Source organism: Methylobacterium oryzihabitans, from assembly GCF_004004555.2.
Classification (GTDB): domain Bacteria; phylum Pseudomonadota; class Alphaproteobacteria; order Rhizobiales; family Beijerinckiaceae; genus Methylobacterium; species Methylobacterium oryzihabitans.
This window is the reverse complement of the sequence record NZ_SACP01000018.1, coordinates 1-57671: the sequence shown is the minus strand read 5'-3', so window position 1 is coordinate 57671 and position 57671 is coordinate 1. Positions and strand designations below refer to the sequence as shown.

General features: G+C 73.3%; 44 protein-coding genes. 23 read left to right on the top strand and 21 right to left on the bottom strand.

Annotation, left to right across the window (positions count from 1 at the left end; all coding sequences use genetic code 11):
• Window positions 1–207 precede the first annotated feature (207 nt).
• The 7 genes from EOE48_RS18090 to EOE48_RS18060 all read left to right on the top strand — a co-directional run bounded on the left by EOE48_RS18090 (window position 208) and on the right by EOE48_RS18060 (window position 9820).
• On the top strand, window positions 208–1263 hold the full coding sequence (locus EOE48_RS18090; RefSeq protein WP_187371459.1) for an extracellular solute-binding protein: 1056 nt from the start codon (window positions 208–210) through the stop codon (window positions 1261–1263).
• Window positions 1264–1529: 266 nt separating this feature from the next.
• Window positions 1530–3578 carry a hydantoinase/oxoprolinase family protein gene (locus EOE48_RS18085; RefSeq protein WP_127731685.1) on the top strand — a complete coding sequence of 683 codons (2049 nt, stop codon included), beginning with the start codon at window positions 1530–1532 and terminating at the stop codon, window positions 3576–3578.
• Window positions 3575–5593 carry a hydantoinase B/oxoprolinase family protein gene (locus tag EOE48_RS18080; protein ID WP_127731683.1) on the top strand — a complete coding sequence of 673 codons (2019 nt, stop codon included), beginning with the start codon at window positions 3575–3577 and terminating at the stop codon, window positions 5591–5593. Before EOE48_RS18085 ends, EOE48_RS18080 begins: the two co-directional genes overlap by 4 nt.
• 11 nt (window positions 5594–5604) lie before the next feature.
• Window positions 5605–6774 (top strand): NADH:flavin oxidoreductase/NADH oxidase, encoded by a 1170-nt coding sequence (locus EOE48_RS18075; RefSeq protein ID WP_127731681.1) that lies wholly within the window; start codon window positions 5605–5607, stop codon window positions 6772–6774.
• 18 nt (window positions 6775–6792) lie between these two features.
• Entirely contained in the window at window positions 6793–7548 is a 756-nt protein-coding gene (locus tag EOE48_RS18070) for an SDR family NAD(P)-dependent oxidoreductase (RefSeq protein WP_127731679.1), read from the top strand.
• 319 nt (window positions 7549–7867) lie between these two features.
• Complete coding sequence (locus tag EOE48_RS18065) at window positions 7868–9166, top strand: NAD(P)/FAD-dependent oxidoreductase (protein WP_127731677.1); 1299 nt, start codon at window positions 7868–7870, stop codon at window positions 9164–9166.
• A 3-nt stretch (window positions 9167–9169) separates the two neighbouring features.
• Window positions 9170–9820: a cupin domain-containing protein gene (locus EOE48_RS18060; RefSeq protein WP_127731675.1), complete on the top strand. Its 651-nt coding sequence runs from the start codon at window positions 9170–9172 to the stop codon at window positions 9818–9820.
• Between the two features lie 114 nt (window positions 9821–9934).
• On the opposite strand, the gene EOE48_RS18055 is transcribed toward EOE48_RS18060, so the two are convergent.
• Window positions 9935–10765 (bottom strand): alpha/beta fold hydrolase, encoded by an 831-nt coding sequence (locus tag EOE48_RS18055; RefSeq protein ID WP_187371458.1) that lies wholly within the window; start codon window positions 10763–10765, stop codon window positions 9935–9937.
• Between the two features lie 355 nt (window positions 10766–11120).
• On the opposite strand from EOE48_RS18055, the gene EOE48_RS18050 reads away from it, so the two are divergent.
• From EOE48_RS18050 to EOE48_RS18040, 3 genes are read left to right on the top strand one after another with little or no spacing between them, the layout of a single operon-like run.
• A complete protein-coding gene (locus tag EOE48_RS18050; RefSeq protein WP_246154579.1) occupies window positions 11121–11765 on the top strand; it encodes a TetR/AcrR family transcriptional regulator in 645 nt (214 codons plus the stop codon).
• Window positions 11762–13021: an efflux RND transporter periplasmic adaptor subunit gene (locus EOE48_RS18045; RefSeq protein ID WP_127731671.1), complete on the top strand. Its 1260-nt coding sequence runs from the start codon at window positions 11762–11764 to the stop codon at window positions 13019–13021. The genes EOE48_RS18050 and EOE48_RS18045 overlap by 4 nt, the downstream gene beginning before the upstream one ends.
• Window positions 13022–13030: 9 nt before the next feature.
• Window positions 13031–16150: an efflux RND transporter permease subunit gene (locus EOE48_RS18040; protein WP_127731669.1), complete on the top strand. Its 3120-nt coding sequence runs from the start codon at window positions 13031–13033 to the stop codon at window positions 16148–16150.
• A 240-nt stretch (window positions 16151–16390) separates the two neighbouring features.
• Here EOE48_RS18040 and EOE48_RS18035 read toward each other — a convergent pair whose 3' ends face one another.
• The 3 genes from EOE48_RS18035 to erpA all read right to left on the bottom strand — a co-directional run bounded on the left by EOE48_RS18035 (window position 16391) and on the right by erpA (window position 22549).
• Window positions 16391–19912, bottom strand: a complete 3522-nt coding sequence (locus tag EOE48_RS18035; RefSeq protein WP_127731667.1) for a PAS domain-containing hybrid sensor histidine kinase/response regulator — start codon at window positions 19910–19912, stop codon at window positions 16391–16393.
• A gap of 444 nt (window positions 19913–20356) precedes the next feature.
• Entirely contained in the window at window positions 20357–22177 is a 1821-nt protein-coding gene (locus EOE48_RS18030; protein ID WP_127731665.1) for a hypothetical protein, read from the bottom strand.
• A 45-nt stretch (window positions 22178–22222) separates the two neighbouring features.
• Window positions 22223–22549: an iron-sulfur cluster insertion protein ErpA gene (gene erpA, locus EOE48_RS18025; RefSeq protein WP_127731663.1), complete on the bottom strand. Its 327-nt coding sequence runs from the start codon at window positions 22547–22549 to the stop codon at window positions 22223–22225.
• A gap of 104 nt (window positions 22550–22653) precedes the next feature.
• Here erpA and EOE48_RS18020 point away from each other — a divergent pair, with 104 nt between their 5' ends.
• Window positions 22654–23889 (top strand): deoxyguanosinetriphosphate triphosphohydrolase, encoded by a 1236-nt coding sequence (locus tag EOE48_RS18020; RefSeq protein WP_127731661.1) that lies wholly within the window; start codon window positions 22654–22656, stop codon window positions 23887–23889.
• 167 nt (window positions 23890–24056) lie between these two features.
• Here the strand turns inward: EOE48_RS18020 and EOE48_RS18015 are convergent, their stop codons facing one another.
• The 13 genes from EOE48_RS18015 to EOE48_RS17955 all read right to left on the bottom strand — a co-directional run bounded on the left by EOE48_RS18015 (window position 24057) and on the right by EOE48_RS17955 (window position 38285).
• Window positions 24057–25175 (bottom strand): class I SAM-dependent methyltransferase, encoded by a 1119-nt coding sequence (locus EOE48_RS18015; RefSeq protein ID WP_127731659.1) that lies wholly within the window; start codon window positions 25173–25175, stop codon window positions 24057–24059.
• A gap of 9 nt (window positions 25176–25184) precedes the next feature.
• A complete protein-coding gene (locus EOE48_RS18010; protein ID WP_127731657.1) occupies window positions 25185–25472 on the bottom strand; it encodes a hypothetical protein in 288 nt (95 codons plus the stop codon).
• On the bottom strand, window positions 25469–25975 hold the full coding sequence (locus tag EOE48_RS18005; protein ID WP_187371457.1) for a DsrE family protein: 507 nt from the start codon (window positions 25973–25975) through the stop codon (window positions 25469–25471). The genes EOE48_RS18010 and EOE48_RS18005 overlap by 4 nt, the downstream gene beginning before the upstream one ends.
• A gap of 24 nt (window positions 25976–25999) precedes the next feature.
• Complete coding sequence (locus EOE48_RS18000; protein ID WP_246154578.1) at window positions 26000–27064, bottom strand: TAXI family TRAP transporter solute-binding subunit; 1065 nt, start codon at window positions 27062–27064, stop codon at window positions 26000–26002.
• Window positions 27065–27167: 103 nt separating this feature from the next.
• Window positions 27168–27899: a N5-glutamine methyltransferase family protein gene (locus tag EOE48_RS17995; protein WP_246154577.1), complete on the bottom strand. Its 732-nt coding sequence runs from the start codon at window positions 27897–27899 to the stop codon at window positions 27168–27170.
• 66 nt (window positions 27900–27965) lie between these two features.
• Window positions 27966–29162, bottom strand: a complete 1197-nt coding sequence (locus EOE48_RS29250; protein WP_187371456.1) for a hypothetical protein — start codon at window positions 29160–29162, stop codon at window positions 27966–27968.
• Window positions 29163–29340: 178 nt separating this feature from the next.
• On the bottom strand, window positions 29341–30339 hold the full coding sequence (locus tag EOE48_RS17985) for a thioesterase domain-containing protein (protein ID WP_127731651.1): 999 nt from the start codon (window positions 30337–30339) through the stop codon (window positions 29341–29343).
• Window positions 30340–30694: 355 nt separating this feature from the next.
• The gene (gene nadE, locus EOE48_RS17980) at window positions 30695–31690 is read right to left on the bottom strand and encodes an NAD(+) synthase (RefSeq protein ID WP_127731649.1); all 996 of its coding nucleotides are present in this window, start codon (window positions 31688–31690) and stop codon (window positions 30695–30697) included.
• Complete coding sequence (locus EOE48_RS17975; protein WP_127731647.1) at window positions 31687–33228, bottom strand: class I adenylate-forming enzyme family protein; 1542 nt, start codon at window positions 33226–33228, stop codon at window positions 31687–31689. Before EOE48_RS17975 ends, nadE begins: the two co-directional genes overlap by 4 nt.
• Before the next feature lie 12 nt (window positions 33229–33240).
• Window positions 33241–33513 carry an acyl carrier protein gene (locus EOE48_RS17970; RefSeq protein ID WP_127731645.1) on the bottom strand — a complete coding sequence of 91 codons (273 nt, stop codon included), beginning with the start codon at window positions 33511–33513 and terminating at the stop codon, window positions 33241–33243.
• A gap of 57 nt (window positions 33514–33570) precedes the next feature.
• Window positions 33571–35544: an asparagine synthase (glutamine-hydrolyzing) gene (gene asnB / locus EOE48_RS17965; protein ID WP_246154576.1), complete on the bottom strand. Its 1974-nt coding sequence runs from the start codon at window positions 35542–35544 to the stop codon at window positions 33571–33573.
• A gap of 516 nt (window positions 35545–36060) precedes the next feature.
• Window positions 36061–37095, bottom strand: a complete 1035-nt coding sequence (locus EOE48_RS17960; RefSeq protein WP_127731641.1) for an AraC family transcriptional regulator — start codon at window positions 37093–37095, stop codon at window positions 36061–36063.
• A gap of 41 nt (window positions 37096–37136) precedes the next feature.
• Window positions 37137–38285: a coiled-coil domain-containing protein gene (locus EOE48_RS17955; RefSeq protein WP_127731639.1), complete on the bottom strand. Its 1149-nt coding sequence runs from the start codon at window positions 38283–38285 to the stop codon at window positions 37137–37139.
• 689 nt (window positions 38286–38974) lie between these two features.
• Here EOE48_RS17955 and EOE48_RS17950 point away from each other — a divergent pair.
• The 10 genes from EOE48_RS17950 (at window position 38975) to EOE48_RS17905 (ending at window position 51188) form a co-directional block, all read left to right on the top strand.
• Window positions 38975–40540: a family 16 glycosylhydrolase gene (locus tag EOE48_RS17950; RefSeq protein WP_127731637.1), complete on the top strand. Its 1566-nt coding sequence runs from the start codon at window positions 38975–38977 to the stop codon at window positions 40538–40540.
• 408 nt (window positions 40541–40948) lie between these two features.
• Window positions 40949–41659, top strand: a complete 711-nt coding sequence (locus EOE48_RS17945; protein WP_127731635.1) for a sugar transferase — start codon at window positions 40949–40951, stop codon at window positions 41657–41659.
• Window positions 41660–41670: 11 nt separating this feature from the next.
• Window positions 41671–42504, top strand: a complete 834-nt coding sequence (locus EOE48_RS17940; RefSeq protein WP_127731633.1) for a glycosyltransferase — start codon at window positions 41671–41673, stop codon at window positions 42502–42504.
• 47 nt (window positions 42505–42551) lie between these two features.
• Window positions 42552–43913 carry a GumC family protein gene (locus EOE48_RS17935; RefSeq protein ID WP_127731631.1) on the top strand — a complete coding sequence of 454 codons (1362 nt, stop codon included), beginning with the start codon at window positions 42552–42554 and terminating at the stop codon, window positions 43911–43913.
• Window positions 43914–43976: 63 nt separating this feature from the next.
• Window positions 43977–45053 (top strand): glycosyltransferase family 2 protein, encoded by a 1077-nt coding sequence (locus EOE48_RS17930; RefSeq protein ID WP_127731629.1) that lies wholly within the window; start codon window positions 43977–43979, stop codon window positions 45051–45053.
• Entirely contained in the window at window positions 45053–46468 is a 1416-nt protein-coding gene (locus EOE48_RS17925) for a lipopolysaccharide biosynthesis protein (protein WP_127731627.1), read from the top strand. The genes EOE48_RS17930 and EOE48_RS17925 overlap by 1 nt, the downstream gene beginning before the upstream one ends.
• Entirely contained in the window at window positions 46465–47688 is a 1224-nt protein-coding gene (locus EOE48_RS17920; RefSeq protein ID WP_127731625.1) for a polysaccharide biosynthesis/export family protein, read from the top strand. Before EOE48_RS17925 ends, EOE48_RS17920 begins: the two co-directional genes overlap by 4 nt.
• 8 nt (window positions 47689–47696) lie before the next feature.
• Window positions 47697–49115 (top strand): O-antigen ligase family protein, encoded by a 1419-nt coding sequence (locus tag EOE48_RS17915; RefSeq protein WP_127731623.1) that lies wholly within the window; start codon window positions 47697–47699, stop codon window positions 49113–49115.
• A complete protein-coding gene (locus EOE48_RS17910; protein ID WP_127731621.1) occupies window positions 49112–49981 on the top strand; it encodes a glycoside hydrolase family 16 protein in 870 nt (289 codons plus the stop codon). Before EOE48_RS17915 ends, EOE48_RS17910 begins: the two co-directional genes overlap by 4 nt.
• Complete coding sequence (locus tag EOE48_RS17905) at window positions 49974–51188, top strand: acyltransferase family protein (RefSeq protein WP_187371455.1); 1215 nt, start codon at window positions 49974–49976, stop codon at window positions 51186–51188. Before EOE48_RS17910 ends, EOE48_RS17905 begins: the two co-directional genes overlap by 8 nt.
• Before the next feature lie 71 nt (window positions 51189–51259).
• On the opposite strand, the gene EOE48_RS17900 is transcribed toward EOE48_RS17905, so the two are convergent.
• The 4 genes from EOE48_RS17900 to EOE48_RS17885 form a co-directional block, all read right to left on the bottom strand.
• The gene (locus EOE48_RS17900; RefSeq protein ID WP_127731617.1) at window positions 51260–52141 is read right to left on the bottom strand and encodes a carbohydrate ABC transporter permease; all 882 of its coding nucleotides are present in this window, start codon (window positions 52139–52141) and stop codon (window positions 51260–51262) included.
• Between the two features lie 82 nt (window positions 52142–52223).
• Entirely contained in the window at window positions 52224–53168 is a 945-nt protein-coding gene (locus EOE48_RS17895; RefSeq protein WP_246154574.1) for a carbohydrate ABC transporter permease, read from the bottom strand.
• Window positions 53169–53535: 367 nt separating this feature from the next.
• On the bottom strand, window positions 53536–54846 hold the full coding sequence (locus EOE48_RS17890; RefSeq protein ID WP_127731613.1) for an ABC transporter substrate-binding protein: 1311 nt from the start codon (window positions 54844–54846) through the stop codon (window positions 53536–53538).
• Between the two features lie 103 nt (window positions 54847–54949).
• The gene (locus tag EOE48_RS17885) at window positions 54950–56044 is read right to left on the bottom strand and encodes an ABC transporter ATP-binding protein (protein WP_127731611.1); all 1095 of its coding nucleotides are present in this window, start codon (window positions 56042–56044) and stop codon (window positions 54950–54952) included.
• A 245-nt stretch (window positions 56045–56289) separates the two neighbouring features.
• Between EOE48_RS17885 and EOE48_RS17880 the strand changes: the two genes are divergently transcribed.
• Window positions 56290–57249 carry a 2-hydroxyacid dehydrogenase gene (locus EOE48_RS17880; RefSeq protein ID WP_187371454.1) on the top strand — a complete coding sequence of 320 codons (960 nt, stop codon included), beginning with the start codon at window positions 56290–56292 and terminating at the stop codon, window positions 57247–57249.
• Window positions 57250–57270: 21 nt separating this feature from the next.
• Window positions 57271–57671, top strand: a 401-nt coding sequence (locus EOE48_RS17875; protein ID WP_187371453.1) for an AprI/Inh family metalloprotease inhibitor, incomplete at its 3' end; no start/stop codon positions are given.

Sequence of the window (57671 nt, the reverse complement as noted above, 5' to 3'; positions counted from 1 at the left end):
CAGCAAGTCACGGATGGTTGAGCCGTCGCATCAATCGCGGGCAGGTGGTGCCTTTTCGGGCAACGTCGCCGTTTTCCCCGTTGTGCCGGGTTGTGCGTCCGTTCATGATAGTGAATATCGGCCGGGTCGCAGGCCGAGCGAGGGAGCCGGTTCATGGGTGCGGGACACGGAACGAACGCGGTCCGGGCCGGGTGCGGAACCCCCGAGTTGTCCGCCTCCGGGCGCCGGAGCGCAAGCCGGGCGCGCCGCGCCGGGGCGGCCCTGGGTGCGGCGCTGGGCCTGCTGACCGGGAGCGCGCAGGCCGCCGACCTCGTCGTCGGCGCCTTCGGCGGCATCTGGGAGCAGAGCCTGCGGCGCTGCGTCGTCGAGCCGTTCCAGAAGAAGACCGGCAAGACCGTCGACGTGGTGCTCGGCGCGCCGATCCAGTGGCTGAACCAGATCGCCGCGAGCCCGGGCAAGCCGCCCCTCGACATCGTCTACAACCCGTCCGAGACCGCCTACGACGCGATCAACCGCGGCCTCGTCGACCGCTTCACCCCGGAGACCGTGCCCAACCTCGCCAAGCTCGGGCCGCGCTTCCAGGGTCTCGGCGAAGGCTACGGCTCGCCGCACAATTACGGCGGCATGGGGATCATCTACAATTCCGAGACGGTGGCCGAGCCGCCGAAGGACTGGAAGTCCTTCGTCGAGGGCACGGTGGCGGGCAAGTGGAAGGCCGCCATGCCGAACATCAACTATCCGAGCGGCGGCCTCACCGTCTCGGTCTGGAGCTTCGCCAGGCTCTACGGCGGCGGCGTCGACGACGTCGCACCTGGCCTCGCCGCGGTCAAGCGGATGCAGAAGAGCGGCAATCTCAGCCTGTGGACCGACCCGAACGGCGTGCTGAACGGGCTGCGCAGCGGCGACATCGACATCGCGATGTACTGGGACGGCCGCGCCTGGGCGTTCATCGACGACAAGAACCCGCAATACAAGTACGCCACGCCCGATCCCGGCGTCATCGTCGGACTGACCTGGATCCAGAAGGTCAAGAACAGCTCCGACCTCGGCTACGCCTTCGCCGACCTGTCGCTCAGCGCCGAGGCGCAATCCTGCTTCGGCAGCGCGATCCGCTACGGCGTCGTCAACAAGGACGCGGTGTTCGACCCCAAGATCGCCCACGAGATCACGCCGGTCGACCGCCTGATCTTCCCCCCGTTCCAGGAGATCCCGCCGCGCCAGGCGAAGTGGGTCGAGACCTGGAACAAGGAGATCGGGCGGTGAGGAGCGGAGTGGGGCTTGTGAACCCACGCCTGTCTACCTGACTCGCCCTGTCCCGGACGACTGAAGCGAGAGCGGAAGGAGATCCGGGATCCAGCACACGACGTCGCGAAGCGTCCGTTCGGCGGCGACGTCGCCCATGCAGAGCCGCTGCGCGGCACATCTGACGTCTGGTTCCCGGATCTCCTTCCGCTGACGCTCCAGTCGTCCGGGACAGGGGAGCGGACGCACGAACGAAGCCGGGCCACGCCCGGCCGGGAGGCACAGGTATGGGTTATCGGGTAGGCGTCGACATCGGCGGGTCGTTCACGGATTTCGCCCTGTTCGACGAGGCGACGCAGAGCCTGCGCAGCCTCAAGGTGTTCTCGCGCCCCGACGAGCCGGGGGCGGAGGTCATCGCCGGGATCAAGCTCGCCGGCGAGCGCTACGGCATCGGCCCGGCCGACATCGCCTACTTCACCCACGGCACCACGGTGGGCATCAACACGGTGATCCAGCGCAAGGGCCTGCGGCTCGCCCTGTTCACCACCGAGCATTTCCGCGACGTGCTCGAGATCGCCCGGCTCAAGATCCCGGAGATGTACTATCTCCTGTCGAAGCGCCCGGCGCCGCTGATCCCCCGCGACCTCGTCTTCGGCGTCGCAGGCCGGCTCGACGCCGAGGGCCACGAGCTCCAGCCCCTCGACCCGGCGAGCCTGCGCGAGGCGGTGGCCGGCGCCCGGGCGGCCGGCGCCGAGGGCATCGTGGTGTCGTTCCTCCACGCCTACCGCAACCCGGCGCACGAGGCGCAGGCCAAGGCGATGATCGAGGGGCTGGCGCCGGGCCTCCCGGTCTTCCTGTCGAGCGAGACCTGGCCGATCATCCGCGAGTACGAGCGCACCATCACGGCGGCGATCGGCGCCTACGTGCAGCCGCGGGTGTCGCACTACCTCGGGTCGCTCCAGGCGGCCCTGCACTCGATCGGGGTCGCCCCCGAGCCGCGGCTCACCAAGTCCAACGGCGGCATCATGACCGCCGAGCAGGGCAAGAGCGAGTGCGTGCAGATGATCCTGTCGGGCACCGCCTCGGGGGTGATCGGCGCGTCCTACGTCGCCGAGACCTGCGGCATCGCCCGCTGCATGAGCCTCGACATCGGCGGCACCTCGGCCGACGTGGCGATCATCGTCGACGGCCAGCCGCAATACGGCGTCGGCGAGCAGATCGGCGACTTCCAGATCTACATCCCCTCCGTCTCGGTCTCCTCGATCGGCGAGGGCGGCGGCTCGATCGCCTGGATCGACGGCCAGGGCGTGCTCAAGGTCGGGCCCGAGAGCGCCGGCTCGCGCCCCGGCCCGGCCTGCTACGGGAACGGCGGCACCCGGGCGACGATCACCGACGCCTTCGCGGCGCTCGGCCTCGTCGGCCTCGCCGAGATCGGCTACGCCGCCGTCACCATCGACCGCGACAAGGCCCGCGCCGTGGTCGAGGACCTCGCCCGCCCGCTCGGGCGCAGCATCGAGGAGACCGCCGAGGCGATCATCCGCATCGCGGTGTCGGGCATGTACACCGACGTCAGCGCCCTGGTGTCGCGCTTCGGCATCGACCCGCGGGACTTCTCCTGCCTCGCCTTCGGCGGCGCCGGTCCGATGATGGCCTGCTTCCTCGCCCGCGAACTCGGCATGCGCGAGGTGGTGGTGCCGCTCACCCCTGGCGTGCTCTCCGCGCTCGGCGGCCTCATCGCCGACCTCAAGAACGACTTCATCAAGACCCTCTACGCCGACCTCACCCCCGATCTGGCGCCGGCGATCCGCGACGCCTTCGCGGCGCTGAAGGCCGGCGCCCTCGACTGGCTGCACCGCGACCAGGGCTACGACGGGCCGGCGACGATCACCTGCTCGGCGGAGCTGCGCTACCGCGGCCAGTCGTTCGAGATCGACACGCCGGTCGACGCAGGCAGCGCCGAGACCGGCGACGTGGCGGCGATCGCCGCCGCCTTCCACGCCGAGCACGAGCGGGTCTACGGCCATGCCGACCGCCACGCGCCGCTCCAGGTCATCTCCCTGCGGCTGGTCATCAGCGGCCGCACCGCCAAGCCGGTCCTGCCGCGCCACGACCTCGTCCCCGGCCCGGCGCCGGTGGTGCGCACCGCGCGGGCCTATCTCGACGGCGCCGAGCGCGAGGTCGCGGTCTACCGCCGCGAGGACCTGCGGCCGGGCCAGACCTTCGCCGGCCCGGCGATCGTGACCCAGGACGACTGCACCACCGTCGTGCCCCCCGGCCTCGCCGCCCGGGTCGACGCCTACGCCAACCTGCGCATCACCCCGGAGGCCGCCCGGTGACGCTCGACAGCACGACCCTCCAGGTCCTCGCCAATTACTGCGCCGCCGCCGCCGAGAGCATGGGCTGGACGCTCATGCGCACGGCGCACTCGACCTTCGTCAAGGAGACCGAGGACTTCTCCTGCCAGGTGCTCACCCCGGAGGGCCTGACGGTCGCCTCGCCGAAGACGTTCGGCGCGACGTGGTACACCGGGCTCGACTACGGCGACGTCATCCGGCTGTTCGACTACCGCGAAGGCGACATCTGCCTCACCAGCGACCCCTATGCGGGCTACGTCGCCACCCACACCCCCGACATCCACATCTGGAAGCCGGTGTTTCGCGACGGCGAGATCGTCTGCTTCGTCGGCTGCCACATCCACAACACCGATGTCGGCGGCGCCGTGCCGGCGACGCTGTCGCGCAGCCTGACCGAGATCCACCAGGAGGGCTTGCGCATCCCGCCGATGCGGCTGATGCGCGACGGCGTGATGAACGAGGACCTGCTGCGGCTGATCGCCAACAACGTGCGTCTGCCCGAGCAGAACTGGGGCGACCTCAACGCCCAGATCGCCTGCGTCAACGTCGGCGAGCGCAAGATCCACGAGATCATCGACCGCTTCGGCCGCGACGAGTTCCGCACCGGCCTGAACGGCCTGCTCGACTACGCCGAGAACCAGGCGCGGGCGGTGATCGAAAGAATTCCGGACGGCGAGTACTTCTTCGCCGACTACGCCGACGAGGATCAGGCCGGCGGCTACCCGGTGCGGGTCGCCGTGACCTTGAAGGTCCACGGCGACACCCTGACGGTCGACTTCACCGGCAGCGACCCGCAACTCGCCTCCTCGCTCAACGTGCCGACCGGCGGCAAGGAGCGCCACGCGCTCGCGATGGTCGGGGTGGTCTACGCGCTCTACGCCCAGGACCGCACCGCGATGCTGAACGCCGGCTTCGTGCGCCCGGCCCGGGCGGTGCTGCCCGAGGGCTCGGTGATGAACGCCGTGATGCCGGCGGCGGTCGGCATGCGCAGCCTGATGTGCAACCTCGCCCAGACCGTCGTGATCGGCGCCTTCTGCCGCGCCCTGCCGGACCTGATGCCGGCCTCGCCCGGCAGCGGCATGAGCCTCATGAACGTCAAGACCACGACCCGCACCGGACGCTCGGTGATGGCCTCGATCGGCCCGGTCGGCGGCGGCGGCGGCGGCAGCCCGATGGCCGACGGCGCCGAGGGCTGCGGCGCCAACATGTCCTACCTCAAGAACACCCCGGTCGAGATCAACGAGGCCGAGGTGCCGGTGCGGATCCTGCGCTACGGGCTGGTGCCGGATTCCGGCGGGCCGGGCCGCACCCGCGGCGGCACCGCGCTAGAGATGGAGTTCCAGCTCTTCGCCCCGCAATCGATGGTGACGGCGCGCAACCGCGACCGCTCGGTGTTCTCCGCCTGGGGGCTGCGGGGCGGCCTGTCCGGCGCGCCGTCGCGCTTCGCCAAGAATCCCGGCACGGCGGGGTGCGTCGAACTCGGCTCGACCGACATCGTGCCGTGCGATCCCGGCGACGTGATCCTGATCCAGGGACCGGGGGCGGGGGGCTACGGCGACCCGCTGGAGCGGCCGGAGGCGGCGGTGGTCGCCGACGTGCGCCGGGGCTTCGTCTCGCGGGAGCGGGCGCGGGAGGATTACGGCGTCGTGCTCGGCCCCGATCTCGCGCTGGACGCCGCCGCCACCGCCCGCCTGCGCGCCGACAGGGCGCAGGGCCGCGTGGCGACGGAATTCGGCCACGGGCCCGGCCGCGTCGCCTTCGAGCGGGTGTGGACGCAGGCGCGCTACGCCGCCCTGACCCGGATCCTCGCCGCGGTCCCGGTCACCTGGCGGTTCTTCGTCAAGCATCAGGTCTTCGGCGCCCTCAAGGGCCGCGACGCCCCGGCCGGCGGCGGGGCGGCGGACGTCGAGGCGGCCTACGAGGCCCTGTGCGGACGCTTCGGCGACCTGCCGCCGCTGGCGCAGATCCGGGCGGCGCTACCCGCCGCGGCCGAATAGGGGAGGGAGCGATGCCTGACGGAACCCTGCTGTTCAGCCCGCTGCGCCTGCGCGAGGTGACGTTCCCCAACCGGATCGTCATCGCGCCGATGCAGATGTACAAGGCGCGGCCGGACGGGCTCGCCTCCGACTGGCACTTCCAGCACCTCGCCAAATACGCGGTCGGCGGCGCCGGCACGGTGATGACCGAGGCGCTGATCGTCGATCCGGTCGGGCGCAACACCTACGGCGACCTCGGCATCTGGTCGGACGACCACGTGCCGCCGCTCGCCCGCATCGCCGGCTTCGTGCAGGAGCAGGGCAGCCTCGCGGCGGCGCAGCTTCATCACGCCGGGCCGAAATCGTCGCGCCAGCGCCCGTGGGAGGGGCTCGGCCCCCTCGGCGACGCCGAGGCGGCGCGGGGCGAGACGCCCTGGCAGCCGGTCGCGGCCTCCGACGGGCGCAGCGTCGCCGGCTGGCACCAGCCGCGGGCGATGACCACCGACGAGATCGCCCGGCTGGTCGAGGATTACGGACGCGGCGCCGCCCGGGTGGCGCGGGCCGGCTACGACGTGCTCGATATCCACGCCGCCCACGGCTACCTCATCCACTCGTTCCTCTCGCCGGTCTCGAACACTCGCGAGGACCGCTACGGCGGCGACCGGGCCGGGCGGATGCGCTTCGCCCTCGAGATCGCCGAGAGCGTGCGGGCGCACTGGCCTTCGGGCAAGCCGCTCTTGTTCCGCATCTCCTGCGTCGACTGGCGCCCCGACCTCGACACCCGCAGCGACGGCTGGACGATCGAGGACAGCATCGTGCTCGCCCGCGAGCTGGCGGCGCGGGGCGTCGACGTCATCGACTGCTCGTCCGGCGGCATCCGGGCCGAGAACTCGATGATGGACTACGCCAAGACCCGCACCCGGCTCCAGCGCGGCCATCAGGTGCCCTATGCCGAGGCGATCCGGCGCGAGACCGGCATCCCCACCATGGCGGTCGGGGTGATCCTCGACGGGCCGCAGGCGGAGGCGATCCTGCAGGCGGGTCAGGCCGACCTCATCGCCATCGGCCGCGAGGCGCTGACCGACCCGCACTGGGCGCTCCACGCCGCCCAGGCGCTCGGGGCCGATCCGGACTGGCGCCAGTGGCCGCCCTCCTACGGCTGGTGGCTGGAACTGCGCGAGCGCATCGGCATCGCGGGCTGACGGAGAGGACGAGACCTCATGGACATCCGCCTCGACGGGCGCGTGGTGCTGGTGACCGGCGCCGCCCAGGGGATCGGCCGGGCCATCGCGGCGGCGTTTCGCGATGCCGGCGCCCGGGTCCGCCTCACCGATCTCGACCGCGACGGCGTCGAGGCGGCCGGACGCGACCTCGGCGTGCCGGCCCACGCCGCCGACCTCTCCGACCGCACGGCGGCGCACGCCCTGGTGCGCGAGGTGCTGGCCGAGGAGGGCCGCCTCGACGTGCTGGCCCTCGCCGCCGGCGGGGTGCGCGGGCAGGCCGGGCGGCCGATCGAGGCGATCACCGAGGAGGCGTGGCACGCCCTGTTCCAGGCCAACGTCGATTCCGCCTTCTGGGTCGCCCAGGCGGCCGCGCCGCACCTGCGGCAGGCCGGCTGGGGCCGCATCGTCGCGGTGGCGTCGGGGGCGGGCCTGCGCCCGAGCCTCACCGGCATCCAGGCCTATGCCGCGGCCAAGCACGCGCTGGTCGGCGTGGTGCGGCAATTGTCGTGGGAGCTCGGGCCGCACGGCACCACCGTCAACGCGGTGGCGCCGGGGCTCATCCTCACCAACCCGGCCACCCACGCGCAGTGGGAGGCCTACGGCGAGGACGGCCGGCAGCGGGTGCTCGACGCGCTCCACACCCGCCGGCTCGGCCAGGCCGAGGACATCGCCTCCGCCGCCCTGTTCCTCGCCAGCGAGCAGGCCGGGTGGATCACCGGGCAGATCCTGGCGGTGGATGGCGGGCGGCTGTGAGAAGGGACGGCGGGTGGTGCGTGGTCTCCTCGCCCCGCTTGCGGCCGAGTTGTTCGGAGAAAAATCCTTTCAGAATCAAGCGCGGGATCCCCTCTCCTGGGTGGGAGAGGGGTAGGGGTGAGGGTGGCTCGGCCGCCGCAAAGACCCTGAACCGTCGAGCTGGGCAGCTTATCGGTCAGTGTCTTATCCGGCACCGTCTCCACCCTCACCCCCGGCCCCTCTCCCACTCGGGAGAGGGGGGACCCGCGCCGATCCGAATCTCGTCCCTCCACGCCCAAGCCCCGCGACGCACCGACACGAAAACCAACGGGAGACCCCGATGAGCGAGCGCGACGCCTACTGGTGGCAGGCCGCCCCCCTCACCGCCGAGCCGCCCCGGCCGGTGGCGCCGGCCTGCGACGTGGCGATCGTCGGGGCCGGCTATACCGGCTTGAGCGCGGCGATCACCCTCGCGCGGGCCGGGCGGTCGGTCCAGGTGTTCGACCGGCTGCGGCCGGGGGAGGGCGCCTCGACCCGCAACGGCGGCATCACCAGCGGCAACCTGCGCCTGAGCCGGGCCGAGATGGTGCGCCGCTTCGGCGAGGCCCGGGCCGACGCGGTGCTGGCCGAGGCCAAGGCCGCCCGCGAGGACCTCTACGCCTTCATCGCGCACGAGGGCATCGACTGCGACTTCCGCCTCACCGGCCGCTTCGCCGGTGCGGCGACGCCGGAGGATTACGACGGCCTCGCCCGCGAGGCCGAGCACCTGCACCGCAGCCTCGGCATCGAGGCCCACCCCGTGTCCCGCGCCGAGCAGCGCGCCTACATCGGCACCGACTATTACCACGGCGGCAACGTCCGGATGGACATCGGCGGCCTGCACCCGGCCAAGTTCCATGCCGGGATGCTGCGGCTCGCCCGCGCCGCCGGGGCGACGATCCACGGCGAGACGGCGGTGCTCGGCATCCGGCCCGAGGGCACCGGCCACGAGGTCGCGACGGCGCGCGGCACCGTGCGGGCCGGCCACGTCATCGTCGGCACCAACGGCTACACCGACGCCGCCGACCGCTGGCTGCGGCGCCGGCTGGTGCCGGTGCGCAGCCGCATCATCGCGACGGCGCCGCTCTCGCCCAACCTGATGGGCGAGCTGATGCCGCCCCGGATGATGTACACCGAGACCCGGCGGCTGCATTACTACTACCGGCCCTCGCCGGACGGGACCCGGATCCTGTTCGGCGGCCGCGACGGCACGGTGGCGGGCGATCCCGACTGGCCGACCGCCAACCTGCGCCGGGCGCTCGCCGACATCTTCCCGACCCTCGACGGCACCGAGATCAGCCACAGCTGGTTCGGCCACGTCGCGATGAACCGCGACATGATCCCGCGGATCTTCGGCCGGCGCGGGGTGCGCTACGCCGCCGGCTATTGCGGCTCGGGCGTGGTCTGGGCGCGCTGGGCCGGCCAGAAGGCGGCGCTCCAGGTGCTCGGAGACGGGGCGGGCCAGTCGGCGCTCGACTTCCGCGCTCCCGGCTTCGTGCCGCTGATGAACGGCAAGGCGTGGTTCATGCCCGGCGTCTTCGCCTGGCTCAGCCTCCAGGACCGCCTCGCTGCCCGCCGTACCCGCCGCCGGACGGCCTGAGCCATGGACGCGCAGACGCCGCCCCGGAGGCGGGCCGAGTCAGAGGGCGCCGAGGCCGCCGATCCCTCGGGGGATCGCGACGGCCTCGACACCGCCGCCATGGGCGCCCGGGTCCGGGCGCTGCGCCAGCGCGGCGGGCTCTCGACCGCCGACCTCGCGCTGCGGGCCGGGGTGGCGGCGGGCCTCATCAGCCAGATCGAGCGCGGACTCGGCAATCCGAGCCTGCGCACCCTCGACCGCCTGCGCCTCGCCCTCGGCGTCTCGCTCGGCGCGCTGATCGAGGGCGAGCCGGCGGCGGGCGCCGACCCGGCCTTCGTGCGCCGGCGCGGGGCGCGGCCTCACCTCACGGTCGGGCCGTTCGCCGTCGACAAGGCGATCCTGTCGCCGCCGGCCACCGAGGGCCTGCGCTTCCTGCTCATCACCATGCCGCCGGGCTCGCGCATCGACGAGATGATCCGCGAGAAGGGCCAGAAGGCCGGGCTGGTGCTGCGCGGCGCGGTCCGCCTCGCGGTGGCGGGGTGCGAGGCGGTGCTGACCGAAGGCGACAGCTTCCAGTTCGACGCCGACCTGCCGCACGTCCTCGTCAACGACGGTCCGCGCCCGGCCGAGTTCGTCTGGATCATGGCCGGCCCCGCCTACGCGACGCCGGAGTGATACGGTTTTCGGACGATCAGTTCCGAAAACCGTATCACCAGCCCGCGCGGCGACTGAGCGAAGCCGGTTTCTGCATCGCGAAGCGATCAATCAGAAACCGTATGACCCGGGCGCTCAGCCGCGGATGAAGGCAAGCAGGTCGGGATTGATGATCTCGGGATGCGTCGTGCACATCCCGTGCGGCAGGCCGTCGTAGGTCTTGAGCGTGCCGTGCTTCAGGAGCGGATGCGCCTTGAGGGCGGAATCGGCGATCGGCACGATCTGGTCGTCGGTGCCGTGCATCACCAGCACCGGCACGTCGATCGCCCGCAGGTCCTCGGTGAAGTCGGTCTCGGAGAACGCCCTGATGCAGTCGTATTGCGGCTTGGCGCCGCCCATCATGCCCTGGCGCCACCAGTTGTCGATCGCGCCCTGCGAGATCTTGGCACCGTCGCGGTTGAAGCCGTAGAACGGCCCCGCCGGCACGTCGCGGTAGAACTGCGCCCGGTTCGCCACGAGCGCGGCGCGGAAGCCGTCGAACACCTCCATCGGCAGGCCCTCGGGGTTGCGCTCGGAGCGGACCATCACCGGCGGCACCGCGCCGATCAGCACCGCCTTGGCGACCCGGCCCGGCTCGGCCCGGGCGACGTAGTGCGCGACCTCGCCGCCGCCGGTGGAGTGGCCGACATGCACCGCCCCGCGTAGGTCGAGGGCGGCGGCCAGCGCCGCGACGTCGGCCGCGTAGGTGTCCATCTCGTTGCCGGTGTCGGTCTGCGACGAGCGCCCGTGGCCGCGCCGGTCGTGGGCGACGACCCGGAAGCCGTGCCCGAGGAAGAACAGCATCTGGTTGTCCCAGTCGTCGGCGCTGAGCGGCCAGCCGTGATGGAACACGACGACCGATGCGTCCTTCGGTCCCCAATCCTTGTAGTAGATCTCGGTGCCGTCGCTCACGGTGATCGTACCCATCGGGTTCATCCTTTCGCGTCGCAGGTCCGGGGCGGCCATGCGGGCAGTCGTCGGACCGGTCAGTCCGGCGGACCGGTCCCGCCCGTTATGCAAGATCCGACCCGGATGCGCAGAATCCGACCCGGATACGCAGGATCCGAGTCGGGGCCGCGTCCGGGCCGGTCGTTCATCGTGCGGAAACAGGATCGGGGGAAGATCTCCTCCGTCGCCGGCCCGGCGGCCTCCGGGACCGGCTCGTGACCGGTCTGCGCAACCGTAGCGTGAACGGGCCTCCGGACCCTCGGGCGATACCATGTGTCGGAATGTCGCGGATCGTCGTCCTTGTCTCTCCGTGGCTTCGCGGGACACTGAACTCGTGAGTTCAATCCGCAGGACCCGCCCGGCGCTCCGTCGCGCGCCCGATCCCGACCGGCGCCGCCGCATCCTGGCCGCCGGGATGCGGCTGTTCGCCGAGCTGCCCTACCCGGAAGTCCACATGGACGCGGTCGCCGCGGCGGCGGGCGTCGCCAAGCCGACGCTGTACCGCTACGTGCCGACCAAGGAGGCGCTGTTCATCGACGGGCTCGCCTGGACCCTGGCCGACCTGCGCGACGCGATCGGCGCGGCGCGCGAGGGCGAGCCCGACCACCCGGCGCGGCTGCGGGCGGCGGTGGTGCTGGTGCTCGGCCGGGTCGGCGGGCTGTCGCCGGCGCTTCACGCCATCGAGAGCCAGGGCAGCGAGTTCGGCGAGCGCAGCCGGCGCGTCCTGCGCGAGGGCTTCGACGGGTTGCGCGGGGCGCTCGCCGCCCTGCTGCGCGACGGCGCCGCCGCCGGCAGCTTCACCGTGCCGGACGTCGACCTCGCCGTGATGATGATCCTCGGCGGCATCCGCATGGCCGCCCACGGCACCGGCCGGCGCGCCCCCGCGCCCGAGGCGGTCGCCGCGTTCTTCCTCGACGGCCTTCGGGCCGGGACCGCGGCGGTGCCGCGGGCCGCTCCTCCGCTCCGAGTGCTCGCATGATCCGCGCCCTGCTCCTCGTCACCGCCTGTCTCGCCGGCGGCGCCGGCTGGATGCTCCTGCGCCACGGGGGCGACCCGGGGGCGGCCTGGGGCGAGACCCGCACCGCACTGCCGCCGAGCCTCGCGGCCTACCTGCCGCCGGCCGCCGCGCCCCCGGCCGCCCCGAAGCCGGCCGTGCCGGCCCGGGTCAACGTCGGCACGGTGGCGGCGGGCAGCGCCGACCTGCCGGTGACCCGCACCGCCGTCGGCTGGATCGAGCCGATCGCCACCGTGCTGGTGCGCTCGCGGATCGACGGCGTCATCACGGAGCAGCTCGCCCGCGACGGCCAGTCGGTGAAGGCCGGCGACGTGCTCTACCGCCTCGACGACCGCGAGATCCGCGCCCAGCTCACCCGCGACGAGGCCGCGCTCGCCCGCGATCAGGCGACCCAGGTCCGCACCCAGAACGACGTGCGCCGCGTCGGCGAACTGCTCTCCCGCAACTCGGCCTCGCAGGCGCAGTTCGACGTCGCCACCGCCGAGTCCAAGGTCGCGGCGGCCAACGTCGCCGCCGCCCAGGCCGCGATCGAGGCCGACAAGGTCCGGCTCGACTACACCACGATCCGCTCGCCGATCGCCGGCCGCCTCGGCACCGTGCGGGTGACGGCGGGCAACCTCGTCAAGGGCAACGACTCGGCCGGCACCGGCCTCGTCACCATCACGCAGATGAAGCCCCTGCGGGCGACCTTCTCGCTGCCCGAGCGCGAGCTCGACCTCCTGCGCGCGGCGCTGGCCGGCCGGGCGCCCGCGACGGTGCGGGTGCGCGCCAGCGGCAGCGACGCGCTGCTCGCCACCGGCGCCCTGTCCTTCGTCGATTCGAGCGTCGACCAGACCTCCGGCACCGTCGCCGCCTGGGCGCTGTTTCCCAACGACGACGACCGGCTGTGGCCGGGCCAGTACGTCCGGGTCGAGGTCGACCTCGGCACCCGGCCCGGCACCGTGACGGTGCCGCAGGTCGCGGTGCAGCCGGGCCAGGAGGGCAGCTACGTCTGGGTCGTGCGCCCGGGCGACGGCGTGGTCGAGCGGCGCGGGGTCGAGGTGCTGTCGGCCCAGGACGGCACCGCCGCGATCGCGGCCGGCCTGAAGGCCGGCGAGCGCGTGGTGGTCGAGGGCCAGTTCCGCGCCCGCGCCGGCGTGCCGGTGACCGAGGTGCCGCAGGATGCCGGCCCCGAGGCCCGCGCCGCGACGCCCCAGTCCCGCAAGACCCTGATCGAGTAGGGGACCCCCGTGAACCTCTCGGCCCCGTTCATCCGCCGCCCGGTCGCCACGATCCTGCTGTCGATCGCGCTGACGCTCTCGGGCCTGTTCGCCTACCGCTTCCTGCCGGTGGCGGCGCTGCCGACCGTCGACTTCCCGACGATCTCGGTCACCGCCCAGCTCCCCGGCGCCTCGCCGGACTCGATGGCCGCCTCGGTGGCGACCCCGCTCATCAAGGAATTCTCGACCATCCCCTCGGTCGCCACGATCTCGGCGACGAACTACCAGGGCTTCACCTCGATCACCCTCGAATTCGAGCTGACCCGCAACATCGACCAGGCCGCCGCCGACGTGCAGGCGGCGATCACCCGGACCCTGCGCCGGCTGCCGATCGAACTCACCATCCCGCCGAGCTTCCGCAAGCTCAACCCCGCCGACGCGCCGGTGATCCTGCTGTCCCTGTCGAGCGAGACCACGCCGCTGCCGACCCTCGACGCCTTCGCCCAGACGGTGGTGTCGCCCTCGCTGTCGACCATCACCGGCGTCGGGCAGGTGATGGTGTGGGGCAGCCAGAAATTCGCCGTCCGCATCCAGCTCGACCCCAACGTGCTCGCCGCCCGCGGCATCGGCGTCGACGAGGTCCAGGCGGCGATCGTCAACGCCAACACCTCGACCCCGGTCGGCGTGGTCGAGGGCCAGGGCCAGAACCTCACCATCCAGACCAACACCCAGCTCATGAACGCGACGGCGTTCCGCGACATCATCGTGGCGGTGCGCAGCGGCCGGCCTGTGCGTCTCGGCGAGGTCGCCCGGGTGATCGACTCGGTCGAGAACGCCCGCATCGCCTCGTGGATGGACGGCAGGCGCAACCTCGTGCTCGCGGTGCAGCGCCAGCCCGACGCCAACACCGTCGAGGTGGTCGATCGCGTCAAGGCGATGCTGCCGAAGTTCCAGGAGCAGCTCGGATCCGGCGGCACCATCACGGTGATGAACGACCGCTCGCTGTCGATCCGCGAGGCGGTGCACGACGTGCAGTTCACCCTGGTCCTCACCATCGGCCTCGTGGTCGCGGTGATCTACCTGTTCCTCGGCCGCCTCGCCGCGACCCTGATCCCGTCGGTGGCGGTGCCGATCTCGATCATCGCCACCTTCGGGGCGATGTACCTGTTCGGCTACTCGATCGACAACATCTCGCTGCTCGGGCTCACGCTCGCGGTCGGCCTCGTCGTCGACGACGCGATCGTGATGCTGGAAAACATCGTCCGGCACGTCGAGGAGGGGATGAAGCCGTTCGAGGCGGCGCTGAAGGGCGCCGGCGAGATCGGCTTCACCATCCTGTCGATCACGGTCTCGCTGATCGCGGTGTTCATCCCGGTGCTGCTGATGGGCGGCGTCGTCGGGCGGATCTTCAACGAGTTCGCGGTCGTGGTGACGATCGCGATCGTCGCCTCGGCGGTGATCTCGCTGACGCTGACCCCGATGCTCGCCGCGCGCCTGCCGGCCGAGGCCGCCGGCCACGGCACCCGCAAGAACCTGTTCGAGCGCGGATTCGCCCGGATGCAGGCGGGCTACGAGCGCGGCGTCGACCTCAGCCTGCGCCATCCCTTCGCGGTGCTGGTGGTGTTCTTCGCCTCGGTCGGGATCACCGCCTGGATGTTCGTGGCGATCCCGAAGGGCTTCTTCCCCTCCGAGGATATCGGCCAGCTCTCGATCGCGACGGAGGCCGGCCAGGACGTGTCGTTCGACGCGATGAGCGCGCTCCAGCACGACGCCGAGGTCATCATCGCCCGCAACCCGGCGGTGGCCCACGTCGTCAGCCGCGCCGGCTCGAACGGCTTCACCGGCACCCTCAACCAGGGCTCGTTCTTCGTCGAGCTGAAGGACCGCGCCCGGCGGCCGCCGCTGGCGAAGACCATCGCCGACCTGCGCCGCGACCTCGCGGCCCTGCCGGGCATCCAGGTCTTCATCACCCCGGTGCAGAACCTGCGGCTCGGCGGGCGCCAGTCGAAGAGCCAGTACCAGTACGTGCTCCAGGGCCTCGACCGGATCGAGCTGGAGCGTTGGACCACCCGCCTCACCGAGGCGATGGCGGCGGACCGCGCCACCTTCGCGGGCGTCACCAACGACCTCCAGAACGCGGCCTTGCAGGCGTCGATCTCGGTCGACACCGACAAGGCGCGGGCGCTCGGCATCTCCTCCGACCAGATCCGACAGACGCTCTATACCGGCTTCGGCACCCGCCAGATCTCGACCATCTACGGCACCGCCGACAGCTACCAGGTCATCACGGAGTTCGACCCGCGGCTGAACTGGACCGCCGACCGCCTCGACGACGTGCGCCTGCGCGCCTCCGGCGGCCGGCTGGTGCCGCTCTCGGCGATCGCCACGGTGACCCGCACGCCCGGCCCGCTCTCGATCAACCAGCTCGGCCTCCTGCCGGCGGTGACGATCTCGTTCGATGTGCCGCCGGGCGTGGCGCTCGGGCAGGCGGTGGAGCGCATCGCCCGGATCAAGCAGGACCTGACGCTGCCCGGCACCATCACCACGACCTTCGCGGGCACCGCCCAGGTCTTTCAGGACGCGCTCGCCAACCAGGGCCTGCTGCTCGCCGCGGCGGTCGTCACGATCTACCTCGTGCTCGGCATCCTGTACGAGAGCTTCATCCACCCGCTCACCATCCTGACCGGCCTGCCGGCGGCGGCGATCGGCGCGCTCGGCGCGCTCCAGCTCTTCGGCATGGACCTGTCGGTGATCGCGATCATCGGCGTGCTGATGCTGATCGGCATCGTGAAGAAGAACGCCATCATGATGATCGACGTCGCGCTGGTGCTCCAGCGCGAGCAGGGCTGGACCCCGGCCGCGGCGATCCGCGAGGCCTGCCTCCTGCGCTTCCGCCCGATCATGATGACGACGGCGGCAGCCGTGATGGGCACCCTGCCGATCGCCATCGGCCACGGCGCCAGCGCCGAGCTGCGCCAGCCCCTCGGCGTCGCGGTGGTGGGGGGCCTGCTGGTGTCGCAGCTCCTCACCCTGTTCATCACCCCGGTGCTCTACCTCTACATGGACCGCCTCGGCACCGGCACGACCCGGCTGATCCTCGGCCTGCGCCGCGGCCGCCTGCCGGCGGCAAGGGGCACGCCGGCGGAGTAGGGGGCCAGGATCCGCGATGCCTGACCCTCCCCCCACTGCGGGGGAGGGTGCCCGGCGTATGCCGGGCGGGAGAGGGGAACGCGACGCTGTTCTAGGTTGGCGCACTGCACGGCCGCCGAGCCAGATCCGGAAACGGCGTCCCCTCTCGGCGGGACTACGTCCCGCTGCGCTCGCTCCGCTCGCCACCCTCCCCCGCAGTGGGGGGAGGGTTCACGCGCCTCACCCGGCCGCCAGCCCCCCTCACTCCGCCGCCGCGCGCTGCGCCCGCCACTGCGTCAGCAGCGCCCGCAGGGCCGCGGGCTTGAGCGGCTTGTTGAGCACCTGGACCCGCTGCTCGGCGGCGCTCTCGCGCACCGGGGGCGAGCGGTCGGCGGTGAGCAGCACCGCCGGCACGTCCGTCGCCAGCGCCGCCCGCAGGGCGGTGATCGCGTCGAGGCCGTGGCCGTCGTCGAGGTGGTAGTCGGCCACGATCACGTCCGGGCGCAGCGTCCCGGCGAGGACCGGGCCCAGCGCCTCGTGCAGCGAGCCGGCGGTGCGCACCGCGCAGCCCCAGCTCGTCAGAAGGGTCCGCATCCCGTCGATGATCGCCGGCTCGTTGTCGATGGCGAGCACGGTGAGGCCGGCGAGCGGCACCGAGGCCGGGCGCGGCGCCTCGCCGGCGGTCTCGGGCAGCGCCCGCATCCGCGTCACCGGCACCGCCACGGTGAAGGCCGAGCCCCGGCCCGGCTCGGAGGCGAGGCCGAGGGGATGGTCGAGCAGCCGCGTCGCCCGCTCGACGATCGACAGGCCGAGGCCGAGGCCGCGGGCGATCCGCGCCCCCTGGTCGAGGCGCTGGAACTCCTGGAACACCACCCCCCGCTTGGCCTGCGGGATGCCGAGCCCGGTGTCGCACACCGTCAGCACCGCCCGGTCGCCGCGCCGGCGCACCCCGACCAGGACCCGGCCCGAGGGCGTGTACTTGATCGCGTTCGAGACGAGGTTCTGGAGCACCCGGCGCAGCAGCGGCCGGTCGGAGCGCACCGCCAGCGCGCACGGCATCACGGTGAGCCGCAGCCCCTTCTCGCGGGCCATCGGCTCGAACTCGCGCTGGATCTGGCGCAGCAGGTCGGAGATGCGGAAGGCCGAGATCCGCGGCTTGAGCGCGCCGGTGTCGAGGCGCGAGATGTCGAGGAGCGCGGTGAGGATCTCCTCCACCGCGTCGAGGGAGGCGGCGACGTTCTCGGCGAGCGGGCGGGGCTCGCCGGCCTCCTCGATCAGCGCGGTGGCGTAGAGCCGGGCGGCGTTGAGCGGCTGGAGGATGTCGTGGCTCGCCGCCGCCAGGAACCGGGTCTTCGAGGCGTTGGCCTCGTCGGCCTCGGCCTTGGCGACCGTCAGCGCCGCGTTCAGCCGGGTCAGCTCCTCGGTCCGCTCCTGCACCCGCCGCTCGAGTTCCTCGTTGAGGCGGGTGCGCGCCTCCTCGGTGGCGACGAGGTCGGTGATGTCGGTGTAGGTCGCGACCACGCCGCCGTTGGGCAGGCCGTTGGCGCGGATCTCGATCACCCGCCCGCGGGGATGCAGGCGCAGGCGCTGCGGCCCGGCCTCCTGCCGGAAGGCGGCGATGCGCTCGCGCACGAGGTCGTCGGCGTCGCGCTCGCCGTAGGAGCCGCGGCCGGCGTTGAAGCGCACGATCTCCTCGAGGGTGATGCCGGGGCGGATCATCTCGGCCGGCAGGTCGTAGAGGTCGGCGAAGGCGCGGTTCCAGGCGATCAGGGTCATGTCGCGGTCGAACACCGTGATGCCCTGGCGGGCGTGGTCGAGCCCCTGCTGGAGCAGGTCGCGGCTGTACTGGAACGCCGCCGAGGCGTCGTCGAGGAGCTGGAGCGCGGCCTGCGGCGAGACGTTGCGCCGGCGCAGCAGCAGCGACAGGGCGAGCCGCGCCGAGGCCGCCCCGACCGCCGAGGCGAGGAGATGCTCGGCGTGGCGCAGTTCCGGCAGGCCGGCCGGCGCGTCGTCGGGCAGGGGCCCGCGCCCCTGCGCCATCGAGAAGTCGTCGAACGCCCGGGTCGCCCGCTCCTCGCCGAGGAAGCGCGCGACGGCGGCGCGCAGCTCCGCCACCGTGACGGCAGGGCGAAACAGCCGGAAGCTCGGCGCCCGCGGACCGGCTCCGGGCCCGAAGGCGTCGGCCTGGAGCCGCTCGATCGCGCTCGGCGGGCGCAGCAGCGAGACCCCGACATAGGTCGCCGCGTTGAGGCCGAGGCTCCACAGGGTGCCGTGGACGAGGGGCGGCAGGCCGTCGAGGCCCAGCAGCGCCGACGGCCGCAGCGCCGCGATGCCGAACGGGCCGGCGGCGAGGAGGCCGGCCCCGACCCCCTCGCCGAGCAGGCTCGGCAGCAGCAGGGTCCAGGCCCAGACCGCGAGGCCGGCGATGAGCCCGCAGGCGGCGCCCGGCCCGGTGCCGCGGCGCCAGAACAGGGCGCCGACGAAGGCCGGCCCGATCTGCGCCACCGCGGCGAAGGACAGGAGCCCGATCGCCGCGAGCGCCACGTCCCCGGCGATGCGCGAATAGGCGTAGGCGGCGAGGATCACCACCACGATCGCGCCGCGGCGCACCCCGAGCACGTAGGTGCCGAGGTCCGAGCCGGCCTGGGCCCCCGCCCCGCGGTCGTGGCGCCGCAGCGTCACCGGGATCACGAGGTGGTTGGAGATCATGATCGCCACCGCGACCGACTCGACGATCACCATCGCGGTCGCCGCCGACAGGCCGCCGATGAAGGCGACGAGGGCGATGCCGTCGGCGCGCTCGCTCAGGGGCAGCGCCACCACGGTCATGTCGCGCTCGACCGTGCCGTGGGGGAACAGCGCGAGGCCGGCGAGCGCCAGCGGCACCACGAACAGGTTGATGAGCACGAGGTAGAGCGGGAAGGTCCAGGCCGCCCGGCTCACGTCGGCGAGCGCCCGGTTCTCCACCACCGCCATGTGGAACTGGCGCGGCAGCAGCAGCACCGCGCCGGCCGACAGCAGGGTCTGCACCGCGAGCGTGCCGATGCCGGAGGTCTGCCCGACGAGGTCGAGGGTGCGCGGCAGGATCGTGTCCGGCGGCAGCACCGGCATGTCGCCGAACATCCAGCCGATGACGAAGCCGCCGACCACCAGGAAGGCCAGGAGCTTGACCACCGATTCGAGGGCGACCGCGAGGGTGAGGCCGTCCTGGTGCTCGGTGGCGTCGGCGTGGCGGGTGCCGAAGGCGACGGCGAAGCCGGCGAGCACCAGGGCGACGAACAGGCCGAGATCGCCGACCGCCCCGGGGCTGAAGCCGCTGCCGGGGGTGTCGACGGTCTGGAGCACGACCTGGAGCGAGGCGGTGACGGCGCGCAGTTGCAGGGCGATGTAGGGGATCGCGCCGATCAGCGCGATGAGGCAGACGAGGGCGGCGATGCGCTCGCTCTTGCCGTAGCGCGCGGCGACGAAGTCGGCGATCGACGTCGAGTTCTGCGCCTTGGCGATCCGCACCACCCGGGCGACGAGGCGGTGGCCGAAGCCGATGACGAGGATCGGCCCGACATAGATCGTCAGGAAGTCGAGCCCGGTATGGCTCGCCACCCCGACCGAGCCGAAGAAGGTCCAGGAGGTGCAGTAGACCGCGAGCGACAGGGCGTAGACGGTCGGGCGCACCCGCTCGTCGCGCATCAGCCGCCGGCCCGAGACGTCGCCCCAATGGGCGACCACGAACAGGCCGCAGATGTAGAGCAGTGCCGTCAGCACCACCGCCCAGCCGGCGATCATCGGGGCTCGTCCTCCCGTCCGGCGGGAGGTTGGTCCCGTCCGGCCGCGTCCCTTGTAGCCGGGAACGGCCGCGACGCCACCGGCGGAGGCTCAGAGCCTGTTTGCGTGGCTGACCCTAGTATTGACCGCGCGAAGCACCCCTTTCCCGGACGACTGAAGCGCAGCGGAAGGAGATCCGGGATCCAGACGTCAGATGCGCCGCGAAGCGGCTCCGTCTGCCAGCACTATCGCTGGGTATGGACGCTTCGCGACTTCTTGTGCTGGATCCCGGGTCGCATTCCGCTGACGCTGCATGCGCCCGGGAAAGGGGCGCTTTTTCTTTAGATCGCCAGTCAAGCAGGCTCTCGGCGATATTCGCCGGAACGGTCGCCGTTCCGGCGGCGACAATGATGCAGGAACAGGGATCTCGGCGGAGTTGCCCGATGCAACTCCGCTGAGGGAAGCCTACTCCGCCGTCGCGGTGACGTTGAGGCGGTCGAACACCTTGCCGGGGCTGCCGGCGGCGCTGACGTCGAGCAGGCCGAGGCCGGCCGGGTCCTTGGCGGTGGCGGTGACCGTGAGGCGGCCGGGATGGGTGACGAAGCGGGCGACCGCCTGCCCGAGCGCCTTGGCAGCGGCGGAGTTGCCGAGCACCGCCGGAATGCCGAGGCTCGCCGCGGTGCCGTATTCCTGCTGGAGTTCCGCCGGTTTCAGGCTCTGCGCCTTGGCCTGCCCGTTCACGAACCGCTCGAACAGGCCGCCGTTCTCGATCGTCAGGGCGAGGCTGCGGGCGCTGGCGCCGAGGAGCGCCAGGGAGGCGACCGTCGGGTCGGGGTTGAACGCCTCCGGCCCGATGCCGCCGAGGGTCGCGGTGACCCGCGCCGTGCCCATGTCCTTGCCGGTGACCGTGAGGTCCTTCACCGCGACCTCGCGGGCGGCCTCGTCCCAGCTCGAATCGAGCACGCCCGACAGGTCGACCGACGGGTAGCCGAGGGCGGCGAGCTGCGACAGGACCGGGGCGGCGGAGCCGGGCGGCACCGCGAAGGCGAGCCCGTCGAGGACGAGGCGGGCGGCGGTCGGGATGCCGTCGCGCGGGGTCCGGGTGTCGAGGGCGGCCTTGCGCAGGCCGAAGCGCAGGCGCTCGTCCGGCTTGGTCGCCTGCCCGGGTTTGGTCGCCTGCCCGGGTTTGGTCGCCTGCCCGGGTTCTTGCGCCTGCGCCGGCAGGTCGACGTCGAGGCCGGCGAACTCGACGTGCCCGAGGAGCGGGACGTAGCGGCGCAGCTCCGCCTCGTCGGGGGGCGTGGGCGAGGACAGGCGCCGCAGCCCGTCGAGCGCCGGGGCGAGCGAGATCTCGCTGACGCTGGCGCTCGCGAGCCCGATCCGCCCGGCCGGGCCGTCGAAGCGGAAATCCGCCGCGTTCGCCACCGGGGCGCTGGTGCCGCCGTCGAGGGCGAGGCGGGCGAGGTCGACCCGGGTGGTGCCGTCCTTGTCGGCGTCGATCAGCGACAGGCCGCGCATCTCGAGGTGCCCGATCGCCACGGCGCCGAGGAGGTCGGCGGCGAGGCCGGTCAGGCGGCCGCGCTCCGCCGGCCCGGCCTCGGCGAGGCGCCGGGTCGTCTCGCCCCACGGCGTCGCGGTCGGGCGGCCGCCGAGGTCGCGGCCGGCGATGGCGGCGACCCGGGCCGACACGCCCTCGCGGCCGGTGAGCACGATGTCCCGGGTCTCGAAGGCGTCGCAGACGCGCAGGGCCGGAGCGTCGGCGCCGCCGGTCTCGGTCATCAGGCGGGCGAGGGCGGTGAGGTCGAGGCCGTCGGCCGAGACCTTGCCGTAGGTGCCGGCCCCCGGCGGGGGATTCGGGCCCTCCACGCTCAGCACGGCGCCGGCGGAGTCGAGCCGGCCGATGCGGCCCCGCACGACGTCGCGGGCGACCACGTCGCGGTAGACCACGACCTGCACGCCCTGGTCGGTGGCCTGCTCGACCCGCAGCACCGGCATCGCGATCGCGCGGGCGTCGAGGCGCCGCAGCCGGTCCGGCCACGGCCCGCCCCCGGCGAGGAGGGCGCGCAGGTCGGCCTGCGACAGCGGACTGCCCTGCACCTCGGCCTTCGGCGCCTTGAGGGTGAGGCCGCCGAACGACAGGGTCACGTCGTCGAGGACGGTGCCGGCCTCCTGCGCGTGGGCCGGGGCGACCAGCCGGCCCGCCACCGGGCCGCCTCCGGTCAGGGCCGCGCACAGCGCCAGACCGAGCGCGGTCGGCACCGCGGCCGTCTTCGTCCACCGGATCATGTCGGGGCTATCCTGCGCTGGAGCGGTATCGGGCCGCGTCGGTCGTCAGAGGGAGAACGATGTGCCGCAGCCGCAGGAGGCGGTGGCCTGCGGGTTCTCGATCTTGAACGACTGGCCGATGAGGTCGTTGACGAAGTCGATCGTCGCGCCCTCCATGTACTGGACCGACACCGGGTCGACCAGGACCGTGGCGCCGTCGCGCTCGACCGTCAGGTCGTCGCCGGTGCGCTCGCGCTCGATGTCGAAGGCGTACTGGAACCCGGAGCAGCCGCCGCCATTCACGCTGATGCGCAGCATCGCGCCGGGCGGCTCGCCGCCCATGATCTCGTTGATGCGCCGGGCGGCGCGGGGCGTGAGGGTGATCTCGGCCATCGACGGCTCTGGCTTCTTCCGTGACCAATCGTCGGCGGGAAGATAGGAACGGACGGCGCGCGCCGCAACTGAATGCTGCGGCGCGACGGAGAGGAGGCGGCACGGTGCGCAGGAACGGTGAGCGCTGGCGGGCGCCCTATGCCAGCGATCCGGCGGAGACCCGCGGCCGCCTGATCGCGGAACCGGACTCGCCGACCCGCAACGACTTCCAGCGCGACCGCGACCGGATCGTGCACTCGGCCGCCTTCCGCCGGCTCAAGCACAAGACCCAGGTCTTCGTCCACCACGAGGGCGACCATTACCGCACCCGGCTCACCCACACCCTGGAGGTGAGCCAGATCGCCCGGGCGCTGGCGCGGGCGCTCGGCCTCGACGAGGACCTCGCCGAGGCGCTGGCGCTCGCCCACGACCTCGGCCACACGCCGTTCGGCCATACCGGCGAGGACGCGCTCCACGCCTGCATGGCCGCCCATGGCGGCTTCGACCACAACGCCCAGGCGCTGCGCCTCGTCACCCGGCTGGAGCGGCGCTACGCCGCCTTCGACGGGCTCAACTTGACCTGGGAGACCCTCGAAGGACTGGTCAAGCACAACGGCCCGCTGCTCGACCCCGCCGGCCTCCCGACCCGGCACTACGCCGACGGCATCCCGGTCGCGATCCTCGACTACGACGCCCTCAACCCCCTCGACCTCGCCAGCCATGCCGGGCCGGAGGCCCAGGTCGCGGCGCTCGCCGACGACATCGCCTACGACGCCCACGACCTCGACGACGGGTTGCGCGCCGACCTGTTCGACCTCGACGACCTCGCGGGCGTGCCGTTCCTCGCCGGGCTGCTCGCCGAGATCCGCGGCCTCCATCCCGGCCTCGACCGCTCGCGGGTGGTGCACGAGCTGACGCGGCGGGTCATCACCCGCTTCGTCGAGGACGTGATCGCCGAGTCGCAGCGGCGCCTGGGCGCCCTCGCTCCGGCCGACGCGGCGGCGATCCGCGCCGCGCCGGCGCCGGTGGCGGCGTTCTCGCCGGCCCTCGCGGCGGCCGACCGCGACATCAAGACCTTCCTGTTCGCCCGGATGTACCGCCACCCGGCGGTGCAGGCGGTGCGCGACAAGGCCGCCGAGATCGTGCGCGACCTGTTCGCGCTGCTGTCGCGCGACCCCGGCCTGATGCCCGACGAGTGGGCGGCGGGCCTGACCGGCCCCGACGACCCGCGCACGCCGCGCCGGGTCGCCGACTTCATCGCCGGCATGACCGACAACTACGCCGTCAGCCAGCACCGCCGCCTGTTCCCGACCACGCCCGACCTGCACTGGGTGATGTGGCCGGGCGCGGCCCGCCCCTGATCCGTCCGGACGGCACGTCGCCACGATCCGTCCGTCGAGGCGTCCGATGCCGCCCCGAGCGGACCGGATCGCCCGGAGGCTGCGGCGCCGGACCGGTGCCGGCGAGGTGTGCCGGACCCCCGGACCCCGCGACCGGGACCGTGCCGGCCCGCCCCACGGCGGCCGGCTCAGCCCGCGCGGCGGCGCAGGATGTAGTAGCCGCTGTCGTGCCGGCCCGGGCCGAGGCGGACATAGGCGTCCTTGAGCGCCCGCACGCCGAGGAGGCGCAGGGAGCGGGCGAACGCCGCCGGCGAGCCGACGTCGAGGTCGAGCTGGTGCCCGCCGAACCCGCCGGTCGTCACGACCATGCCGGCCCGCGCCGCCAGGGCCTCGACCGCGCGGCGGCCGAAGGCGTTGAGGTGCTCGAGCGGCAGGATGCAGTTGTAGTCGCTGTAGCGCCGCGGCCGGAACCCGAACTCGAACGGCGACCAGTCGATGAGGCCGTGGCGGCGCAGCAACGACCGGATCCGGCCCTGGCGCGGCACCGCGATCTTGAGGGCGCCGCCCGGGGCGACGCAGGCGGCGAGCCGGTCGAAGGTCCCGGCCGGGTCCGGCAGGTGCTCGAACACCTGCTCGGTGTGGACGATGTCGAAGCGGTGGTCGCCGAGCGCCTCCTCGGCCAGGATCGTCACCCCGATCGAGCGCGCGAAGGCGATCTTCTCCGGCGAGATCTCGGTGGCGTAGACCCGCATGCCCATGCCGACCGCGACCCGGGCCCAGCGCCCGTAGCCGAAGCCGTAATCGAGCAGGGACACGTCCTTCGGCTCCCGGCCGATCACCGCGAGCAGGCCGGCGAGGCGGCGCGCCACGTCGCGGAAGTTCTCGACCGTCAGGCGCGAGACCTCGTACCGCCTGAGCCGCACCGGATCGATGAAGCCGTCGTAGATCGCCGCCATCATCGCGCCGGCCGGCGCCATCCGCTGGTAGATGAGGCCGCAATCGGCGCAGTCCTGCACCGTGTAGTCGACGCCGCGCAGGAGGTCGTGGTCGACACGGCCCTGGTGGCGGTAGTGGCTCTCGACGTGCCGGCGCACCGCGGGCGCGTCGTAGGGCGCGCTGAACAGGGTCGCGGTGCGGGTCGAGGCGCAGACCGGGCAGCACGGCCGCTCGACGAACAGCGGCTCGTAGGCGGCCGGGGCGCCGGGCTCCGGCCGGCGCAGGGGCGCCACCGCGTCCGGCGGGTCGGCCTCCCGGGCGGAGCCGGCCTCGTCGCGCCAGTCGGAAATCGTATCCGGAGCCTTGTCCATGACCGTCCCTCACGGTTGCAGGCGGGAATCGCGCCGGGCGGGCGCCGGGTCGGGCGGGCAGGCCCCGCCCGGAGCGCAGGCGGCGGCGCGCCGGCATGCCCGCTCGCCCTCGCCGCAGCCGGCGAGGCAGGCGCCGCGGGCCGGGTCGCCGATGAAGGTGCCGGCCCGGCAGCCGGCGGCGCAGGCGGCGAGCCGTTCCCCGCAGGGCGCCTCGGCCCGGGCCGGCGCGACCCAGGCGAAGACCAGCACCCCGAGTGCGAGCCCGACCGGCCCCGCGGCGATCCGGGGGGCGGTCACGGCCGGACGTAGCTCCAGCCCTGCTCCTGCAACTCGACGATCCGGGTGATGCCGGCCTCGACCACCCGCGCCTCCGGCACCAGGGCGACGTCGCGGCCCTCCTGGCGGCTCTGGGCCGCGCGGGTGTTGCCGCAGCCGGTGAACACGACCCGGTCGCCGCGCCGCGCCAGCGCGCTGATCCGCTCGCGCACCGGCGAGGTGTCGGCCCGCATCATGTGCAGGCCGGCGCCGTAGGCGACGATCTCGACCTCGACCGCCTCGCCGAGGGACTCGTAGCGCCGGGTCATGTTCTCCACGTTGTTGAGCGCCATCGTCATCGTGGCGGGATCGTTCTGGGTGATCTGGATCACCACCCGGTGCGGCGCCGGGCGCGCGCTCTCCGCCGGCCGCGGCGTGGCGGCGACGGCCCGCGGCGCGGCCTGCGGGGCGGGCAGGCTCACCAGGGCCGCGAGGCCGGTTCCGGCCAGCGCGAGGGCGGCGAAGGCGGCGGCGGTGCGGGACATGCGCGATCCTCCTGTCATCGAGCGTCACCGCGCTCCCGCCGCGGCCTGCCCGGCGGCGGCCGGGCGCGGCCGGTTGCGGTCGAGCCATGCCTGGGCGGCTGGCAGCCGGTCGAGGCCGGCGACCTCGGCGGCAACGTCGACGTCGGCCCATTTCGGGTGGAAGCCCGGTGCCTGGAGCGCCTCGATGCGGCCGAACAGCCGGTCGACTAACCGGGCCATCCGGGCGTGCCGGGAGGCGTCCTTCGGCCACGCATAGGCGGCGAGGAAGGTCGAGACCGCGATCGTCGGCACCGTCTCGCCCGGCGCGATCAGGGCCGGGTAGTCGGCGCTGGTCAGCGTCGAGGGCAGGTAGTCGGTCTCGAACGCCTTGTCGTAGGCGACCGGCAGGAAGTGGTAGCCGGGCCCCCAGGCGCTGCGGGCGAAGGCGTCGACCGGCTTGGAGGTGACGAACACCACCGCGGCGATCTCGCCGCGCTTCATCGCCTCGACGGCGCTCGGATGGGGCAGGAACGTCTTCTCGACCGCGACGCCGAGGCGCTCGAACACGATCGGGCCGGAATAGGCCGCCGCGGTGCCCGGCGTGTTGAAGTTCACCTTGCGGCCGGCGAGATCCCCCATCGAGCGGATCTCCGGCCGCACGAAGACGTGCAGCTCCGACGGCACGAGGTTGAGCACGTAGGCGATCCGCCGGCGCAGGTTGGGCACGAACGGCCTGAACCGCGCCAGCGAGTCCGAGTTCACGATCGCGAGGTCGACGCCCTTGAGGTAGAGCAGCGATTCGAGGTTCTCGGCCGGGCCGCGGGTGACGATCGGCAGGACGTGCAGGTCCTCTCCCGCATCGACCACCCGGGCGATGTCGACCGCCAGCCGCAGCGGCGCGCCTTCGAGCAGCCCCCCGGCGAGGCCGAGGGTCCAGGCGTTGACCGCCTCGCGCAGCGGCTCGGGCGGGCGGGCGGGCGATTTGCGCGCCGGCGGGGATGGCGGTGCCGCCTCCGGTTCGAGCGCCGCGCCCGGTCCGGCCATGAGCGCCAGTCCCGCCGCGACCAGCCCGGCCGCGATCCGCGCTGTCTTCCGGCCTTGCCCCCGCATGCCCGTTCCTCCTGGGTCTGATGCCCTTGTGCCGATGGTGGCACGGACGGTGCGGGGATGCCGTGGGCAAGACGAGGTAGGCATTTGGGGGTATCCCCGGCCGTCACGACGGCTCGGCATCGCGTCGTCGCGCCGGCGCGACCTCGACCTGCGACTGACGGCGGGCCCTCACGGCGCGGGGAACCCCCCGCTCGTCGTGGAGGAACTCCGGCGCCGCGTAGGCCCGGGCGCGCCGGAACAGGATCTCGACCTGGCGCGACTGTCCCTCGCCGAATTCCATCGCGAGCCAGCCGTCCGGCTTCAGGAAGGCCGGTGCCTCGGCGACGATGCGCTGGTGCAGCGACAGGCCGTAGGGACCGCCGTCGAACGCCTCCCTGGGCTCGGTGTCGAGCAGGTGGGCCTTCTCGGCGGCGAGGCGGGCGGTCGAGATGTAGGGCGGGTTGCACACCACGAGGTCCACCTGCCCGGCGAGGGAGGCGTCGAGGGGGGCGAACAGGTCGCCCTGGCGCACCGCCACCCGCTCGTGCAGGCCGAGCCGCGCGACGTTCGCCGCCGCCGCCGCCACCGCCTCGTCGGTGAGGTCGCAGGCGACGACGCGCGCCTCCGGGAACGCGACCGCGATCGCGCAGGCGAGGTTGCCGGCGCCGCAGCACAGGTCGACGACGCTCGCCGGCCGCGGCCGGTCGCGCAGCACCGCGAAGGTGGCGTAGCCGAGCAGCTCGGTCTCCTCGCGCGGCACGAGCACGCCGTGCGGCACCTCGACCTCGACGCCCATGAAGCGGGTGGAGAGCCGGCGGGCGAGGGCGGGCCCGGTGACCGGGGCTGATGTCGGCATCATGGCGTTCCTCCGTCGGGGGGTGGGGTGGCGGCGGGGCGAGAGGATGGGGCGGCGGTGGCGGCCTCATCGCGATCCCGCCGGCTCGTCCGACGGCGGGCCGGTCCAGCACGGCAGGGTGCGGTCGAGCAGCAGGGCGGGGATCGCGCCGCCCGGCGCCGGCCCGCCGACGTCGAACGCCACGATGCTGGTGCGGGTCGCCGTCACCCGGCAGTCCTGGCGGTAGCGGACCGGGCTGACCCAGCCGTCCGGCGGCATCTCGGCGGCGAGGTCGGTGTAGCCCATCACGAAGCGGCCGCCGGGATGCGCTGCCTGCCACTGCTGCATCAGGTGCAGCAGCAGGTACCAGCCGGCGCCGGGCCGGACCTCGCTGGAGCCGCCGTCGAGGTAGAACAGGTTGCGGCCGAACCCGACCGTCCCGGCGGCGGCGAGCGGCGCGCCGTCGGCGCACAGGAGCGCCGCGCCGGCGCGCCGGCCGAGCAGCCCACAGCGCAGGAGATAGGTCGCCGCCGCCCGCGCCCGGCTGAACGGGACCGCCTTGCGGCCGTACATCGACCCGCGCAGCCGCAGCAGCGCCGGCAGCAGCCCCAGCGCCCGCAGCCCGGCCCGCTGGTGCAGCACGGGCGGCGGCTCGGCGGCCCGGGCCTTGCGGGCGTTGCGCACCACGTTGCGGCTGACCGCCCGGAGACACTCGTCCCAGGTCGCGAAGCGCCCGAACTCCACCGCCTCGACGGCGAGCGGGCGCGCGGCCACCAGGGTCACGCCGGGCAGGGCCGCCAGGGCGCGCTCGCGCGGCGCCTCCAGGCTCCAGAACGAGCCGTAGACGTAGCGACCGGGCCCGAGCGCGTCGATCACCGCCCGCATCGCCGCCGGCCACAGGGCGGCGTCGCCGGGGCGCAACTGAAGCCCGTCCGAAAAAACCCGCAGCCGCAGCCCGACGCCGACCGCGCATTGCCCGATCTTGCGCCGCTCGCCCCCGCGCGCCAGCACCACGTCGAGGCGCCGCAGGCGGAACAGCCCGTGCAGCTTGAGCTGCCACATCCGCATCCCGCCCGAGGCGCCCCAGAACGAGGCGTCGCAGTCCTGCGCGAAGCGGTCCCACTCCGCGGGGGTGGCGGCAGACGGCACGACCGTCACGGCCGCCCCGGCGGCGAACGACCCGTTGCCGGCGGCGCGGCCGGCCGGCGTGGCCCAGGACGACAGGCGCAGCAGCAGGGCCGGGGCGACCTGCTCCCATTCGAGGACGCCGGAGACCTCGATCATGCGGCGGCCGCCCGGTCTTCCGGAGGCGGCGCGGCGGAACTGGCATCGGTCATCGGCAGCATCTCCCGGTTGTCCCGGCCCCCATGGCGCGCGCCGGTCCGGGGGACCGCGTCCGGCGGGCGGATCGAGGCACGGGCGAACAGGCGGTCGGGGCCGTGCGGCCCCGCCGGAGGCCCGGTCAGGGGCAGGTCTCCGCCCCGGCGAGGACCGGGCGGAGCGGGGCCGGAGCCGGCGCGGGGTCGGGGCGGCGGTCGAGGGCGGTGGTGATCGCCCGGGCCAGCGCCGGGGCGTGCTCGGCGATGCAGGTATAGTGGTCGCCCGGCACCGCGACGCACTCGACCCCGGGCCCGAGGTCGGACCAGTACCGGCCGTCATAGGCGACGTCGTAGCCGGCGAGGCGCCGTCCGGCGCCGTCGCGCCCGGTGCCGAACACCACGACCCGCACCGGCAGCGGCGGCGGCGCGTAGGCGTAGACCGCGTGCTCGTAGGCGGTCTTCAGGCGCGCGTAGGTCTCGGTGAGGGCGCGCTCGGAATCGCCGCCGCCGATGCGGTCGCGGGTCGCCCGCTGCAGCCGGCGCTTGCGGTCGACGACGGTTCGCAGGTCGGCGAGCGAGTAGCCGAGGACCCGCCGCAGGGCCGTCAGCCGGGTCATCGCCCGGCCGAGGCGCCGCCGCCCCGCGGGCGTGGCGCCGGGGCCGGTTCCGCGCAGCAGCCGCCCGAGGACGGCGACGAGGGTGCGGAAGACGCGCCCGGCATTGAGCGAGGGCGGGGCGACCAGCAGCACCGCCTCCACCGTCCGGCCGGCGGCGAGGAGCTGGCGCGCCGCCTCGTAGGCGACGGTCGCGCCGTTGCAGAACCCGCCGATCCGGTACGGCCCCTCCGGCTGCGCCGCGAGGAGGGGGGCGAGCCGGTCCGCCGCCATCGCCTCGACGGTCGCCGGGACCGGGTCGAGATGGGGCGCCAGCCCGACCACCGGCAGCCCGAGTTCCGCGGTCAGCTTCGCCATGTAGAGGCCGCCATTGTCCCAGTCGCCGTGGAAGAAGATCAGCGGCGCCGCGCCCGGCGCCCCGTTGTGGAGCGTCACCACCGGGCTTTCGCTGGCACAGGCCGAGCGCCAGAACCGCAGCTTCTCCAGCCGCCGGCCGCGGAGGCGCTCCTTCTCGATGTCCTGGGCCACGGTGGTCGTCCTCCTGGGTCGGGGCGGTTTGGGGAGTGGGGCGGGTGAGGCGGGTGATGCTGCGGTAACGAGGTTCCGCGCGAACCCTCCCCCGCAGAGAGCAAGGCTGTCCGGGGAAAATTGGGTCGCGCCTCCCCTCTCCCGAGTGGGAGAGGGGCTGGGGGTGAGGGTGGCTCGGCTTCCGCAATGATCCTGAACGGTTGAGCTGCGCAGCTCATCTTTGGGTATTCTATCCTGATCCGTCTCCACCCTCACCCCTACCCCTCTCCCACTCGGGAGAGGGGATCCCGCGCCTGATTTTACAAGGAAATTTCCCCGGACAGTCCTGCGCAGAGGGGGGGATCAGGTTGCCCCCTCAATCCTCCACCAGCAGCGGCGGCAGGTGCAGGGCGGCGGTGGCGGCGCGCTTGGCGGCGATGTCGCGCCAGACCCGCTCCACCCCCTCCGCGTCGAGGCCGGCGGCGTCCGCCACCTCGTCCGGCGGCGCCCCGAGGGCGAGCCCGGCGAGGCACAGGTCCATCGCCCGCCACGGCAGCGAGAAGTAGAATTCCTCCTGGCTCTGCGGCAGCGACCAGGTGTCGGTCGTCGGCGGCCGGCGGCGGATCGTCTCCGGGACGTCGAGGAACTCGGCGAGCTGGTAGACCTGCGACTTGTAGAGATGCGCGATCGGCTTGACGTCGGCCGCGCCGTCGCCGTTCTTGACGAAGAAGCCCTGGTCGTATTCGAGCCGGTTGGGCGTTCCCACCACCGCGTAGTTCAGGCGGTCGGCGTGGTAGTATTCCATCTGCTTGCGGGTGCGCTGCTTCATGTTGGTCGCGGCGATCAGCGCCTGATAGGTGGCGGCGCGCAGCCGCACCTTGCGGATCTCGCCGTCCGGCGACTGCACCACGAGCGACGAGAAGCCGTACTCGGCGCCCGCCAGCGGGTTGGCGATCACCACCTTGGCGCCCCAGCCCGGCCCGTAGGCCGGCTCGACGGTGCGGATCGCGGCGTCGCGGCGGGCGTAGCAGCCCATCGCCTCGAGGGTGCGGCCGATCTCCTCCAGCGCCGCCTGGGTGCCGAAGCCCTCCGCCACCTCGCGGCCGAGGCGCAGGCTGTCGGGCTCGGAATCGTGCTCGGGCATCATCACGGCGAGCACGTGCTCGCGCCCGAACGCCGCCACGGCGAGCGCGAGGCAGAGGCTCGAATCGACCCCGCCGGAGACCCCGACCACGACGCCGCGCTTGCGCAGGGTCTCGCGCACCTGCCGGCGCAGGGCCGCGACGATGCGGTCGGTCTCGGCGGCCGGGTCGAGCTCGATGGCCGCGGCCGAGAAGGCCGGGCGGGTCGGCAGAACGGCGAGCTGGGTCATTCTCCGGCCTCCAGGACGGTCGCCGCCGCAAGCCGCCGGCTGACCTTGCCGGTGTCGGTCTTGGGCAGCTCGGTGCGGAACTCGATGCCCTGCGGCACCATGAAATCCTCGAGGTGGCGCTGGCAGTGGCGGATCACCGCCGCCTGGGTCAGGGCCGGGTCGGAGGCGACCACGAGGGCGCGGACCGACTGGCCCAGCACCGGATCGGGCGCGCCGAACACCACCGCCTCCTCGATGCCGGGCAGGCGATGGAGCACCGCCTCGACCTCCTTCGGCGCGACCTTCTCGCCGCGCGACTTGATGATGTCGTCCTGCCGGCCGACGAAGTACAGGAAGCCGTCGCCGTCGGTGTAGAACAGGTCGCCGGTGTAGAGCACCCGCTCCCACGGGTTCGGGCCCGGCCGCAGGGCCCTGCGGGTCGCCGCCTCGTCGTTCCAGTAGCCCTGCATGACGTGGGGGCCGCGGATCACCAGCTCGCCGACGACGTGCGGCGGCTGCGGCTGCCCGGTCTCGTCGACCACGAACGCCTCGGTGTTGGGGATCGCGATCCCGACGGAGCCGCCGTGGCTGTCGATCCGGTCCGGCGGCAGCCAGGTGCAGCGCTTGCACTCGGTCAGCCCGTACATCGAGTAGAACGCCGCCCGCGGGAACAGCGCCCGCAGGCGGGCGATGTGCGACAGCGGCAGCGCCGCGGCGGTGTTGGTGAGGGTGCGCAGGTCCGGCAGGGAATCGGGCGCCAGCGAGGTCATCCGCAGGATCATCGCCGCCATGGTCGGGACCAGCGGCAGCACGGTGACGCGCTCCTCGCGCATCGTCGCGAACACCGCCTGCGGGTAGGCGAACGAGGTGGCGAGCACCAGCCGGGCGCCGACGCGCGCGGCCATCAGCACCTGATACAGCCCGTAATCGAAGGCAATCGGCAGCACGTTGAGGATCACGTCGTCGGCGCGGCTGTCGAGATAGGTGGTGATCGAGGTCGCTGCCGCGTCGACGTTGCGGTGGGACATCATCACGCCCTTGGGCTGCCCGGTGGAGCCCGAGGTGTAGACGAGCATCGCCAGATCCATGTCGATGCCGCCGTGCGGCGCCGGGACCGGCCCGTCGAGGCAGGCGGCGAAGGCCACCGCCCCCGGGATCGTCGCCGGCGGCGCCTCGGCCACGATGGCGAGGCGCACGCTCGGGGCGAGCGCCACCGCCTCGGCCGCCACCAGGGCGAGCGCCCCCTGCGTGACGACCGCCCGCGCCTCGCAGTGGCGCAGGATATAGGCGAGCTTGTCGGCCTTCACCGAGGGGTTGAGGACGCTGAACACCGCCCCGGCCTTGAGGACGGCGAACAGCGACGCGACGGCCTGCCAGGTGTTGCCCATCTGGATCACCACCCGGTCGCCGCGCCGGACGCCGCCGGCCTGGAGCGCGCCGGCGAGGCGGTCGGAGAGGGCGTCGAGTTCGGCGTAGGTCAGCCGGCGCTCGGAGGTGACGAGGGCCTCCTTGGGCCCGTGCCGCCGGGCGCTGTCGCGCAGGTACGATTCGATGCGCATGCCGGCCTCCGCTCAGGCGGCCTGCGCCGCAGAAGCGGCTTTCTTGCGGGTCACGAACGCCTCGACCTTCGCGATCGAGTCGAAGTTCGACGGCAGGATCTCGTCGTCGGCGACCGTGATCCCGAACGTGTCCTCGACGTAGGCGACCAGTTCGAGGATGCCGGTGGAGTCGATCACCCCGTGCTCGATGAACGAGCCGTCCTCGGGCAGCCGCGTCGTCGCGTCGCCGAACAGGAAGGTCTCGATCACGAAGGCGCGGATCCGGGCGGCGAGGCTCGTGGGCATGGCGTGGGGTCTCCCTGGGAAGGCGGATGTCGCGGAGCGTGGAAACCGGACGGCGGCTCAGACCGCCGCGGTGAGGGGGGCGGCCTGCGGCGGGCGCCCCGCCGCGAAGGTCCGGTGCCAGAGCTGGGTCGAGAGGATCCCGACGAAGGCGGCGTTGTCCCGGAAGCCCGGCGTGCCGGCCTCGCGGCACTTCTCGGCAAGCCGCCCCACCGCCGCCGGGTTGAACAGCCCCGCCTCGCGCAGGGCCTCCGGCGCGAGCGCCGCGGCGAGGTAGCCGGGCGCCGCCGGGCCGGCGAACGAGGCGCTGTCGGGCGCCCGGTAGGGCTGCTTGGGCCGCGCCAGGATCGACTCCGGGACGAGATCCCGGCTCGCCTGCCGCAGGATGTGCTTCTCGGTCAGCCCCTTCAGCTTCGCGCCGGGAGGCAGGGCCGCGGCGAAATCGATCACCCGGTGGTCGAGGAACGGGAACCGCCCCTCGATGCCGTGGGCCATCGCCATCCGGTCGCCCTGGCTCGACAGGATGTAGCCGGGCAGCAGCAGGGTGAATTCGAGGTACTGGGCCTGGTGCAGCGGGTGCCAGCGGCGGAACTCCGCCGGCAGGGAAGCGGCCAGTTCCTCGGTGGCGTCGTAGCCGGCGAGCCGCGCCCGCAGGTCGCCGGAGAAGAACATCTTCGTCGCCGCCGTGCCGCGGAAGCGCGGGCGGTGCGAGTAGAGCGGATCGTCCGGCGCGTCGCGGCCGGCGCCGAAGAAGGCGAGCAGCGCGTCGGGCGTCTGCTCCTGCAGGCCCGGCAGGTAGGGATAGAGCCGGCGCAGCAGGTGCGGCCGCATCCGCGAGCCCGGCTGGCGGGCGCAGAACCGGCGCAGCCGCGCCTCCTTGAAGATGTCGTAGCCGGCGAAGACCTCGTCGGCGCCCTCGCCGGTGAGCACGACCTTCAGGCCGGAGTCCCGCACCCGCCGCGCCAGCAGGTAGAGCGGGGCCGGGGCGGTGCGCAGCATCGGCCGCTCGGCGTGGCGCACCACCTCCGGGAAGATCTCGGCGATCGATCCGGTCCCGCAGCCGACCGCCGCGTGGCGGGTGCCGAGATGCGCCACCATGGCGGCCTGGTGGACCCGCTCGTCGTGCTCGGGGGTGTCGAAGGTCACCGAGAAGGTGCGCAGGCCCCCCGGGGCGTGCCGGGCCGCCAGCGCCGCCACCAGGGAGGAATCGAGCCCTCCCGACAGGTAGGCGCCGACCGGCACGTCGGCCCGCATCCGCAGGGCGGTGGCGTCGTCGAGGAGCGCCAGGGTCTCCTCGCGCCGGTCGTCGTCGCGGCGGGCGGGGGGCGGCGCGTCGCGGTCGGGGAAGCCGAGCCGCCAGTACGGGCGCAGGGTCTCGCGGCCGTCCTCGATCACCATGAGGTGGGCCGGCGGGAGTTCGCGGATGTCGCGGAAGGCGGTGCGCGGCGGCAGCGGCGCCCACAGTGTGAAGAGCTGGTCGAGCGCCACCGGGTCGATCTCGGCGGTCACGTCCGGCGCCCGCAGCAGCGCCTTGATCTCGGAGGCGAAGACCAGCGCGCCGGAGAACGCCCCCGGGCCGCGGCAGCGGGTGTAGAACAGCGGCCGAACCCCGGCCCGGTCGCGGGCCAGCACCAGCCGGCGCCGGCGCGCGTCCCAGATCGCGAAGGCGAAGTCGCCGTTCAGCGCCGCGACGCAGTCCGGCCCCTGCTCCTCGTAGAGCTGGAGGATGACCTCGGTGTCCGAGGTGGTGGCGAAGCGCCGGCCGCGGGCGCGCATCGCCGCGCGCAGCTCGACGTGGTTGAAGACCTCGCCGTTGAAGCTGATCCAGGTGCCGCCGTCGCGGGTCGCCATCGGCTGGCGTCCGCCCTCCAGGTCGACGATGGCGAGGCGGGTATGCCCGAGCCCGGCGCCGGCGAGCGCGACGAGGCCGTCATCGTCGGGCCCGCGATGGGCGAGCGCGCCGGCCATGGCGCCGAGCAGCGAGGCGCCGGCGTCCGGCGAGATGTCTCCGAGATAGCCGACCAGTCCGCACACCGACCGTCCCCCTGTCCGCGGGCCGCTGCCGGCCCCGATTCCCTTGGCCGAACAGTGGCGGCCCGGCCGGGCGGCGTTCAATTCGCACTGAGGGGGTAGCCCGGACGGGGTTCGGGGCGGGAACTTCGCCCGACCGGCCGACCCTTCCCCGCAGCGGCAGGACTGTCCGGGGAACCGTCCGGTGACGATGATGGCGCGGGGTCTCTCCTCTCCCCGCGGGCGGGGAGAGGACGTCATCGACCTTGCCGTCGATGACGTGAGCGCAGGCGCAGCCGGAGCGAGGGTGAGGGGGTGGTGCCGGAGGAGCCTCATCCGGAGACACCCCCTCACCCTCGCCCTGCGGGCTCGCTGCCGACCCCGCAAGAGGTCGACAGCCCTCTCCCCGCCCGCGGGGAGAGGAGAGACCCGCGCCATTCCGGTCACCGGACGGTTCCCCGGACAGCATTGCCGCAGCGGGGGGAGGGCGAGGATCGCGGTGGGACCGTTACCCGCAACGTCAGCGGACGTAGCCCACCCTCACCCCCGCCGCTCGCGGCGCACGGCGGAGGGCGGCTTGCCGGTCCAGCGCTTGAACGCGACGATGAACGCGCTCGGGTCGCGGTAGCCGAGGCGCCAGGCGATCTGGGAGATCGGCATCGTCGTGTCGCGGACGTAGCGCAGGGCGAGGTCGGCGCGGATCTGTTCGAGGATCGACCGGAAGCTGATCCCCTCCTCGGCCAGCCGCCGGCCGAGGGTGCGGGTGCTCATGCCCAGCGCGCTGGCGACGCTCGTCACGTCGGCGTGGCCGTGGGCGAGCAGCGGCGTCAGCGCGTTGGCGACCCGCGACGCGAGGGCGCCCGACGACGACACGCCGTGGCCGAGCAGGTCCTCGTGGAAGCGGGTGAGGAAGTCGTTGAGGTACGGGTCCGCCGTCATCAGCGGCAGCGCGCAGACCTGGTCGTCGAAGGCGAGGCTGTCGCGCTCGGCCCGGAACACCGGCTCGCGGCGCAGATACGCCGTCATCCCGGCGCTGTCGCCGAGATGCTCGTGCAGGAACGCGACCCGGGCCGGAATCAGCTCCAGGGTGGTGAACTGGCGGGCCTGCCGCAGCAGGTACGCGACCCAGAACGCGATCTCCTGGTTGCTGCGGTGGCGCTCGACGCCCTCGAGCGCGAAGTCGAGCGCGACGAGGCCGGGCGCGCGCTCGAGGGTGCAGACGAGGCCGCGGTTGACCGTCGGCAGGTAGCGCGCCTGCTTGGCCAGGGCCTCGCCGAGATCGGCGCACGAGGCGACGAGGTAGTGGAACGGCCCGAACTCGCGGCCGTCGGCGGCCAGCGCGAGATGCAGGCCGAGCAGGTCGTCGCCGAGCGCCTGGGCGGCGAGGTCGAGGAAGCCCGCCTGCTGCGCCGCCGGGACGAGGTCGGGATGCTCGATCGCCGCCGGCGACAGCCCGGCCTGCCGCAGCAGCGCGCGCGCCGGCAGTCCCGCATCGGCGAGCCGGCGGGCGGCGAGGCGGGTCAGGGTGCCGTCCGTCATCGGCGGCGCGGCCGCGGGGGCGTCGACAAGGATCATCGGCCTCGCCCAGGAAGGATTCCGGTCGGTCGCGGGGCCGCTCAACGCGGCCGGGGGGCGTCTCCCCGGGGAGGCGCCGCGTCGACCCCCGCCTCGGCCGCGCGGCGGTAGAGGGCGGCGGCCCGCGCCGGGTCGCCCTTCAGCCGGCTGGCGAACCGGGTCGCCAGGATCGCGGGATCGTAGGTCTGGGCGAGGCGGAAGGCGGCGCGGCCGTCGCCGGATTCCGCCGCGCGCTCCAGCAGCAGGCGCGCTCCGGCGATGTCGGTGCGCGCCAGCAGCGCCTCGGCCCGGCCGAGGAGCCGGTCGAGATCCTCGGCCGCGGCCGGACCGGCCGCCCGGGGCGGGGCGGGGGCCGGTGCGGGCTCCGTGGCCTCGACATGCGCCGTCGCCGGAGCCGGCAGCGGCCAGAGGGCGGGATCGAAGGCCGCGACCCCGGCGGGGCGGGCCTCCGGCCGCGACCGCAGCGCCGCCTCCAGCCCGTCGCGCTCCCGGCGCGCCGCATCGCGGTCCCGCAGGGCGGCGTCCCGGTCGCCGGCGGCGGCATCCCGGTCCCGGATCGCTGAATCGCGTTCCGCCACGAGGGCGTCGCGGGCCGCCGCCCAGGCGGAGCGGCCGGTCTCGGCGTCGCTCTCGCGGGCGGCGAGGCGCTGCACGGCCTGCGCGGCCCGGGACTCGGCCTCCGCGAGGCCGCGCCTGAGATCCTCCGCCTGCGCCCGGGCGGCGGCGAGGTCGAGAGCGTCCCGGCGCCGGGTCTCCGCGTCCCGCTGCCGGGTCTCGTCGGCGCGGCGTGGGGCCTCCTCGGCCGCGGCGACGCGCGCCGCCAGGGCGTCGGCCCGCGCGGACGCCGCCGCCGCGTCGGCGGACAGCCGCTCGGCCCGCTCGCGCTCCGCGGTCAGGGCCGCCTGCTGCTCCGCCCCCCACGACGCCGCCGGGCAGGTCCCGGCCGCGGTTCCGGCGGGCTCGTCCGGCAGCGCGGCCGGCGGCTGGAGTTCCGGCAGCGCCGGGCCGATCCGGTCGAGGACGGCCCGCCATTCCGGCGTGCCGTCCGCCGGCGAGGCGCAGGCGGGCGCCGCGAGGGCGGCGCCGAGCCCGAAGGCGAGACCCGCCAGCCGGCCGCGCGCCGGCCGCGAGAGGGCCGCTGCCGCGGCGGCCACGTCCCGGCGTCGAACCGTGGCGTTCCGTGCGCCCATGGCGGTCCTCCCTGTGCTCGTGATGGCGGGAAGCCTAGCGTGACCGCCGGAGGCCGGGCACCCGGCCACAGCGCCTACCCCCTCCGGGTCACTCCGCCGGGCGCGGACCCCGTCCGCCGGCCCGCTCGCCTCCCCCTGACGCGCCCTGCCGGGTTTTTGGCGCCGATTGCCGATCATCCGTTTGGATGAGCCCCACCCTCGCCCCATTCCGACACGAGGTTGCGGCCAAGATTGAGAGCCCAGACCTGGACAGTCGATCCCGGCTCTCGATTCAATGATCCTGGTGGCGACCGCCGCCGGAATGACAGTCTTCATCGATGACGGACCCGATGTATCGTGGCGTTTGCGCGTCGAGGCGCGAGAAGAAATCTTGTGATGATCGTGCCAGACGGCGTGCCGCGCCGATGAAAACTGGGACAGCGAGCTCGTTTCCCATCCGCTGCGCGGATCGTTCCGCGCCGGTCGGGCTCCCGAGAAAGGAGGTGCCGGTGCGACCCGCCTGAATTCCCGCCCGCTCCCGGTCCCCCGGACCCGATTTCCGCTCCTGGCGGAGACGGTTCGCGCCGCCGCGCGCCCGAGGCCCCCATCCCGGCGACCGCCGGCCGGGCCCGCGTCTCCCGCCCCATTCCCCATCGCGATCCCGGATTCCCGGTCCTCCCGCCGGGATCGCGGCCCTGTGAGGATTCTTCATGGCCATCGACCCGACCAATCTCGCCGGCACCGCCACCCTGACCTTCGCGGACGAGTTCAACGGCAGCTCGCTCGACAAGGGGAAGTGGGGAACCGGCTATTCCTGGGGGGCCGCCAACGGCAGCACCAATTCCGGGACCGGCGAGATCCAGTGGTACATCAACGACGACTACGCGCCGACCGCCGGCCTCGGCACCTACACGGTCGGGAACGGCGTCCTCGACATCAAGGAGGCGCCGGCCAGCGCGGCGACGCAGGCGCTCGTCAACGGCCACCGGTTCACCTCGGGGATGATCAACTCGGCCGAGTCGTTCACCCAGACCTACGGCTACTTCGAGATGCGGGCCGACATCCCGAGCGGGCCCGGGATGTGGCCGGCCTTCTGGCTGCTGCCCGAGCGCGGCGCGTGGCCGCCGGAGCTCGACGTGATGGAGGTGGTCACCTCCTCGCCCGACACGCTCATCACCACGCTGCATTCCGGCAGCGGCGATTCCGGCATGACGCAGGGCCACACCAACCTGTCCGGCCTGTCGAGCGGCGGCATGCACACCTACGGCGTCGACTGGCAGCCCGACACCGTCACCTGGTACCTCGACGGGCGCGAGGTGTTCCAGGCCGCGACCCCGGCCGACATGCACCAGCCGATGTACATGCTGGCCAACCTCGCGGCCGGCGGCCCGTGGGCCGGGCAGCCGGACGGCAGCACCAACCACATGCTGATCGACTACATCCGGGCCTACTCCGAAAAGCCTGCCGGGGGCGGATCGGCCGGCAACGGGGCGACGCCGCCCGCCACCGTGCCCGATCCGGCGCCCACGGCGCCCGCGACCGGCGGCGAGGCCACGCCCGTCCCGGCGCCCGGTCCCTACGTCGACCTGCCCTGGACGGCCGATCCGGTCGCGACCCTCACCGGCGGATCCGACGGCGACTACCTCCGAGGGGGTGACGCGGCCGACCTCCTCGTCGGCGGCACCGGCGCCGACACGATGCGCGGCGGCGCCGGCGACGACACCTACATGGTCACCCAAGCCGGCGACGACGTGCGGGAGGGCTGGGCCAGCGGCACCGACCTCGTCCGCACTACCCTGGCGGAGTACACCCTGCCGAAGAACGTCGAGAACCTGCAGCTCAACGGCAGCGGGCCGCAGACCGGGATCGGCAACGACGGCGACAACTACCTGCTCGCCTCGCCCGACAACGCTGCGCGGCTCATCGGCGGCGACGGCGACGACACCCTGGTGACGAAGTCCGGGCAGGCAACCCTGACCGGCGGCAGCGGCACCGACACGTTCCGGTTCGACGAGGTGCCGGCCACGGCCGCCCGGGTGACCGATTTCGAGGTCGGCCGCGACCTCCTCGACGTGCGCAACCTGCTCCTCGGAACCGGCTACCACGGCAGCGATCCGCTGGCGGACGGCGTCGTCGCCTTGAGCCGGACGGCGGAGGGCGACACCCTGCTGTCGTTCGACGCCGACGGCAGCGGCGGAGCGGCGGCGCAGCGCATCGCCACCCTCGACAACGTGCTGCCGTCCCAGATCGCGGCCGGCAGCCTCGTCTTCGCCTGATCCGGCCGGCGACGCGTCATACGATTTCCGATCGATCGCTTCGCGATGCGGAAATCGGCTTCGCTCAAGCGCCGCGCAGGCTGATGATACGATTTGCGGAACGAATCGTCCGAAAATCGTATCAGCCGTCGCTCCGACCCGCCCCAAAGCGATCGGTGCGACGGTACGAATGGTAACTGCGGGATTAATCCTTCGGAGTGGATTGTCGGGATTGGCCGCAAATGTTGCTCTCTCGGCGTGTCGAAAGACATGCCAGGGCGAGCGGCGCTCCGGGACAAGACCGATTCCAGGCAACACAGCGTGATCATCACTGACCGGGCGCGTGCGACGCCCCGGTGAGGCCGATCGCTCCTGCCCGGACGCGGCGCCCCATCCCCCTGGCCGGCCCACGAACCAGGAGGAAGCGGGATGGACGCGCAGCCGGCAGCGGAGGCCCTGACGGGCCGGGTGGAGACCTCGGACGCGATCCGCCGGGCGCCCGCCCCGGCGCTCGCCGGAGACCGGCGGGCGGCGGCCCGGCGGGTCAAGCGCGCCGTCGACGTCGTCGGCGCCCTCGTCCTCCTCGCGCTCCTCTGGCCGCTCTTCGTCGCGGTCGCCGTCCTGGTGTCCCTCGACGGCGGCCCGGTCTTCTACGGCCACCGCCGGGTCGGCCGGGGCGGGCGGGCGTTCGACTGCCTCAAGTTCCGCACGATGATCCCCGGCGCCGCCGAGTGCCTGCGGGAATACCTGTCGTACCACCCCGCCGCGAGCGTCGAGTGGCACGCCAGCCAGAAGCTCGCCCGCGACCCCCGGGTGACGCCGGTCGGCGCCTTCCTGCGCCGCTCCAGCCTCGACGAGCTGCCCCAGCTCGTGAACGTCCTGCGCGGCGAGATGAGCCTCGTCGGCCCGCGCCCGGTCACCCGCTCCGAGATGGAGCATTACGGGCCGGTGGCCGCCCTCTACGCCAGCGTGCCGCCGGGCATGACCGGCCTGTGGCAGGTCAGCGGCCGCAGCGACGTCGGCTACGCCGCGCGCGTCGCCCTCGACCAGCAATACGTCGAGCGCTGGAGCCTGCTGCACGACCTCGCGATCCTGCTGGTGACGCCCCGGGTCGTCCTGCAGCGCTCCGGCGCGCGCTAGGGGAGGGGAGGATGCCGGCTCCCGCCCGCCCGACCGTCAGCGTGCTGATGTCCACCTATGCCCGCGAGACCGCCGCCCACCTGGAGGCGTCGCTGGCGAGCCTGTGGGCCCAGACCCTGCCGCCCGACCAGGTCGTCCTCGTGGTCGACGGCCCGGTCGGCGCCGATCAGGAGACCGTCCTCGCCCGCTACGGCGCGTTGCCGCCGGGGCCGGTCCTGACCCTGGTCCGCCTGCCGCGGAACCGCGGCCTCGCCGAGGCGCTGAATGCCGGGCTCGTCCACTGCACCGGCGCCTTCGTCGCCCGGATGGACAGCGACGACCTCTGCCTGCCCGACCGGATCGAGCTGCAGTCGCACGTCGCGGTGCAGGACCCCTCCCTCGACCTGATCTGCTCGTGGAACGACGAGTTCGTCGAGGAGGACGGCCCGGCCCGGCTGAAGGTCGCGCCGGTGACGCACGAGGCGCTGGTCCAGGCGCTCAAGTGGCGCAACGTCATCCAGCACTCCACCGTCTTCGTGCGCGCCGCGACCCTGCGGGCGGTCGGCGGCTACCGGGCGACCTACGGCCTGCTGGAGGATTACGACCTGTTCGTGCGCCTCGCCCTCGCGGGCGCCCGGTTCCGGGTGATCCCGAAGGTGCTGGTGCGCATCCGCACCAGCCTCGACCAGCGCCGCCGCCGCGGCGGCTGGCGCTACTGCCGCGACGAGATCCGGTTCCGCCGCCACCTCCTGCGGACCGGTTTCCTCAGCGCGGGCGAATTCGTCGTCGTCACCGCGCTCTACGCGGCGTTCCGCCTCGTCTCCGGCCGGACCCGCGAGCGGCTCTACGCCTTCGCCCGAACCTGACCGGCCGGCGCCTCTCCCTCCTCACCCCGGCACAAGGATGCCTCCCGGTGGACGACCTCACCTCCCGCCGCCTTCCCCTGACGGAGCGGCTCGCCTCGCCCTGGCCGGCGACCCTGCGCGTGGTCGAGCCGCCCTCGGTCCCGGCGCTGATCCGGCGCTCCATGATGGGGTTCTTCGTCGTCCTGTGCCTCGCCGCCCTCGCCTGGCCGCTGCTGCCGCGGCGCTACGAGGCCGCCGGCAGCGTCGTCCTGCGCCCGACCGACCGCGAGGGCCAGTTCGACGCGGTGCAGTCGATGCGCCAGCCGATGGACGACAACGCGATTCAGTCCGAGGTCGACATGATGGCGGCGACCGGCATCGTCGACGCGGTGATGGCCCGTCACGCCGTGGCGGCCGACCCGGAATTCGCCACCCCGCCGCTCCTGGCGCGGATCAAGGCGTGGCTGCGGCCGGGCTCGGAGCCGGCCCGGCTGAGCGAGGCCGACCTGCGCCGGGTGCTGCGCGCCCACATCGTCGCCGCCCGCGACCGGCGCTCCTACACCGTGCGGGTCGGGTTCTGGTCGTCGGATCCGGTCAAGGCGCACGAGGTCGCCCGCAGCCTGCTCGCGGCCTACCTGGAGGATCAGGTCGCCCGCAAGCGCCGCTCGGCCGAGATGCTGTTTCGCTGGCTCGAACAACGGGTCGACCTCCTGCGCGAGAAGCAGGAGGCGAGCGCCAAGGCGGTCAACGACTTCGTCACCAGTTCCGGCCTGATCGACCGCGGCGCCCAGATCTCGCTCGAGGCCCAGCTCTCGACCCTGAGCCAGGAGGCGGCCATCGCCCGCGCCCGGGCGATCGAGGTCACCACCCGCGCCTCGACGCTGGCCACGCTCCAGAAGTCCGGCGGCCTCGACGGGGCGCCGGAGGTACTCGCCTCGGCGACGATCCAGGCGCTCAAGCAGAGCCTCACCACCGCGCTCGGCCGCACCGTGGTGATGTCGCCCGAGCACCGCACCATCGCGGACGGGATCGCGAGCGAGTCCGACCGCATCGTGCGCAGCGTCGACGCCGAGGCGCGCAACTGGATCCGGCGCGAGGCGGCGCTCCAGGAGCAGATCAAGTCGATCCGCGCCTCGCTCATCCTGCGCCAGCAGGCCACGATGACCCTGGAGCGCCTGCAGCAGGAGGCCGCCAACGACCGGGCGGTGCTCGCCGACGCCCTGACCCGGATGAAGGGGCAGACCGCCAACGACGGTGCGCTGCGCGCCGACGTCGAGGTGGTGTCCGAGCCCGAACTGCCCGACCGTGCCGCCTTCCCGAGCCTGCCGCTCTACGCCCTCGGCAGCCTGTTCGCCGCCGGCCTCGCCGGGGCGCTGATGAACGGGCGGGTGATCCTCGCCCGCCTGCGCCGCCTCCTCCACCAGCCCTGACCCGCAACTCCCGCCGCGCGGGCCACGGCCCCGCGGCGCGACCGACGGAGGATTGAAGGGGTCATGACCCTCACCCGCATGGATTCCCGCCGGGTCGCCCCGGGACGGGCCGCCTGCACCGCCCTGATGGTGGTGCGCAACGAGGCCCTGCGCCTGCCCCACGTGCTGGCCCACCACCGGGCGCTCGGGGTCGACCGCTTCCTCGTCGTCGACAACGCCTCGGCCGACGGCAGCCTCGACTACCTGCTGGCGCAGCCCGACTGCCACGTCTTCCGCACCGCCGACAGTTTTCGCGAGGCGAGCTTCGGCATGGACTGGATCAACTGGCTCGCCGGGCTGTGCGCCCCGGGAAGCTGGTGCCTGTTCGTCGACGCCGACGAACTGCTCACCTATCCCCACGCCGAGAGCCTGACGCTGCCGCAACTCTGCGCCTTCCTCGACCGGACCGGCAGCGAGGGGGTGCCGGCGATGATGCTCGACATGTACAATCCCGGGCCGATCCGGGCGGCGCATTACCGCGCCGGCACGCCGTTTCTCGACACCTGCCCGCATTTCGACACCGACTACCGGGTGCAGCCGGCCCTGCGCACCGGGCGCCAGCCGGAGATCGTCGGCGGCCCGCGGCTGCGGCTGTTCTACCCCGAGCTGCACGGGGTCGGCCGCCTCGGCATCGCGGCCCGGCGCGCCCTGCGGGCGCTGCGCCTGCACCCGGTCGGCGCCGCCCTCGGCCTGTCGCACCTGCGCTGGGGCGCCGGCCTGCCGCCGGAACTGCGCAAGGTGCCGCTGCTGAAGGTCCGGCCCGGCCTGCGCTGGATCGGCAACCACGCCGCGACGCCGTTCGTGCCCGCGCCGCTGACCGCGGCGCTGCTGCACTTCAAGTTCTTCTCCGATTTCCACGCCCGGGCGGTGCAGGAGGCGGCCCGCGGCCAGCACTGGGACGGCAGCGCCGAATACGCCCGCTACGCCGCGATCATCGAGGCGCGGCCGGACGCGACGTTCTTCCATGCCGGCAGCGAGACCTTCCGCTCCTCGGCGCAGCTCGTCGCCCTCGGGCTGATGCGCGACGACACCGCGTCGGTCCGCGACGGCGCGGTGCAGACGGACGGGCCGCTCGCCTCCCTCTCGGGGAAGGCCGGCTGATGGCGGACCCCGCCGCCCTCGACCTGCCGCGCTCGGCCGCCCTGCGCGGCCTGCGCCGCCGCCCCGGCCTCGGCTGGCTCGGGCATCCCTCCGCCTACGCGGTCGGGGTCTGCGTCGTCAGCCTGCTCAGCATGGCGACGACCCTCGTCGTGCCCCATCTCCTCGACCCGGCGGCGTTCGGCGCGTTCGCGCTCCTCGGCACGGTGCTGCAATACGCGGCCAGGGCCGATCTCGGCCTGTCGCAGCTCGCCGACCGCGACCTCGCGAGCCGGCCCGACGCGCCCGCCGGGCGCGGCGACGAACTCCTGCGCGCCTCCTGGGCCCTCGGGCTGATCGCGCTGGCGGTGCTGGTCCCGGCCGCGATGGCCGCCGCCTGGGCGAGCGGGCGCTTCGCCCCCCTCGACGCCGCGCTCGCGGTGGCCGGCGGCGTGCTCGGCATGGTCGCGCACGCCCCGACCATGCTCTACCGCGCGGCGGCCCAGCACTGGGAGTTCACGACGCTGGCCCTGCTCCAGCAGGCCGGCCTCACCGCGCCGCGCCTCGCCGGCCTCGTCCTCGGCGGCGTCACCGGCTGCTTTGCCGCCCTGGTGCTGTGGTCGGGCGGGCTCGCGCTGCTGTTCGGGCGCCCGCGCCACGCCCTGATGCCGCGGCCCCGCGCGCTTGCCGCGATGGTGCGGGCGGGGCTGCCGCTGTTCGTCTTCAACGCCCTGTGGCTCGTCTACATGACCGCCAACCGCTGGGTGTCGGCCGCGCTCTCGAACCCTGAGCAGCTCGGCCTGTTCGCCTTCGGGGCCAACCTCGCGATGGTCGGCCTCGCCCTCGTCGGCGCCATCGCGCAGGTGCGCTACCCGCGCCTGCTCGCCGCCCTCGCGCGGGCGCCCCGGCACGGGCCGGGCTCGCCCTTGGCGACGATCGAGCGCGAGGCGGCGCGCACCGGCCTCGTGCTCGCCGCCATCGCGGTGGCGGCGGTCTTCCTCGCCGGGCCGGCGATCCGGTGGATCTTCCCCGCCTATGCCGGCGCCACGGGAGCGACGGTCGGCCTCGCCCTGTCCTGCGTCCCCCTCGGGGTCGTCGCCTGGATCGTCCCGATGGCGATGGTGCTGACCGACGACCCCCTCGCCGAGGCGGCGCGGGTGCTCGGCCCTTCCCTCGCGATCCTCGTCGGGGCGATCGCGCTCGCCGATGCGGGCGCGGGCATCACCGGCCAGGGCTTCGCCTGCGCGGGGGCCGGCCTCGTTCTGCTGGCGCGCCTCGCCGCGATGCTGCGCCGGGCCGGCATCCTGTCGCGCCGCGGCGCCCGCCGGCTCGTCGCGCTCCAGGCCGGCCTGCTCGCCGGGCTGGCGCTCGCGGCGGCCCTGTGGCTGCCGGGCTCCCCCGCCTTCCCCGCCCACGACCAGACGCGAGTCCAGCCATGATCCGCCGCACCCTCCTCGCTCTGGCCGTGCTGCTGGCCGCCGAACCCGCCCGGGCCGAGTACCGCCTCGGCACCGGCGACGTGGTCGAGGTCGCGGTGTTCGGCATGCAGGACTTCCGCCGCCGGGTCACCGTCGACATCGACGGCACCGTGCCGCTGCCGTTCCTCGGCGAGGCGCGGGCCGCCGGCCTCACCCTCGCGGCCCTGCGCGAGGCGGTGACCCGCGGGCTGGAGGCCAACGGCACCGTGCGCGGCCCGGTCGTCACCGTCGAGCTGATCGAGCACCGCCCGTTCTACATCGCCGGCGACGTCGCCCGGCCCGGTGCCCTGGCCTACCGCGCCGGCATGACCGTGCGCCACGCGGTGGCGGTGGCCGGCGGCTACGACGCCCTGCGGTTCCGGGCCGAGAACCCGCTCCTCGCCGCGCCCGAACTGCAGAGCCAGTACGATTCGCACTGGATCGAGCTGGTGCGCCGGCAGGCCCGGTCGATCAGCCTCCAGGCCGAGATCGACGGCCGCGACACGATCGACCTCGCGGTGCTCCGGCAGGCGCCAGTGCCGGGCCGGATCGTCGAGGAGATCGCCGCCCTCGAATCCCGCGACCTCGCGGTGCGGACCGCCGATTTCCGCCGCGAGCGCCAGTCGATCGAGCAGGTCGCGGGCCAGATCCGGGCCAGCATCGCGTCGCTGGACAAGGCCCTGCGCGACAGCGAGACGGCGATCGAGCAGCAGAACCTCGCCACCGAGCGCAACACCGGCAACGCCGCCCGCGGCATCACTCCGACCTACCGCCTCGACGAGGACCGGCGCGCGCTGGCGATGTTGCGCACCCAGCAGGTCGACGCCACCGCCCGCCTCGCCCAGGCCCGGCGCGACCTCACCGAGACCGAGCGCCGGCTGGAGCGCACGATCGGCGAGCGCCAGTCGCGCCTCGTCCAGAGCCTCCAGGCGGTCCTGGTCGAGCTGGAGCGCGAGCGCTCGCAGGTCCGCTCCGCCGGCGAGCGGCTGCTCTATACCGGCGCCCTCAAGGCGCAGATGCGCGGCGCCGGCCGCGGGCCCGACATCGTGATCCACCGCCGGAGCGCCGACGGCACCGAGCGGATCGCGGCCGAGGAGGGCACGCCGATCCAGCCCGACGACGTGATCGAGGTCGTCATCCGGCCCGACCAGCTCGTCGTGTCCTCCGGCGGCGGCGCCACCGCCGCCGCCCTGGTGCGCTGAGCGGCGCGATGCGGATCCCGCTCCCGGCGCCGCTCGCCGCCTCCGCCCTCGTGCCGGTCGCCGTCGCGGCGGCCTGGGCGGCGGCGCTCGCCCTCGGCGAGGGCCTCGGGCCGGCGGTCTACCTGCTGCCGCTCGCGGTCGCGGGCCTGCTCGCCGCCGGTCTCCTGGCCGGCGGGATGGCCCTGGCCCGGCCCTGGGCCCTGACCGCGATGCTGGTCGTCGTGGTCGCCGGGCTCACCGTCGCGTTCAGCCAGCGCGAGGAGGGCGAGGTCGGGCTGACGCCGCAGAACGGGATCAAGCTCGTCGTCTGGCTCGTCCTGGCCGGCGTGGCGCTGCTCCAGGCCCGCCGCATCGCCCCGGCCTTCCGCGACCCCCTCGTCGCCCTGGCGGGGATGCATGTCGGGATCGCGCTCGCCTCGACCCTGTGGTCGCTGGTGCCGCCCTACACGGCGATCAACGCGCTGGGGCTCGTCGGCTATCTCGGCTTCGCCTGCCTGCTGGCGGCGCGGCTGCCGGAGCGCACCGTGTTCCGGGTGATGGCCGGGGGTCTGCTCGCGCTCATCGGCGGCGGCCTCGTCGCCGGGGCGCTGCTGCCGGACACGGCGTGGCTGCCGCCCTCGCACGGCGAGCCGAGCTGGCGCTTCCAGGGCCTGTCGGGCCAGCCCAACGTCTGTGCCCAGCAGGCCGGCTACCTGCTGACGCTCGCCGCCGCCGGGCGCCGGCTCGGCCATCTCGGCCGGCCGCTCTTCGTCGCCGCCGTCGCGGTCGGGCTCGCCGCGATCGTGCTGTCGAACAGCCGCACCACCCTGCTCGCCTGCCTGCTGGCCTGGGGCGTGATCGCCCTGCGCGAGCGCGGCGGGCTCGCCGCCGCGGCCCTGCTGCTGCTGCCGGGCGTCGTCCTGGCGCTGCTCGCCGTCGCCACCGGGCAGATGGCCAACATCGAGGCGATGCTCGGCGGCGTCACCCGCAGCGGCTCGTCGAGCGAGTTGCTGACGCTGACCGGCCGGACCGAGATCTGGTCGGTCGTCGCCGACCTCATCGCCGAGCGCCCGCTGTTCGGCTGGGGCTACAACGGCACCGAGCAGCTCATCAGCGACAGCGTGCCGACGCAGTTCTACGGCAGCCACGTCAACGCCCACAACATGAGCCTCCAGCTCGTGCTCACCCTCGGGGTGCTGGGGGCGCTGCCGGGGCTCGGCTTCGTCCTCGGGCTGCTGCTGCGGATGGCGGTGGCGCCCGATGCCGCCCGCGATCAGGCGGTGCTGTTCATGGTCGTGTCGGGCCTCAGCGAGGCGCCGATCTTCATCATGCCGGCGCTGCAGAACCTCGTGATCTTCTACCTCATGGCGCGGGACGCCTCCGCCGCCGTCGAGGACGTCGCGCCCGCCCGCACCCCACCCCGGATGCCCGAAGGAGGCCGCGCATGACGCCCGTTCGACCGCTCGCCGCCTCCCGCCGCGGCGCCCTCGGCCTCCTCGCCGCCGCGCCCCTCACCGTTCTGGCCTCCCGCTCGCCCCGGGCCGCCCCGCCGCCGGGCTGGCACCTCGCCTTCGACGAGCCGTTCGACCGCCTCGACCTCGGCGGGCGCTGGGAGCCGCACTACCCGGAGGGCTGGCGCACCAATGCCGGCAACCGGGAACTCGAATACTACGTCGATCCGCGGCCGGGTCAGGATCCCGAGGTCTTGCGGCCGCTGCACCCGTTCCACCTCGGCGACGGAGTGCTGCGCATCCGCGCGAACCCGGTGCCGGAGGCGATGCAGCGGGCGACCCTCGGGCTCCCCTACGCCTCCGGCCTGCTCACCACCTACCGCAGCTTCGCCTTCCGCTACGGCTACGCCGAGATGCGCGCCCGGGTACCCCGCGGCCGCGGGCTGTGGCCGGCCTTCTGGCTGCTCGCCCGGGCCGGCGGCTGGCCGCCGGAGATCGACGTGATGGAGGTCTACGGCGACCGCCTCACCACCCTCGACCTCACGCTCCATACCGGTGCGGACGGGGGCCACCGGCAGCGCAAGCGCCAGCACCCGGTGCCCGACCTGTCGGGGGACTTCCACACCTACGCGGTGACCTGGACGCGCGAGACGGTCGCCTGGGCGTTCGACGGCGAGACGGTGTTCAGCGAGCCGACCCCCGCCGACCTGCACCAGCCGATGTTCCTCCTCGTCAACCTCGCGGTCGGCGGGACGTGGACCGGCGCCCCGGACGCCGCGACGGCGTTTCCGGCCGATTTCGCGATCGACCGCATCCGGGTCTTCACCCCGGAGCCGACGGGGACGGGAGGGATCGGTGAGTGAGGCCCGCCACCGCGACCCGGAGGCGATCCGGGCGGCGCTGCTGCCGACCCGCTACCTCCCGGCCCTCGACGGCCTGCGGGCGGTGGCGGTGGTGCTGGTGATCGCCTCGCACGCCGCCCCGGCCCACCTCGTCCCGGGCGGCTTCGGCGTCACCCTGTTCTTCTTCCTCAGCGGCTACCTGCTCACCGGGCAGATGGTGGCCGAGCAGGCCCGCACCGGCGGCATCGCGTTCGGCGGCTTCTACCTGCGCCGGGTGCTGCGGCTGATGCCGGCGGCCCTCGCCTTCCTCCTCGTCGCCGGTCTCGCCTTCGCCGCCTGGGGCGGCACGATCACGCCGGCCGGCTGGCTCTCCGCGCTGTTCTACGGCGCCAACCTCTACGAGGTCTTCTCCGGCTACGCCTCCGACCTGCCGGTCGCCGGGGCCTCGGGCGCGATGGTGCCGCACCCGTTCGCGATCCTGTGGTCGCTCGCCATCGAGGAGCAGTTCTACCTCGTCTGGCCGGTGCTGCTGCTGGGGCTGCTGCGCCGGGGCGGCTGGCGGGGCGCCGCCTGGGGACTCGCCGGCGCCTGCCTCGCCGCCCTGGTCTGGCGCGCGTGCCTCTACCGCCTGTGCCTTCAGGGGGCGCCGGGGGCGGTCTGCGGGGTCGAGTGGTACAACCGCCTCTACGCCGGCACCGACACCCGCCTCGATTCCCTCGCCTTCGGGGCGCTCGCCGCCGTTCTGGTGGTGCGCGGCGATCCCCGCCGGCTCGCGGCCCTCGTCGGGGCGAGGGGGGTGCAGGCGGCGGCCTGGCTCGTCCTCGCCGGGTCGCTGGCCTGGCGCGACCCGTACTTCCGCGAGGTCGTCCGCTACACGGTGCAGGGCCTCGCCCTCGCGGTGGTGCTGGCGCCGCTCGTCGCCCGCCCCGGCCCCGGCCGGCGCCTGCTGGAGAGCGGCCCGATGCTGTTCCTCGGGCGGATCAGCTACTCGCTCTATCTCTGGCACTGGTTCGCCGCGATGCTGGCGAGCCATCTGGTGCCCCCGCGCGGCCCCGGCTTCGTCGCGCTCTACCTCGCGCTCACCGCCGCCCTGTCCCTGGCGAGCTGGTACGGCATCGAGCGTCCGATGATCGCCCTGCGGCGCCGGGCCGGCTCGCACGCCCGTGCCGCAGGACCGTCGGAGGGGCCGGCTCCCCGGGCCGGGGCCCGGGCGGGGTCGGCGGCGTGATGGAGGGATGGTGAGCCTTGCCGCGCGAACCCTCCCCCCGCAGCGGGGGAGGGTTCAGGGCGCCGCTCCCCTCACTCCTTCACCGCCCCGGTCATCGCCGACACGTAGTGCTCGACGAAGAACGAGTACAGGATCACCAGCGGCAGCGAGCCGACCAGGGCGCCGGCCATCAGCGAGCCCCAGCGGTAGATGTCGCCGTCGACGAACTCGCTCACCACCGCCACCGGCACGGTCTTGTTCTGGGTCGAGGACAGGAACGTCAGCGCGTAGATGAACTCGTTCCAGCACAGCGTGAACGAGAAGATGCCGGCCGAGATCAGCCCCGGCACCGCCAGCGGCAGGATGATCTTGACCAGGATCTGCCAGCGGGTGGCGCCGTCGATCAGCGCGCATTCCTCCAGCTCGTAGGGAATGGTCTTGAAGTACCCCATCAGCAGCCAGGTCGAGAACGGGATCAGGATGGTCGGGTAGACCAGGATCAGCGCCATCGGCGAGTCGTACAGCCCGTAGGCCTGGATGATGGTGGCGAGGGGGATGAACAGGATCGAGGGCGGCACGAGGTAGGCCATGAAGATCGCCACGCCCACCAGCGCCGAGCCCTTGTAGCGGATCCGCACGATCGCGTAGGCGGCGAGCACGCTGGCGAACAGCGACAGCGCGGTCGCGGCGACCGAGACCAGCATCGTGTTCCACAGCCACAGCGGGTAGCGGGTCTCGAACAGCAGCTTGCCGATGTGCTTGAACGTCGGAGCCACGACCCAGAACGGGTTGTAGTTCTCCATGTCGATGAGCTGCTCGTCCGGTTTGATCGCTGTCAGCGCCATCCAGTAGAACGGGAACAGCAGCACCACCAGGATGACGACGAGCGGCAGGTAGACCGTCAGCACGCGCCGCGGCAGCGTGTCGAGATAGGCCATGCCCTCGTTGTGGTCGGCGGTCGTGGCGTCGGCCATGGCTTCCTCTCCGGGATCGGCACGCGGAACTGTCGGTTCGGGGCGGTGCGGCGAGGCCGCCGCACCGGGGCGGGGGCGTTTCTCAGCCCGACTGCCACTTGCGGTTCTGGAGGCCGAACCACGAGATGCCGATGGCGAGGATCAGGAACGGCACCATGGCGGTGGCGATGGCCGCGCCCTCGCCGAGGTTCCCCGACAGGATGCCCCGCTGGTAGGACAGGGTCGCCATCAGGTGCGTCGAGTTCACCGGGCCGCCGCGGGTCATCGCCCAGATGAGCTGGAAGTCGGTGAAGGTGAACAGCACCGAGAAGGTCATCACCACGGCGATGATCGGGGTGAGCAGCGGCAGGGTGATGTGGCGGAAGTTCTGCCACGGCGTCGCGCCGTCGATGCTCGCCGCCTCGTAGAGCGAGGGCGACACGGTCTGGAGGCCGGCCAGCAGCGTGATTGCGATGAACGGCACCCCGCGCCAGATGTTGGCGAAGGTGACGCAGATCCGCGCCATGGTCGGGTCGCCGAGGAAGTCGATGTTGGTGCTGATCAGGCCGAGGCGGCGCAGCGACCACGAGATGATCGAGAACTGGCTGTCGAAGATCCACCAGAAGGCCAGAGCCGACAGCACGGTCGGCACCACCCAGGGGATCAGCACGATCGAGCGGATCAGCGCCTTGCACGGCAGCCGCTTGTTGAGCAGCAGCGCGAGGTAGAGCCCGATGCCGAACTTCGCGATCGAGGCGATCACCGTGTAGAGCAGGGTGTTGAACACCGAGAGCCAGAAGACGCTGTCATCCCACAGCCACTCGTAGTTCTCGAGCCCGACGAAGGAGCCGCCGCGGCCGATCCGGGTGTCGGTCACCGACAGCCAGATGCCCTTGCCGAGCGGGTAGGCGAGGAACAGCAGCAGGATCGCGGCCGCCGGCAGCATGAACCAGAAGCCGAGCCAGCCGCGGCTCGACCGGAAACGGGCCCAGGCGGAGCCGGATTCCGGCGTCGCCGCGGCGGGGCGGGCAAGGGCGATGTCGGCCACGGGGAGCCTCCTGGGGATGGGTGTCGTGTCGGTCGCCGACCGCCCCCGGGGCGGGGCGAGACAGCCGAGCGGTGCCGGATGCGGCACGGGTCTCTCCTCTCCCCGCGGGCGGGGAGAGGGCTTCATCGACCCTGTTGTCGATGAAGCGAGCGCAGGCGCAGCCGGAGCGAGGGTGAGGGGGTGCTTCCGGACGAGGCTCTTCCGGCCTCGCCCCTTCACCTTCGGCTGCTGCCTCGCTGTGGACCCGACAAGGGGGTGGGATCGTTCCGATCCCCAGCAGCCCTCTCCCCGCAAGCGGGGCGAGGAGATCATGCGCGACCGGAGGCGGGACTTCTTCCCTCTCGGGAGCGGGGAGCGCCCCGCCCCGTCAGGCCGAGCGGAAGATCCGCTGCGCCTGTCGCTCGGCCGTCTTGATCGCGCCCTTCTGGTCCTCGCGGCCGGTGCAGTAGCTCGCGAACATGTCGACGACCACGAAGTCGGCGAGCACGGCCGCGACCTTCTCGCTCACCGGCGCGAGGCCGCCGGCGGCGAGCGTCCGGGTCGAGGCCTCGCCGAACACCTTGTTCTTCGGGTCGGCGGTCCAGATCGGGTTGTTGGAATAGGCCTGGAGCGGATGGCAGAGGTAGCCCTGCGCCGCTTCGAGCCAGGCATTGTAGTTCTGGGCCTCCAGCGCGAAGGCCATGAACGCCTTACAGGCGTTCGGCGCCTTGGTGTAGGTGTAGGCCAGGATCGGGAAGGCGAGCTGGAACTCGGTCGGCTTGCCGGACTTGCCGACCGGGTAGGCGGCGTGGTCCATGTCCGCCGCGATGTCCTTCCTGTCGTTCTTGGCCGCGGCGTAGATCGAGATGCCGTTGTTGGTCAGGTAGAGGTCGCCCGACAGGAACGCCTTGTTGTTCGAGGAGTCGTTCCATGACACCGTGCCGGGCACGAAGGTCTCGTACAGCGCCTTGACGTAGTCGAGCGCCTTGGCGGTCTCCGGCGAGTTGATGATGATCTTCTCGTTGGCGTCGACGAGGTAGGCGCCGTGCGACCACAGCGCCCAGTGGATCCACGAATTGGCATCGCCGGTGGCGTGGCCCAGCGCGAAGCCGGCCGGCGTGTTGTTCTTCTTCATCGCCCTGCACAGTTCCAGGAAGCCCTCGTGGTCCTCCGGGAACTTGGTGAAGCCGGCCTTGTTCATGGCCGAGATGCGATAGTTGAGATAGCCGCCGTTGAACGCCATCGGGATGGCGATCCACTCGCCCTTGACCTTGCCGTAGGCCTCGGCCGCCGGCAGCCAGCCGCCGTACTTCTTGCCGAGATAGTCGGCGACGTCGCCGACCTTGAGGCACTTCGACGGGAACAGGGCCGGGAACGAGTACAGGCCCCACACCATGTCCGGGCCCTGCCCGGTATTGGCGGCGACCGAGGCCTTGGGCTGGATGTCGTCGAAGGACTCGCTCGTCACCGAGACCGGCACGCCGGTCGCCTTGGTGAAGGCGTCGACGAGGCGCATGAACGCCTCGTCCTCGGACGGGATGAAGCGCTTCCAGCGCAAGAGCTTGAGCGAGGCGCCCTGTTCGGGCTTCCACTGGTTCTCCTGCGCCCAGGCGCGGGCGAACCCGTCGAGGCCGGCGGCGGAGGCGAGGCCGAGGGCCGCGCCGCCCTTGAGCAGCGTGCGGCGGTCGAGGGTCGTCATGGGGCGTCTCTCCCTTTTGGGCGTGGGGTCGTGTCCTCGGGCGCTGGGGGCGTCTCGCGGCCCTCTCGCGCGGGCGGCCCCCAAAGCGGGGGCCGTGCGAACGTCAGTTCAGCCGCCGGCCGCTCTCGGCGTCGAACAGGTGGACGAGGCTCGGATCGGCGCTGATGCCGATGCGCTCGCCCGGGCCGGCGGTGATCCGCTCGCGGAACACGCAGGCCATGTCGCGGCCGGTCTCCTTGGTGATGTCCTGGTGCGCGCCCTGGCCGGGCGGGCGCACCAGCACCATCGTCTCGGAGCCGGTCGGCTCGACCACCGCGACCTCGACCGGCACGCCGGTCGCCGAGAGCTGCACGTGCTCGGGCCGCAGGCCGTAGACCGCCGGCATCCCGTCCGCCGGGCGGGCGCCGCGGCTCGGCAGCGGCAGGGTCAGGCCGCCGTCGGTGCGGAACGACTCGCCCGCGACCTTGCCCTTGAGGAAGTTCATCGCCGGCGAGCCGATGAAGCCGGCGACGAACAGGTTGTCGGGCCGGTCGTAGAGGTCGAGCGGCGCGCCGACCTGCTCGACCACGCCGTCATGCATCACCACGATCTTGTCGGCCATGGTCATGGCCTCGATCTGGTCGTGGGTGACGTAGACGGTGGTGGTGCGCAGGCGCTGGTGCAGTTCCTTGATCTCGGCCCGCATCGCCACGCGCAGCTTGGCGTCGAGGTTGGACAGCGGCTCGTCGAACAGGAACACCTGCGGGTCGCGCACGATGGCCCGCCCCATGGCGACGCGCTGGCGCTGGCCGCCGGAGAGCTGGCGCGGGTAGCGGTCGAGGAGCTTTTCCAGACCCAGGATCGCCGCCGCGCGGCCGACGCGCGAGTCGACCTCGTCCTTCGGTGCCTTCCTCAGCTTGAGCGAGAACGCCATGTTGTCGCGCACGCTCATGTGCGGATAGAGCGCGTAGTTCTGGAACACCATGGCGATGTCGCGCTCCTTGGGCGGCACCGCGTTGACGACCTTCGATCCGATCCGGATCTCGCCCGCCGTGATGTTCTCGAGCCCGGCGATCATCCGCAGCAGGGTCGACTTCCCGCAGCCCGACGGGCCGACCAGGATCACGAACTCCCCGTCCTGGATGTCGATCGACACGCCGTGCAGGATCGGCACGGTGCCGAACGACTTGCGCACGTTCCTGATCTCGAGTCCGGCCATCGCTGCTTCTCCCTCAGGCGCTGCGGGGGCAGGACGGGGTGGCAGCGCTGCCACTCCCGGCTGGCGGATGCACGGACGGGTTGCGCCGATGGCACATGAAATATCCTCCCGGGTGTTCTGCCGGGGCGGCCGGTTCGGCTTGCCGCCTCTCGTCTTGGGCGCCATCATCCGTCGGGACGCGCGGGAGATCAAGCACCCGCGGTCTGCGCCCATCGTCGGATGGCGCGATCCTGGGGAGATGCGTGTTGAAGTCCACCGAACTGCTGCTGCTGCGCCCGATGATGCCGCTGGTGACCGACACCCTGGACCGGCTGTTCACCCTGCACCGCGGCGACCTCGCGCAGGACAAGGACCGGGTCCTGGCCGAGCTGGGACCGCGCATCCGCGGCATGGCGGTCAGCCACGTCCAGGTCGACGGCGCGCTGCTCGACCGGCTGCCGAACCTCGAGATCGTGGCGAATTTCGGCGTCGGCTACGACACGATCGACGCCGCCGAGTGCGGCCGGCGCGGCGTGACGGTGACCAACACCCCCGACGTCCTCACCGACGAGGTCGCCGACCTCGCCCTCGGCCTGCTGCTCGCCACCCTGCGGCAGATCCCGCAATCCGACCGCTACCTGCGCCAGGGCCGCTGGCTGGACAAGCCGTTCCCGCTCACCGGGACCCTGCGCGGGCGCAAGGTCGGCATCCTCGGCCTCGGCCGGATCGGCCGGGCGGTGGCCCACCGCCTCGTCGCCTTCGGCGCGCCGGTCGCCTATCACGGCCGCCGGCGCCAGGACGACGTGCCCTACGAGTACCACCCGACGCTGCTCGGGCTGGCCAAGGCCGTCGACGTGCTGATCGTCGTCGCGCCGGGTGGGCCGGAGACGCGGAACATCGTCGACCGCGAGGTGCTGGCGGCGCTCGGCCCCGAGGGCGTGCTGGTCAACGTCGCCCGCGGCACCCTGGTCGACGAGGACGCGCTCGCGGCGGCGCTCGCCGACGGCACGATCCAGAGCGCGGGCCTCGACGTGTTCGCCGACGAGCCGCGGGTGCCCCAGGCCCTGATCGCGCAGGAGCACACCGTGCTGCTGCCCCATGTCGGCTCGGCCTCGACCCACACCCGCAACGCCATGGGCCAGCTCGTCATCGACAACCTGGTGTCGTGGTTCTCCGGCAAGGGGCCGGTGACGCCGGTCGCCGAGACGCCTCACCCCCGTCCCTGAACCGTCGACGAGAACCCGACCATGCCCGCCCGCCGTCTCGTCCCGCTGATCGGCCTGCTCCTGTGGACCGCCTCCGCGCCGGCGCAGGAGGCGGGTCCGCCGCGCGACGCGGCGACGGCGGCCGGCGCCTGGGACCTCGCGCTCGCCGGCAGCTACCGGCGCTGCGTCGTCATGCTGGCGCCGGAGGAGGCCGGCGGCAGCCGCATCCTGCGCTTCCCGGCCGGGTGCCGGCGCGCCTTGCCGATCCTCAACGGCCTCGCCGGCTGGCGCTACGAGGACGGGGCGATCCAGTTCGTCGACCACGAGGGCAAGCCGGCGCTGGAATTCCCGGTGCCCGACACGCCCGGCGCCCTCGCCGGGCAGTCGGCGGCCGGGGAGCGCTACGCGCTGGCGGCCCTCGGCCGCGGCCCGGGCGAGGGCGC

Excerpts from the sequence above, each read along its gene's own strand:
- EOE48_RS17940 (WP_127731633.1), top strand. The coding sequence starts at position 41,671 with ATGCCGGCTCCCGCCCGCCCGACCGTCAGCGTGCTGATGTCCACCTAT.
- EOE48_RS18000 (WP_246154578.1), bottom strand. The coding sequence starts at position 27,064 with ATGCGGGGGCAAGGCCGGAAGACAGCGCGGATCGCGGCCGGGCTGGTC.
- EOE48_RS18085 (WP_127731685.1), top strand. The coding sequence starts at position 1,530 with ATGGGTTATCGGGTAGGCGTCGACATCGGCGGGTCGTTCACGGATTTC.
- EOE48_RS18035 (WP_127731667.1), bottom strand. The coding sequence starts at position 19,912 with ATGATCGCCGGCTGGGCGGTGGTGCTGACGGCACTGCTCTACATCTGC.
- erpA (WP_127731663.1), bottom strand. The coding sequence starts at position 22,549 with ATGGCCGAGATCACCCTCACGCCCCGCGCCGCCCGGCGCATCAACGAG.
- EOE48_RS29250 (WP_187371456.1), bottom strand. The coding sequence starts at position 29,162 with ATGATCGAGGTCTCCGGCGTCCTCGAATGGGAGCAGGTCGCCCCGGCC.
- EOE48_RS17960 (WP_127731641.1), bottom strand. The coding sequence starts at position 37,095 with ATGATCCTTGTCGACGCCCCCGCGGCCGCGCCGCCGATGACGGACGGC.
- nadE (WP_127731649.1), bottom strand. The coding sequence starts at position 31,690 with ATGACCCAGCTCGCCGTTCTGCCGACCCGCCCGGCCTTCTCGGCCGCG.
- EOE48_RS18045 (WP_127731671.1), top strand. The coding sequence starts at position 11,762 with ATGATCCGCGCCCTGCTCCTCGTCACCGCCTGTCTCGCCGGCGGCGCC.
- EOE48_RS17930 (WP_127731629.1), top strand. The coding sequence starts at position 43,977 with ATGACCCTCACCCGCATGGATTCCCGCCGGGTCGCCCCGGGACGGGCC.
- EOE48_RS17910 (WP_127731621.1), top strand. The coding sequence starts at position 49,112 with ATGACGCCCGTTCGACCGCTCGCCGCCTCCCGCCGCGGCGCCCTCGGC.
- EOE48_RS18065 (WP_127731677.1), top strand. The coding sequence starts at position 7,868 with ATGAGCGAGCGCGACGCCTACTGGTGGCAGGCCGCCCCCCTCACCGCC.
- EOE48_RS17920 (WP_127731625.1), top strand. The coding sequence starts at position 46,465 with ATGATCCGCCGCACCCTCCTCGCTCTGGCCGTGCTGCTGGCCGCCGAA.
- EOE48_RS17955 (WP_127731639.1), bottom strand. The coding sequence starts at position 38,285 with ATGGGCGCACGGAACGCCACGGTTCGACGCCGGGACGTGGCCGCCGCG.
- EOE48_RS17890 (WP_127731613.1), bottom strand. The coding sequence starts at position 54,846 with ATGACGACCCTCGACCGCCGCACGCTGCTCAAGGGCGGCGCGGCCCTC.
- EOE48_RS17970 (WP_127731645.1), bottom strand. The coding sequence starts at position 33,513 with ATGCCCACGAGCCTCGCCGCCCGGATCCGCGCCTTCGTGATCGAGACC.
- EOE48_RS17915 (WP_127731623.1), top strand. The coding sequence starts at position 47,697 with ATGCGGATCCCGCTCCCGGCGCCGCTCGCCGCCTCCGCCCTCGTGCCG.
- EOE48_RS18005 (WP_187371457.1), bottom strand. The coding sequence starts at position 25,975 with ATGTCCCGCACCGCCGCCGCCTTCGCCGCCCTCGCGCTGGCCGGAACC.
- EOE48_RS17995 (WP_246154577.1), bottom strand. The coding sequence starts at position 27,899 with ATGCCGACATCAGCCCCGGTCACCGGGCCCGCCCTCGCCCGCCGGCTC.
- EOE48_RS17945 (WP_127731635.1), top strand. The coding sequence starts at position 40,949 with ATGGACGCGCAGCCGGCAGCGGAGGCCCTGACGGGCCGGGTGGAGACC.
- EOE48_RS17950 (WP_127731637.1), top strand. The coding sequence starts at position 38,975 with ATGGCCATCGACCCGACCAATCTCGCCGGCACCGCCACCCTGACCTTC.
- EOE48_RS17975 (WP_127731647.1), bottom strand. The coding sequence starts at position 33,228 with ATGCGCATCGAATCGTACCTGCGCGACAGCGCCCGGCGGCACGGGCCC.
- EOE48_RS18060 (WP_127731675.1), top strand. The coding sequence starts at position 9,170 with ATGGACGCGCAGACGCCGCCCCGGAGGCGGGCCGAGTCAGAGGGCGCC.
- EOE48_RS17885 (WP_127731611.1), bottom strand. The coding sequence starts at position 56,044 with ATGGCCGGACTCGAGATCAGGAACGTGCGCAAGTCGTTCGGCACCGTG.
- EOE48_RS18015 (WP_127731659.1), bottom strand. The coding sequence starts at position 25,175 with ATGGACAAGGCTCCGGATACGATTTCCGACTGGCGCGACGAGGCCGGC.
- EOE48_RS18055 (WP_187371458.1), bottom strand. The coding sequence starts at position 10,765 with ATGGGTACGATCACCGTGAGCGACGGCACCGAGATCTACTACAAGGAT.
- EOE48_RS18030 (WP_127731665.1), bottom strand. The coding sequence starts at position 22,177 with ATGATCCGGTGGACGAAGACGGCCGCGGTGCCGACCGCGCTCGGTCTG.
- EOE48_RS18070 (WP_127731679.1), top strand. The coding sequence starts at position 6,793 with ATGGACATCCGCCTCGACGGGCGCGTGGTGCTGGTGACCGGCGCCGCC.
- EOE48_RS17900 (WP_127731617.1), bottom strand. The coding sequence starts at position 52,141 with ATGGCCGACGCCACGACCGCCGACCACAACGAGGGCATGGCCTATCTC.
- EOE48_RS17925 (WP_127731627.1), top strand. The coding sequence starts at position 45,053 with ATGGCGGACCCCGCCGCCCTCGACCTGCCGCGCTCGGCCGCCCTGCGC.
- EOE48_RS18075 (WP_127731681.1), top strand. The coding sequence starts at position 5,605 with ATGCCTGACGGAACCCTGCTGTTCAGCCCGCTGCGCCTGCGCGAGGTG.